Origin of the sequence: Nocardia sp. NPDC056100, from assembly GCF_042266325.1 — a bacterium.
In the GTDB taxonomy this organism is placed as follows: domain Bacteria; phylum Actinomycetota; class Actinomycetes; order Mycobacteriales; family Mycobacteriaceae; genus Nocardia.
The window spans coordinates 1608465-1666135 of the sequence record NZ_JBHJVY010000003.1; the positions used below are offsets into that span (position 1 = coordinate 1608465).

The following is a 57671-nucleotide window of genomic DNA, read 5'->3' on the forward strand; positions in this document are numbered from 1 at the left end:
ACCGGCTACCGGCCTGCGAGGTATGCCGCCGCACATCCGAATACCGCGCGATCGTCGGATCCAGCAGCAGATCCCGCACGGTCGAGCGCGTCTGCAACGGCACTCGCTGCGACAGCGTGCCGAAGTCCGGATTCGCGTCCACCGCGATAACCCGGTCCCCACGAATGGACGAGAAGATCGACCCCAACCCCATGGTCGTGGTCGTCTTACCCACGCCACCCTTCAAGGACAGCACGGCAATTCGGTAATCGCCGCGCACAGGCTGCCGAATCCGAGCCACCAACTCCTGCAGCCGCCGCTCCTCCGCGGACATCCCCGGATTGATGGCCCCACCGGTCGCATGGTGCACGGCCCGCCGCCACCCCGACCCGGCGGCCTTCTTCACCCGCCGCAACGGCACATCATCCAGCGAAGGCACCCCTTGCTGCCGCCCCACCCCGAACTGCAAAGGCGCAGCAGGCGGCACATACCCACCCGGCTGCTGCCCATACCCCGGCTGGCCATACCCCGCCGAGCCAGGCTGTTGTCCATACACCTCAGCCCCGGGCTGCTGTCCATACGCTTCAGTCCCGGGCTGCTGCCCATACGCCTCGGCTCCAGCCTGCTGCCCGTACGCTTGCGGCCCAGCCTGCTGCCCCGGCGTCACCGGACCCTGCTGGGCATACCCCGGCGCACCTGACTGTCCGCTACCTGCGCCATTGTCCGCGACTCCCGGCTGCGCAACTCCCCAGTTCGCCTGTCCGGCAGGCTCACCGGTGGCTTCCCGGCCGACTGCGCTCGACACGTCGGCTCCGGTCCGCTGTCCATTCGGAGTCGCCTGCCCCTGGGCCCCGGTTCGCGGTCCTCCACTGCGATCGGCTGACTCGCCCGGAACTGTGCCGGGCTGCTGAGGCGTACCCCAGTTCGGTGCGGCTGGGGTCGGCTGCGACTGTCCGCCGTTGCTCGCGGCGCCATGGGCGGGTCCCTGCGGTACACCCCAGCTCGCCTGCGCTGCGGCGGGATCGGAATGCTCCTGGCCCGTCTGGGGATTGACGCCCATCGGACCGTCCGGGCCCCAATAGGGTTGCGCCGGTGCTTGATTCGCCGGTTGGACGTGGTTGACGCCCGGAAGCTGGTTGGCGGGCGGGAACTGATGGGCGGGCGCGTTCGGCGCGGCCTGATCGGGCTGGGTCGCTCCATCCGGGCGAGCCGGAGTGGGAGTGCCAGCGGGTGATGTTGGGGCGGTCGGGGGGACCGTCGAAGGGCCGCCGTTCGCAGCGGATGCGCCGGAATTCGGTGCGGCGGGGTTGTTTTCGGCGAGGGCGGGGTTCTGTTGCCAGGTGTTCGGACCCGACAGCAAGGGGTTCGGAGCCCAGTTGGCCCCCGGTACCCGAGCCGAGCCGAGCGGTGAACGATCCGATGCCGCGGCAGGTGCGGTGGGCTGGTGCGTCGCGGGTCCCTGCGAACCGCTCTGCGCCGCCTGACCCGGCAGACTCTGTCCGACGGGCTGCGGGCGTTGACCCGGCAGACTCTGCCCGACAGGTTGCGGGGGTTGGCCTGGCAGACCCTGTTCGACGGGCTGCGGGAGTGGGCCCGGCAGACCTTGCCCGATGGGCTGCGGGGGTTGGTCCGGCAGGCCCTGTCCGACAGGTTGCGGGGCTTGGCCTGGCAGACCCTGTTCGGGGGCGTGCTGGGGTGTTTGACCCGACAGGTTCTGTTCGGGAGTGTGGTGGAGCGGGTTGTGCTGCGGCGCAACGTGGGTGCCCTGCTGCGGTGACTGGGGTCCGCGATGCCAGGCGGCCATTCCCGGTGCGTCCGGGGGTGTCAGGACCGGCAGGCCGCCGGTGTGTGCGCCCTGGTGGGCTGGGCCGTGCGGGCCCGGGCCGTGCGGGCCGGTCGCGGGGGCGTGCTGCGCAGCCGGGCCGTACTGCGGTGCAGGGGATCCGTGCGGGCCCGTCGTGGGTCCTGCCGGGGGCCACTGGCCTCCGGTTGCGGGTCCTCCGGGTGTTGTGGAGGGGCCCTGCGGCGGCGGTGTCTGATCAAGCCGCTCGGGTGCGTGTCCCTGCTGGACGTCGGGTTGGTGGGGTCCGTGTCCCGGGCGGGAGGGTTGCTGCGGTCCGGGAGTGGATCCGTGCTGCGGATCCGTTGCGGGAGCCTGTGGTCCGGGTGGGGGAGCGGTGGGGGGACGCCAGGGCGGTGTCGCCGACTGCGATGCGTGGTCCGGTGGGGTGACGGGGGCGGGGCCCGGGTGTCGGCTGGCTTGGGAATCGGCAGGTGAAGTCGGTTGTCCTGGAATGGATTCCGGGGTTCCCGGCAGTGCCGCGTCGATCGCTCGATGTCGGCCGGTGTTCGTATCCTCTTCGCTGTCTACGGGCAGGCCGGTACTGGGTTCTGCGGAAGTCGGTGCTGCGCCCTGCGGTGAAGTCGGCGCTGCGCTCTGGGGTGTGGCCGGGTTGGGCCGCGAGGTGGTTCCCGGGGCGAGCGGGGTGTCGTGCACGGACCCGAGGCTGGGATCGGGCAAGCCGTTCGGTGCGGCATTGTGCGCCGCCGGGTTTCGAGGAGTGCCGTGGTCCGGGCCGGTCGGACCCTGCGCCGTCCCGGGCGTGGATTCACGCGGGGCTTCCGGAGTGGCTTGGTCCGGGCGCGGCGATGCGGGTGAAACCGGTACTCGGACAGTCATATCCGACGCGAAGGCGGGCCGTGCCGGTCCTCCGCCTGAATTGCCTTGTTCAGTCGGCGGATTCGCGGGCGTGGTCGGCCGGGGCGGCGCGAGGATGTCGTCCAAGGGAGTGCCGGGGACCGGGAAAGCCAGCGGGCCGGTGACGGCCGGTCCCTGCGGGAGCGGGCTTCCGCCACCGTGCGGCGGCGGTGGCAGTAGCGGCGACTCGGCCGCCGGGGCCGAGGTGCGCGGCGGAGCGAGGATGTCGTCCACCGGTGTACCCGGGACCGGGAATGCCGGTGGCACAGCGGTATCCGAGGCCTGCCGATCGAGCGGTTCGCCGGGCGGATCGGATTGTTCGGCGTGCGTGGGTGACTCGGGCAGCGGCAGGCGTTGCCGGGTGTCCGGCGCGGGGGTGCGGGGATCGGGCTGCGCGCCGGGCCCCTCGAGCGGGGGCAGCCGCGGCGGGGCGACGGGGGCCGCTGCCTCCGGCTGATGCGGAGGGGGATCGGGAAGCGCCGGTCGCTGCCTGGCGATCTCGCTCGGGGAAGGCGGCAGCGGGGCGCGCGAGCTGGCCGCCGCGCTCGGCTCTTGCGGTGCGGGCGAATCGGACTGCTGCGTGGGTACCTGGGTGCCGGGCTGGGCGCTCTGCGGCGGCGAATCCGGGAGACCGGGCCGCGCCGGTACGGCGTTGGCGGCGGGTGAGGTCGGCTGCGCCGGGGCGGGCGAATGCTGGTGGGGCGCATCGGGGATGGGGGGTGCGCTGTGCGGGGGTGGGGGGAGCGGGGTCGACTGGCGGGGTCGTCCGAAAGACGGCTGGGGTGCGCCGCGATGGGAGTCGGGGGCGGGTGGGGCGGAGAAGCGTGCGCCCGGGGGCTGTTGATCCGGGGCCGCGCCGTTGTTCGGGCGGGCGGGCAGATCGGTGCCGGGGGTGGTGGGGTTCGACTCGCGCGCCGACTGGGGCGACGGTCCACGCTGTTCGGCGGGGGTGCGGTGCTGGGCGTCCGGGGCCGGGGAGTGGTTGTCGCGCTGAGGGTTCGGCGGGGTGGTGAAGCGGCCGTTGCCGTTGCCCGGGGAGTCGAGTTCGGGGGTGATGGGGGGTGCGGGGAGGTGCGGGTCGGAGGTGGACCAGGGCTGGCGGGTGGGAGCCGGGTCGGTTTCCGGGGTGCTGTCCTTGCGGGATTTGCGACGGCCGAAGAGGCGGCGGGGCGACTTCTCCTCGGGGATGAGGTCGTCGTGCGGGAGGTTCTCCACGGGGGCTTCGTAGCCGGATTGGGAGACATCGCTCTCGGACAGCCATGGCGGAAGCATGGGGAGCCCGTCGTTATTGCGGCTCACATCAACCCCCGTGTGTTGCGCGGTCTGGCAGGACAGGCCGTAGTTTAGCGATCTCTCGCCGTGCCGTGCTCGGGCCTGCGCGAGCTCGCACCCACCCAGCTTGGCGGTAACCGATACAGACTGCCCCGTCCTGTGCTTCCCAACCCTGGGCCGAGCGTGTTCCAGCCCACCCCGAGCAGGGCGTATTTGGCCGCATCTGACGCAGCGGGTAGCATTGGTCGGCGGTGCACCTACCTGCTGGTTGTGGCATGTCCACATTCCGTGCGGATGAGCGACGCTCAGCGAGTATCGCACCCGGTCGCATGTAGTGCACGACTAACTACAGAGGCTGAAAGACGTGATGAGTTGAACCAACCAGGTTCAGCCTGAAACGGGATCGCGGAGGATATGGCGAAGAAGGAAGGGGCCATCGAGGTCGAGGGCCGGGTTATCGAACCATTGCCCAACGCGATGTTCCGGATTGAGCTGGAGAACGGTCACAAGGTTCTCGCGCACATCAGCGGCAAGATGCGGCAGCACTACATCCGCATTCTGCCCGAGGATCGCGTCGTCGTGGAGCTGTCGCCCTACGACTTGACCCGCGGTCGGATCGTCTACCGCTACAAGTGATTTGCCCCTAACCGGGCATAAGAGGCTTCCGGAGCTTTTCCGCTCCGGGTCTTCCCCGGCCATTAGGCCGGGGAAAAACTGTGTTCACGGCCAGTGAGCACACGGAACCAGATTGGATCTGACGTGAAGGTCAACCCCAGCGTCAAGCCGATCTGCGAGAAGTGCAAGGTGATCCGCCGTCACGGTCGGGTCATGGTGATCTGCGAGAACCTGCGCCACAAGCAGCGTCAGGGCTGATCTCGCCGCTGATCGTCGTAAGACGCTCAGCGCCGTGATCGCCGGGGGCAACCCCGGTCGCTCACCAGCCAAGCACCGAACGCGATTCGGATTGGCAGCAACACAGAAGTAACTCCCAACGCCAGTCGCCGTTGTCGAGCCCTGTAGAGGGCGGATGGCGGCCTTCCCCCGGTACGGAGGCCGGGGCCCCATTACGAGGGGACGGCCAGGGAGCAGACCTCCGCAACCATTAAGGAAATGCCACATGGCACGTCTGATGGGCGTCGATCTTCCGCGCGAAAAGCGCATGGAGATCGCGCTGACTTACATCTTCGGCATTGGTCGCACCCGCGCCAAGGAGATCCTGGAAGCCACCGGTGTCTCCGGTGACATCCGTTCCAAGGACCTCACCGATGAGCAGGTCACGGTTCTGCGTGACTACATCGAAAGCTCCGCTCTGAAGGTGGAAGGCGACCTGCGCCGCGAGGTTCAGGCCGACATCCGTCGCAAGATCGAGATCGGCTGCTACCAGGGCCTGCGTCACCGTCGTGGCCTGCCTGTGCGCGGCCAGCGGACCAAGACCAATGCCCGCACGCGCAAGGGTCCGAAGAAGACCGTCGCCGGCAAGAAGAAGTAGGGATAGCGCATGCCTCCGAAGAGCAGGACCTCGGGTCCGAAGAAGACTCAGAAGTCGCGTCGCCGGGATAAGAAGAACGTCCCGCACGGCCACGCGCACATCAAGAGCACGTTCAACAACACCATCGTGTCGATCACCGACCCGTCCGGCAACGTCATCTCTTGGGCGTCCTCGGGCCACGTCGGCTTCAAGGGCTCGCGTAAGTCGACCCCGTTCGCCGCGCAGCTCGCCGCCGAGAACGCTGCCCGCAAGGCGCAGGAGCACGGCGTCAAGAAGGTCGACGTGTTCGTGAAGGGCCCGGGCTCGGGCCGCGAGACCGCGATCCGTTCCCTCCAGGCCGCCGGCCTCGAGGTCGGCACGATCTCCGATGTCACCCCGCAGCCGCACAACGGCTGCCGTCCGCCCAAGCGGCGTCGCGTCTAAGCGGGAAGGAAAAGGTAGAGAATCATGGCTCGTTATACAGGCCCCATCACCCGCAAGTCGCGTCGCCTTCGTGTTGACCTCGTTGGAGGCGACCAGGCGTTCGAGCGTCGTCCTTACCCGCCCGGCCAGCACGGCCGCGCGCGGATCAAGGAATCCGAGTACCTCATGCAGCTGCAGGAGAAGCAGAAGGCTCGCTTCTCGTACGGCGTCATGGAGAAGCAGTTCCGCCGCTACTACGAAGAGGCGAACCGCCAGAAGGGTAAGACCGGCGACAACCTGCTGCGTCTGCTCGAGACCCGTCTGGACAACGTCGTGTACCGCGCCGGTCTGGCCCGTACCCGTCGTCAGGCTCGTCAGCTCGTCAGCCACGGCCACCTCGTGGTCAACGGCGTGAAGGTCGACGTCCCCAGCTTCCAGGTTTCCCAGTACGACATCATCGATGTCAAGGAGAAGTCGCTGGGCACGCTGCCTTTCCAGGTTGCGCGCGAAACCGTTGGTGACCGCCCGGTTCCGGGTTGGCTCCAGGTCGTTCCCGGCCGTCTTCGCATTCTGGTGCACCAGCTCCCCGAGCGTGCGCAGATCGATGTTCCGCTGCAGGAACAGCTGATCGTCGAGTTCTACTCGAAGTAATGAGGTGCGCTCAGCGCATCGCTGGTTGGTGCCCTGAATTGTTCAGGGCAGCAACATTTTCCAGTCGTGAGCGTCAAATAGCGGACGCTCGAAGGAGGAGAAATCCATGCTGATTTCACAGCGACCGACACTGACCGAAGAGGTTGTGTCCGAGAACCGGTCGCGGTTCACCATCGAACCGCTGGAGCCGGGTTTCGGTTACACCCTCGGTAACTCGCTGCGCCGCACGCTGCTGTCCTCGATCCCGGGGGCTGCCGTTACGAGCATTCGTATCGACGGCGTGCTGCACGAGTTCACCACGGTTCCGGGCGTGAAGGAAGATGTCACCGACATCATCCTGAACCTCAAGGGCCTGGTTGTCTCGTCCGAAGAGGACGAGCCGGTCACCATGTACGTCCGCAAGCAGGGCCCGGGCTCGGTCACCGGTGGGGACATCGTTCCCCCGGCCGGCGTGACCGTGCACAACCCGGACATGCACATCGCGACCCTGAACGACAAGGGCAAGCTGGAGATCGAGCTCGTTGTCGAGCGCGGTCGCGGCTACGTTCCTGCCGTGCAGAACAAGGCGTCGGGTGCGGAAATCGGCCGGATTCCGGTGGATTCGATCTACTCGCCGGTTCTCAAGGTGACCTACAAGGTCGAGGCGACTCGTGTCGAGCAGCGCACCGACTTCGACCGGCTCATCCTGGATGTCGAGACCAAGAACTCGATTTCCGCTCGGGATGCGCTGGCGTCGGCGGGTAAGACTCTGGTCGAACTGTTCGGTCTCGCTCGCGAGCTGAACGTCGAGGCCGAGGGCATCGAGATCGGCCCGAGCCCGGCCGAAGCGGATCACATCGCTTCGTTCGGTCTGCCGATCGAGGACCTGGACCTGACCGTGCGGTCCTACAACTGCCTCAAGCGCGAGGGTGTGCACACCGTCGGCGAGCTGGTTGCCCGCACCGAGTCCGATCTGCTGGATATCCGCAACTTCGGCCAGAAGTCCATCGACGAGGTCAAGGTCAAGCTGCATTCGCTTGGTCTGTCCCTCAAGGACTCCCCGGCCTCCTTCGATCCGTCCTCCGTCGTCGGTTACGACGCGGCGAGCGGCACCTGGAGCGACAGCGGTTCGTTCAGCGACACCGACAGCGGCGAGCAGGACTACGCCGAGACCGAACAGCTTTAGGCCGTATGGGGCGGGCGCCCCGGCGGTCTTAGACACAGGAGATTCCAATGCCCAAGCCCAAGAAGGGTGCCCGCTTCGGCGGGTCGGCGTCGCACCAGAAGGCGATCTTCGCCAACCTGGCCACGGCGCTCTTCGAGCACGGTCGCATCAAGACCACCGAGTCCAAGGCCAAGGCGCTGCGCCCCTATGCCGAGAAGCTTGTCACCAAGGCGAAGGCCGGCTCCCTTGCCGACCGTCGCGAGGTGATGAAGGTGATCCGCAACAAGGACGTCGTGCACTCGCTGTTCGCGGACATCGGCCCGTCGTTCGAGGGTCGCGAGGGTGGCTACACCCGCATCATCAAGACCATCCCGCGCAAGGGTGACAACGCTCCGATGGCGATCATCGAGCTGGTTCGCGAGAAGACCGTGACCAACGAGGCCGATCGTGCCCGTCGCGTCGCGGCTTCGCAGCAGGCCGAGACCCCGGTCGCCGAGGCTCCGGCCGAGGAGACCGCCGCCGAGGTCGTCGCCGACGCTCCGGCCGAGGCCGCTGCCGAGGAGAAGAAGGAAGACTAGTCTTCCGTCTCATTCCATGAGGAAGCCCGCCGTCCCCTCCGGGTCGGCGGGCTTCCTTCATGTTAACCAGGAGATCGCTGTGACCGTGGAGGATCAGGCGCCGGAGCCGGTTTCGGTTCGGGTACGGCTCGACATCGGCTATGACGGCACCGACTTCACCGGCTGGGCCCGCCAGCCCGGTCTGCGCACCGTGCAGGGCACCCTGGAGGAGGCGCTGAGCAAGGTGCGGCGCGAGCCGATCCAGCTGACCGTGGCCGGACGCACCGACGCCGGTGTGCACGCCGAGGGGCAGGTCGCGCATTTCGATACGCACGGTGAGGTGGACGGTCCGCGGCTGGTGCACCGGCTGGCGCGATTCCTGCCGAAAGATGTGCGGGTCAAGGATGTTCGGCTGGTACCGCCGGAGTTCGACGCCCGGTTCTCCGCCATCCGGCGGCATTACGCGTATCGCCTCACCACCGCCCCGTACGGCGCGGATCCATTGCGGGCCAGGCATATCGTGCCGTGCCGCCCCGGCGTCGATCTGGAGGCCATGGCGGCCGCCTCGCGAAAGCTGCTGGGGCTGCACGATTTCGCGGCCTTCTGCAAGCGCCGGGAGGGCGCGACCACCATTCGGGAATTGCAGCGCTTCGACTGGGAGCGCGAGGGTGAATCGCTCACCGCGTATGTCTCCGCGGACGCCTTCTGCTGGTCCATGGTGCGCAGTCTGGTCGGTGCGGTGCTCGCGGTCGGCGAGGGCAGGCGCACCCCGGAATGGGTCGGCGGATTGCTGAACGAGCGCGAGCGCGCCAGTGCGGTCACCGTCGCGCCCGCGCACGGTTTGAGTCTCATCGCGGTGGATTATCCGGATGATTCGGACCTGGCCGCGCGCAATGCGGAGACCCGCGAAATGCGAACTGTGCCCGATTCTTCCGGATGCTGTGGTGATTGAGTCATACTGGACTCGAATTCGCCTATAGCGGAGCGGGATTCGTGATTTTCCCGGATTCGGAGGAAGATTGCGGGGCGTCGGCGTCGAAACCGGCGGTCGCCGCGAATCCTCAACTCCGCCGTGAGGATTCGTAGTGCAACTCGCAAAGCGCGGGGTTCTTCCACGCGCCATCCGACACTCGGCAGTCGGGACACACCGGTGAATTCGGGCACGTAGCCCGAAAGTTGGAAGTTATGAAGGGATTTCGACTTTCCGCCCGCCCAATGGTGCGACAATCGGCCAATGAGCGGCCCGGAGCCCGCAGTGGTGGAGGTGCGGTCCATGCCGGAGGTTTCCGAACAGGAGACCTTCGAGCAGTGGGAGGCAGCGGTGGCACAGGCGTACGTGCCCCTGGTGGTGACGCCGGTGCGATCCGGCGACTTCCGGGCCCGAATAGTGCAGTCCCGGTTCGATGATCTGGATGTCTCGACGGTCGATGCGAGCGGTCAGCACATCACCCGCATTCCGCGGCTGATCCACGAACCGGACGAACCCATCCTGTTCGCCAGCGTGACCACGCACGGTCGCGGCTGGCTGGAACAGGACGGCCGGGTCGGCGAAATGGCCGACGGCGGACTGCTGCTATACGTCAGCTCGCGCCCGTTCACCGCGCATTTCGAGCAGAGCTGGGGTGTGGTGGCGGTGCAGGTGCCGCTATCGCAGGTGGTGAGCGCGTCCGGCGTCGCCTCGGACCGATTGCCGACGGCGGTGCGCTTTCCGCCGGAGGGTGCGGCGGGCATCGTCGGCCGATTCTTCTGCGGCCTCGCGCAATTGCAGCACACCGCGCCCGAACAGGCCTCGGTGCTGGCGCGGCACGGTACGGGTTTGCTGGCCTCGGTGGTGCAGTTGGCGGCCGGTGCCGCACCGCATGACGAGCCGATGCAGGCGCTCACCAAACAGCAGGCGATGGCGTATATCCAGCAACACTATGCCGATCCGGGGCTCACGGTGGACCGGGTGGCGGCGGCCTGTTCGGTATCGCGGCGCACGCTGTATCGGCTGTTCGAGAATGGTGAGGACGGGCTGGCGGCGATGTTGCGCCGCATGCGAATCGAGCGCGCGCTGGCATTGATCCGGACCGATCCGACCCGGCCGTTGCTCTCCATCGCGCGGGCCGCCGGATTCGTCTCCGAGCGGCAGTTCTATCGCGCCTTCAAACGCGAAATCGGAATGACGCCGGGCGAATTCCGCACCGTGCACGCGTGATTCGCGGGCGCGCAGCCCGATGCCGTTCCGGCGCGATGCATTGTGCGCGATGTGTGCCGAACGGGACTGACGTCAATGGTCAGTGACTTGGCACCGATGGGCAGTCACAGTGTGGCTACCGGTGTGAATACTTGTGGGGCACCCGGTTCGCGCCGGGGGTAGCCCTGTAGCCAAATCGCTGACCCCGTGCACCGGCGGTCTCCTCGTCACGATTGTGCCCCGAGGCGATGCGTTGCCTGCACGTAGCGCTCGACCTCTTTGCGCTGGCAGTCGCCGATGATGCCGACGGGTCGGGTCATGCGATGCGGAGACGCCGTCCGGTCGTTGTCGAGCCGCCGACGACCGGGCGGCGTACTGCCCGGAATTCTCTGGTAACTGCCTGGAATTCTCCGGTAACTGGTCCGTTTCGCCGGGTTCGAACAGGTTCAATACATGTTTGCTGGTGCCCGGGGGATGGGATGATGCTGGGGTGGGAAACGCGGCAACCGCCAGCGCCGAGGTCTGCTCCGGTACGGAAACCTCGGCTCGCCAGGCATTCGAGCAGTGGGAGGCACTCGTCTCCGATGCTGTGCTGCCCTCCACGATCGAGCCGCTGGCCACCGGACATTGGCACGGCAGGGTCAGTACGACCCAGTTCGATCGCTCCAGTTTCACCCTCATGTCCGCCAGCGCGCAGCGGGTTATGCGCACCCGTCGTCAGGTCGAACAGGCCACCGCGGAGTTCCTGCTGGTGAATATCGTTGTGGAAGGCTCGAACTGGACCGAGCAGAACGGCCGGGTGGCCGATACGCCCGCCGGGTCCATCGTCTTCTTCGACAGCGCCCGCCCGATCGAGAGTCGCACCACCGAGAATTCGGTATCGGCGATCGTGCGCGCCCCCATGCATCTGGTGCTCGAGCACGCCGGGCTGGTGCGTGACGAACTGCCGATCGCCACGCCATTGCCGACCACCGGTGCGCTCGGCGTGGTGGCCGGGTTCTTCCGCGGGCTGGCCGAACTCGCGCCCGATGAGACCTCCAGGGCCGCAACGGTGCTGGATTCGGAGATCGCCGGCATGCTGTCCTCCGCGGTGCTGCTGGCCACCGGGCGCAATTCGCCCGCCCCCTCGGATTCGCTGTACACGCGCCAGCAGGTGCTGGCCTACCTCCGCAAGCGCTATACCGATCCCGAGCTCACCGTGGACGAGGTGGCGCACGCCTGCCTGGTGTCGCGGCGCACGCTGTATCGGCTGTGCGAGGGGTTCGGCGGTCCGGCGGCGCTGGTGCGGCGCATGCGGGTCGAACATGCCCGCCGTCTGCTGCGCGCCGATCCGAATCGGCCGCTGGCCGCGATCGCGGCGGCGTCCGGTTTCGCCACCGATCGGCATTTCTATCGCGCGTTCCGCGATGAGACCGGGCAGACGCCCGGGCAATTCCGCGCCCAATTGGACCCAGGCACACCACGTCGGTAGCTCGGCACGGGATGTCGCTGTACCGGGCAGCCGTTCGGCGAAGGGTGATGGCACAGATCATCCCCATCGTGTCGAAGGGAGCCGAGGTGCCGACGAAGGTGCGTGTTGCAGCCGTCCAAGCCGAACCGCGGTGGCTGGACCTGCGGGCGGGCGTCCAGCAGGCCATCGAACTCATCGAGGCGGCGGCGGCCGGCGGTGCACGGCTGGTCGCTTTCCCGGAGACCTTCCTGCCCGGTTATCCGTGGTGGCTGTGGCTCGATTCGGTGAGTTGGGGGCAGGGTTTCTTCGCGCGCTATCGGACCAATTCGCTGACCGTGGGCCGCACCGAGTTCCGCCGCATCGCCGATGCCGCGCGCCGGCATCGCATCCACGTGCTGCTCGGGTTCAGTGAACGCTGCGGAAGCTCGCTGTACATGTCGCAGTGCCTGATCGATGATCGGGGCGTGCTGGCCGGGGTGCGGCGCAAGCCGGAGCTGACGCCGCTGGAGCATCGGATCTTCCGCTGCGGCGAGATCACCGACCCGTATGTGTTCCGCACCGATATCGGGCGGATCGGCGTGCAGGGCGGGTCCGAGCAGTTGCATCTGCCCGCGCGCCGCGAGCTGGAACGCACCGGCGCGCAGCTGCATATCGTGTCCTGGCCCGGTTTCATCATCGCGCGGGATGTGGACTGGGGTGTGCGGGTGAACAATGCCGCCACGCTCTGGTACGCGGTGGTCGGCAATCTGAATGTGATCGCGGCCTGTTCGGTGATGGATGTGGCGGGCAGCGAAAGTCGGCGCGGCGGAACGGAACCCGCGAAACAGCTGGTGCGGGGGCCGGGCGGGCATTCGCGAATTTACGCGCCGGGGGGCACCGAGTTGGCGGCTCCGCTCAGTGGACATGAACAGGGAATCCTGTACGCGGACCTGGAGTTGGATCTGAGTTGCGAGTCCGCGGCCTAGCATTCGCTCCGAGTGGGCGTCGGCGTTTTCCCCGAGTGCCGTGGGAAATCGGCTGATCAACGGCCGCAGTGATTTTCGGTTGTTGGCCGTGTATTGGTGGATCTGGGACACTGCCCGGTATTCGGCCGGACAGCGGCCGTCGAATGTGTCGAGGGATGGGGAGTGGAGCGGTCTGAGCAAGTCAATCGGGTCGAGGTGCGGTCCGGATCGGATGCGTCGACGGTGGAGGCGTTCGAGCGCTGGGAAGCGCATGTGAGTGCGGCCTATGTGCCACTTGCGGTTTCGCCCATGCCCACCGGCCTGTTTCGCGGGCATATCGAGCACGCCCGATATGGCGATATGGAGCTGACCGTGGTCGGGTCGACGCCGCAGTTGATCCACCGCACCGGTTCGCTGATCGCTCGCACCGAGGACGAGTTCTTGCTGGCGAGCATTCCGCTTTCCGGTAGTGCGCGGTTACGTCAGGACGATCGAGTCGCGGAAGTCGGGCCCGGGGGCATCGTGTTCTACAACACCTCGCGGCCCTATGACTGGGAATTCGATCAGGAGTGGGAACAGGTCGTACTACAGGTGCCGATGAGCAAGCTGCGCGAGCGTTACGGTGTGATGGGCGCGGAAGTGCCTACCGCGAAGCACTTTTCGAGGGAAAGCGCGCCGGGCGTGGTCGCGCAATTCTTCCGGAGTGTGGCCCGATTGCGGCGCGATGATCCGGGTGGTGCGGCGCTGCTGGCCGAGCCCGGAATGGATCTGCTGGCCGCGGCGGTGGTGGCGGCCTCGGGCGGTGCGCCGCGGGATCAGTCCGCCGATGCGCTGAATCGGCAGCGGGTGTTGAGTTTCATGCGCGAGAACTGCGCGGATCCGGATCTCGGAGTCGATCGAATCGCGGAAGGTTGCCGAATGTCGCGGCGTACTCTGTATCGCGTGTTCGGTGAGTTCGAGGGCGGTCCGGGGGCGGTGTTGCGGCGTATGCGCATCGAGCGTTCCTGTGAGTTGTTGCGCACCGCACCGCAGTTGCCGCTGTCCGCGGTGGCGAAGGCTTCGGGTTTCCTGACCGAGCGCAGCTTCTATCGTTCGTTCCGCACCGAAATGGGTACTACCCCCGGAGCATTCCGTACATTGCCTTGAACTGTTTATTGCTATAAACACCGCAGTGGCATGAACAGTCGGTAAAGCGGCACACTCGGCCATGGCGTGCTGTGTCGCCATTCCGCAAGCATCCATTCCATGAGGGAAATGGGATGAGAAAGACTGTGCGAGTGGCGGCGATCCAGGCCGAGCCGAAATGGCTGCGGTTATCGGAGGGAGTGGAGCAGGTTGTCGAACTGATCGGCGCCGCTGCCGCGTCGGGCGCTCGCCTGGTCGCATTCCCGGAGACCTTCCTACCCGGTTATCCATGGTGGCGCTGGGTGGATTCCAATCAGTGGAACGTCGAATATTCGACCCGCTGCCGCGAGAATTCGATGACTCGTGACGGCGCGGAAATGCGTCGAATCACCGGCGCGGCAAGGGATCACGGCATACACGTGGTACTCGGATTCGGGGAACGACAGGATCGTCGAATCTATATGGCACAGGCTGTTATCGACGAGAACGGCGAGATCGTTTCGGTGCGGCGAAAAGCCGGGCTCAATCCGATTGAACGCAAGGTATTCGCTTCCGGCACACCGAATCTCCCGGCGGTGCGGCACGGTGTGATCGGGAAGGTGGGCGCGCTCTCCGGACAGGAGAATCAGCGGCCGCTGCTGACCCGGGCGCTGCGCGCCGATGAGGAGCAGATTCATATCGCGGCCTGGCCGGGAAATCCGGAAGGTGAGGCGCCCGGCCCGGATTCGCCCGCGACCGTGAGCCGCATGTACGCGCTGGAGGCGAACGCCTACGTGGTGGCGCCGTGCGCGGTGGTCGGCGCGGCGGCCTGGGATCGTCGAGGGCCGCAGGGCGTCCGGAGCAGCGGGCAGGCGCGGATCTACGCCGCGGGTGGGGCCGAGGTGGTTCCGCCGCTCGCCGTGGGCGCGGAGGGGATCCTGTACGCGGATCTGGAGATCGGTTCGGCCGCACCGGATCGGCGCGAGGTGGATCTGGCGGCGCGGCCGCGCATGCGGCGGGGGCAGCAGGCCGCGCGCACGGCGACGCCGCGTCGGCTGGGTGCGGATCGCTGGGCGGTACCGCTCATGCTCGGTTCGGGGCCGGGCGGTTTGGCCGCCTGCTGACGGGCAATCTGCGAACCGAATGGTCTGTCTAGTCATTCGATGCGAAGATCGGAAAGGTGAGTCACTCGGTATCGGCCATCGTGCGCTCGGGTACAGACACCTCACCGCAACTGGCCTTCGAAAAATGGGAAGCACTGGTCACCGCCGCGTTCGTACCACTCTCGGTGACACCGGCCGACGGTGGGGCAAACGGGCTGCCGCCCGGGCAGTTTCGCGCCCATATCGCCGACACCCAGTTCGAACAGTTCGGCGCCGCCGTCATCGGCGCGACTACGCAGCGCATCGCGCGAACGCGCCGGCACATCGCCCGCTCCGATCAGGACTACCTGCTGGTCAGCATTCAGCGGACCGGTCGAGCGCGGATGGAACAGGGTGGCCGCCGGGCCGACTGGGGGCCGGGCTCGCTGGTGCTGATCGACACCAGCCGCCCCTTCGCCGGTGCGCACGCGGCGGAGGCCGAATCGGTCATGCTGCGCATCCCGCTGGATCGGTTGCTGGCGAGCACCGGCCTGGCGCCCGCCGACCTGCCGATGGCCACGCCCATAGCGGTGCGCGGCACCCTCGCGGTGGTGGCCGAATTCCTGTGCGGTCTCGCCGAATTGGGCGCCGAGGCCGACCCCGCCGCGGAATTGCTGGCCGGGCACGGCTTCGAACTACTCGCCGGGGCGCTCTCGCTCATCGCCGGTGACGCCGGATACGCGCGGAACAGTCCGGCGCTGATACACGAGGTGATCGCGGCATACGTCCGGGATCATCACGCCGATCCGGCCATGACGGTCGAGGAGGTGGCGCACGCCTGCGGTCTGTCCCGGCGATCGCTCTATCGCGCCTGTGAGCAATTCGGCGGCTTCGGCGCGCTGGTGCGCCGCACCCGGCTCGAGCACGCGCGGAACCTGCTCCGCGAGCCGGGCTCCCGCTCGCTGGCCACGATCGCCGGTGCGGCCGGATTCGCCGACGAACGCAACTTCTATCGCGTCTTCCGTCAGGAAATGGGGATGACCCCGAGCGAATTCCGGGCGCAATCGGCGTAGCTCAGGAGCGCACCAGGCGGGCGATGGCGTCGGTGGCTTCCTTGATCTTGGCCTCGGCTTCCGGGCCGCCCGCGACGGCGGCGTCCACCACGCAGTGGCTGATGTGATCCTCGAGCAGGCCCATGGCCACCGCCTGCAGCGCCTTGGTCATGGCCGACACCTGGGTGAGGATGTCGATGCAGTACTTTTCCTCTTCCACCATGCGCTGCAGGCCGCGGGCCTGGCCCTCGATGCGGCGCAGGCGCTTGAGGTAGTCGTCCTTGGCGGTGATGTAGCCGTGCGAGCCGTGGTCGTGGTGGGATGCGTCGGCTGCGGGTGCGTCGACGGATTCGGTTGTGGCGGTCTGTTCGCTGGTCACCGACGATTTCCTCACTCCCGGCATCAATACCCCCCTAGGGTACATGCTCCGATCCGGTAGCACCACTCATGCGCGCATGCGCGAGAATTGCCCGCATGAGTTCGGATCCTCGGGCCACGCTGGCCATTATCGGCGGCAGCGGGTTCTACGACTTCTTCGGCGACGATGCGACCACGGTGGAGCTCGAGACGCCCTACGGCGCACCCAGTGCGCCCATCACCATCGGACAGGTGGAAGGGCGTTCGGTCGCCTTCCTGCCGCGACACGGGCGCAAGCACGAGTACTCGCCGCACACCGTGCCCTACCGCGCCAATATGTGGGCGCTGCGCACCCTCGGCGTGCGCCGGATCTTCGGGCCCTGTGCGGTGGGCAGCCTGCGCGCCGATTGGGGGCCGGGCACCGTGGCGGTGCCGGATCAGCTGGTCGATCGCACCTCCGGGCGCGATCAGACCTTCTACGACGCGGGCGGCGTGCACGTGTCCTTCGCCGACCCGTACTGCGGTGAGCTGCGCACCGCCGCCATCTCGGCGGCCGGGACCGAGTTGCCGCTGAAGGATCACGGCACCATGGTCGTGGTGCAGGGGCCGCGCTTCTCCACGCGCGCGGAGAGCCAGTGGTTCGCCGGGCTGGGCTGGGAGCTGGTCAATATGACCGGGCATCCGGAGGCCGTACTCGCCCGGGAACTCGAAATGTGCTACTCCGCAATCGCTCTCGTGACCGATCTGGACGCGGGCGTGGAATCCGGGCACGGCGTCAGCGCGGTCGACGTGTTCGCCGAGTTCGAGCGCAATCTGGTGCCGTTCAAGGCACTGGTGGCGCGGGCCATCGCCGCCGTCGAGGGCGATGACACCTGCGCTGCGTGCCGCGTGCTCACTGGCACGGGCGTGCAGCTCCCGTTCGAGTTGCCGTAGGCAGAACCCCAGCTCATCGGCCCGGTTCGCAGTGTCGGACCGGGCCTTGGCTTTTCCGCCCCTCACCCCCGCGCCGCGGTCGCCTAGGCTGGGGCCATGAGCGAAGGCGGACCCCAGGCCGACCGGACGCGAGTACTGCTGACCGGCGCGGCCGGCTATATCGGCTCCCATGTGCGGCGCGCCCTCACCGCAGCCGGGCACGAGGTGATCGCCATCGACACCCTGCTCGACTCCGTCCACGGTTTCGATCCCACTGTCCCCGAAGGCGTTTCGCGCGTCGATATTCGCAATCCGGATGCGCTCGAACCGCTGTTGCGCGGTGTCGACGTGGTGTGCCATCTGGCCGCCGCGGTGCCGATTCCGGATCTGCCCGGTCCGGGCCCGGGGCGCTGGGTGCCGCCGCATACGGCGGCCGAGCGCGCCGATGTGCCCGAGGACGGGCGCAAGCTGATCCGGCCGCTTGACGGCCGCGACGGCGGCGCGCTGCGGGCCGCCGCGGGGATGGAATCCGGTGGGCGCGTGCAGACTTCGGCGGGACGCCGGGAGGATGCCGGGCACGGGGCCGGACCCTGTGTGCGCGGGCCGGTGGAGCCCGCGCGTGAGCCCGCGCGCGGGCCGATGGAGATGCAGCGGGCCGCCATCTACGCCACCCACAATGACGCCGGGACGGCGGTGCTGCTCGCGGCGATGGAGCGGGCCGGGGTGCGGCGGCTGGTGCTGGGATCATCGGTCGCGGTCTACGGCGAGGGGCGGTATCGGGCCGGGCGGCAGGGGCCGTTCTTCCCGGGACTGCGGCGGCGGGCGGATCTCGATCGCGGCCTGTTCGACCACCGCGCACCGCGCACCGGGGATCTGCTGACCTGGGAGTCGCTGGGCGAGGACGCGCCGCTGCGGCCCCGGAGCGCTTACGCCGCAAGCAAAGTCGCGCAGGAGCATTACGCGCTGGCCTGGGTCGCCAGCACCGGTTCGGCGGCCACCGTACTGCGCTATCACCACGTGTACGGGGAACCGGCCGATACCGCGCGGACGCTGCGCTCGGCGGAAACCGGTGTGGTGGCGCGCTTCCGGGCCGAACTGCTGGCGGGGCGGTCGCCCAAGGTGTTCGAGGACGGCGGGCAGGTAAGGGATTTCGTGCACGTCCGCGATGTCGCCGCCGCCACGGTGGCGGCGGTGCAACGGCGGCTGGCCGGATTCGTGCCGTTGAATATCGCCTCGGGACAACCGCTCACGCTGTGGGAGGTGGCGTCCACCATGGCCAAGGCCCTCGACGGTCCGTCCCCGGTGGTGTCCGGACAGTATCGGATCACCGATATCCGGCATCTGGTCGCGAATCCCGAACGGGCCCGGCACGCCTTGGAATTCAGCGCCCGCACCGGTCCCGGGGTCGGGCTGGCCGGATATGCCACGGCGGCGGCCGAGCGCTAGCGCGGTTCCCGATGGCCGGGGCTTAGGCTCGGCGGGTGAGCACTCCACTGCGGCTTGAGGTAATCGTGGCCAGTGTGCGACCGCAGCGGTTCGCACCCGTGGTCGCGGACTGGTTCCTGCGCGCGGCGCGGGCGGACGGGCAGTTCGAGGTGGGCGTGCTCGATCTGCTCGATACGCCGCTGCCGCTGGATTTGAGCGAGACCGGCGAATCCCGGGAGTACTGCGAAAGGATCGCCGCCGCAGACGCTTTCGCGGTGGTCACCTCGGAGTACAACCACGGGTATCCGGCCTCGCTGAAGACCGCGCTCGATACCGCCAAGCGGGAATGGCGGGCCAAGCCGATCGGATTCGTCAGCTACGGCGGGCTTTCCGGCGGATTGCGCGCGGTCGAGCAACTGCGGCAGGTGGTTGCCGAGATCCATATGGTCTCCATTCGCGAGACGGTGAGCTTCCACGAAGCCAAGCGGAAATTCGATGCGGCGGGGGAGACGCGGGACGGTGCCGCCATCGACGCGGCTGCCCGTATGCTGCGCCAACTCGGCTGGTGGGGCCGGACTTTGCGCGACGCCCGCGCCACCGACCCGTACCCGGGCTGATCGGCTCGGCTGATTGCGTCGCCGACAGCGTCCCGGCTGTCCCGTGTGCGATCAGCCGGACAGCGCCGCCGCGCGGGGCTGTCCTATGTAGGTGGATTCGCGGGGGATGGAGACCAGGGTCAGTTCCACGCGGGTGGCTCCGGTGCGCAGCGTGATGCGGTTGCCGCCCGCACCGGGTTGGGTGATGGACAGGTCGGGGCGGGCGCCCGGCCAGCCCAGCGGATCTCCGGCCAGGTAGATGGTGGTGATCCCGGCGTGCGGGGCGGGGGCGAGGACGCCGTCGACCAGCACGGCGGTGAATCCGGCGTCGGATTCGTGGGTGTCGGCGGCCAGGGTGAGTCGTTCCGGATTGCCGATGGTGGTGATCAGCTGTTCCCAGACGTGCGGGCGTTCGGTGCGCAGCAGCACGCTCTCGCCGATGGCCAGGGCGCGGAATACCAGCTGTTGCGCCAGATACAGTTCGCCCGCCAGGTAGACGCTCGAAATGCCCTGTCCGACAAGGCGGACGGCGACGCCATTGCCGTCATCGTCGGAGCCGAGCAGCTGTCCGCAGCCCGCCGAGGGCAGTTCGACGGCCCCGATATCGGCGATCTCGCGTTCCCGGGTGGGCACGGTGTCGTCCATTCCCGGTGCGGCGAGCGGAAGTTGACCGAGCAGGGCTTCGCGATGCCTGCCGTTCATGGAGATCATGTGCGGTTGCAGTTGCTCCTGCGGCAGTTCGCGTGCGGTGAGCCGCCAGGCCGCGCCGATGCGCACCGTCTCCGCCGAACTGCCGGGGCGCAGCCGGACCGCGACGGTGGTGCCGCGCGAGGGTGGAATCCACAGGCGCGCAAGCTGTTCGGAATCCAGCCGGGCCGGGGCGACCGCCGCGCCGATGTTCACGCTGTTGCCGAGCTCGGCGTAGCGCCAGTGCTGGGTGAGTTCGCGCGGATCGTTGCCGCCGGTGATCTGCAGTGTGGCCCTGGTGATTTCGGGCGCGGTGAGAATGCGCGCGGGGCAGTCGGCGTCCTCGAGCGTGCGCAGGATGCGCCGGGTGGCGATGGTGACCGCGCGGCAGGCGCCGTCCAGTCCGCCGCCGCGCCGGGCGGCGGCGTCCGGGCAGTTCAGGGGATCGAAGGCGATGGCCAGCCAGACCGTGCGGTGCGCGGTGGCGGGCAGCGGGCCGATCAGTGATTCGTAGATGGCCCCTGCGGGTGTGCCGGAGCGGCTGCGGTGACCGTGCGAGACGATATCGATGCCCGCCAGCTGAATATCGTGCTGGGTAAGGCTTTTCGCGAGTTCGGGTAGCGGCAGCAGGTGTGCGGCGCGGACCGTGCCGCGATCGAGCCGGGTCAATCCGCCCCGGGGCGGGAGTATCTCGACCACGGCCACCACGCGGCTGCCGTCCCGGAAGATTCCGAGGGAGCGGCCGTCGGCGGCGCGGTGGTCGATGAGGTCGGCGACGGGGCGCGGGCGGCGGGCGCGAAAGCGCAGGCGGGTGCCGATCCATTCGGAAACTGGTCGTTTGCCAAGTGGTAAAAACAAAACCAGTCCGAATGCTATGGCGACCCCGAACGCGATCCAGAACGGTGTTCCGCACAGCACCGCGACGCACAGCACGGCCACCGCGGTCACCTCCGCGACCAGCAGGTTCACCATGCCCGTCCGAGCCATAGTCGTCCCCCAACTGCCGGGCCCGGACGCGCCGATCCGAGTCCTGCGCGTGGCCGAGTGCGAATGCGGATTCCCGGGAACTGTACTGTGTGCGGCGAACGCATTCACTGGTCGGGGGAGTTTTATGCCTTCAAAACCGACGACGCGATGGCAGGTCAGCGGCTATCGCTTTCTGGTTCGCCGCATGGAACACGCCCTGGTGCGCAGGGACGTGCGGATGCTGCACGACCCGATGCGCTCGCAGAGCCGGGCATTCAGCGTCGGGCTCATCCTGGCGTGCGTCGCGCTCGCGGGTTGCGGAGTGCTTGCTCTGCTGCGGCCGCAGGACAAGATCGGGTCGAACAAGATCCTCATCGGCAAGGACACCGGCGCGGTCTACGTGGTCATCGACAATGTGGTGCATCCGGCGCTGAACCTCGCCTCGGCGCGGCTGGCGGCGGGGGAGGCCGCCAAACCGGCGACGGTGCGGGAATCGGAGCTGAGCAAGAAGCCGCGCGGGCAGCTCATCGGTATTCCGGGCGCGCCCGCGACGCTGAATTTCGAGGCCAAGAGCAATGGCCGGGGCTGGACCGTGTGCGATGTGCTCGCCAATGACGGCAGCCGGACCCTCACCACCTCGGTGCTCGCCGGTGATCCGGTGCTCGGTGAGAAGGCATCCGCGCTGGAGTCGGGGAAGGCGCTGCTGGTGCAGGGGCGCGATCACACCTATCTGATCTACGACAATCATCGCGCCCAGTTGGATATGAATGATCGCGCGGTGGTGGACGCCCTCGATATTCGCGGGCACACCCCGCGCCCGATCAGCGAGGGTCTGCTCAACGCGATTCCCGAGGTGCTGCCCATCGTGCCGCCGCAGATCGCGAATGCCGGTGCCGCGCCGAACTATTCGATCGGCGACCATCGCATCGGCGATGTGGTGCGGGTGCGCACGGACAGCCGGAACTACGTGGTGCTCGCCGATGGTCTGCAACCGGTGTCGCCGCTGACCGCCGATATCGTGCGCAATGCCTACCGGTCCACGGCCGATGATGATCACATCGCGCAGGCCGATCGCACGGGAGCTCCGGTGTCCTCGGCGCTGCCGGTCGCCGACTATCCGGACCAAGCTCCCGGAATCGTCGACGGCAAGGATCAGCCGGTGGATTGTCTTGCCTGGCAACCGGTTCGGGCCGCCGACAAGTCCGATGGCAGCAAGCATGCCGATCTGACCGTGCTCACCGGCCATGCCGTGCCGATTCCCGATCGCGCCCGGCCGGTGCCGCTCGCACAGGCCGATGGCAATGGGCCGGAAGTGGATTCGTTCTATCTGAAGCCCGGTGCCGGGGCCTATGTGCAGACCACCGGGCTGGAACCGGACAGTCAGCGGCGGGACAGCCTGTTCTTCGTCTCCGATTACGGTGTGCGCTACGGCATCCGGAACCTCGACGCCGCGAAAGCCCTCGGCATGGACCCGGAATCGGTGCGGCCGGAACCCGCGCCGTGGCCGATCGTCGGACTGCTCGCGTCGGGGCCGACCTTGAGTCGCGAGGCCGCGATGGTCGCGCACGATGGGGTCGCACCGGATCCGAATCCCGCCGGGGAACCGGTCAAGACGCAGAACTGAAGGGGCTCAGGCGTCGTCGGAGTGCACGCCGAAACGGCGGCGCAGCGGGAATGAGGCCAGGAAGCCGAGAATGCCCAGCAGGCAGACGATTCCGGTGCCGATGAGCGCCACATCGCGGGCGGTGTTATCCGGCTTCGGCGCGGCGGCGGGAATGGTCAGCTGCCGGTCCTTGGCGGCGCTGGGCTGTTTCGGCGGGAGGTCTTTCGGCGTTTCCGCGGTGAGCGCGGCGATGGGGTCGATCGCGCCGTAGCCGACATATGGATTCCAGCCCTCGCCCGGTGCGTGTGCGGTGGCTTCGATGCGCCTGATGATCTCGCGCGCGGGCATATCGGGGAACCGGGAACGCAGCAGCGCCGCGACGCCGGAGACATAGGGTGCGGCGAAACTCGTTCCGCTGTAACGGTTCACCTGACCCTGATTGGTGAACTTGGCGGTGGTGAGGCCCGGACCGCGCGGGTCGAGGGAAATGACGTCCTCGCCCGGCGCTGCCACCCCGACCCAGGGGCCGGGCACGGTGAATTTCGACGGCTGGCCGAACGCGTCGATGGAGCCCACCGACAGCACGTACTCGTCCCACCAGGCCGGGGTCACGTACGAGGTGATGTGATTCCAGAGATCCTCGTTCGGATGCAGCGGATCGAAGCCCGGATTACTGGCCTTGCAGGTGTCGGTGTTGCCCGCCGACGTCACGATGACGACATCCTTGTCGACCGCCGCGTACTGTACGGCCGCGCCGAGCATGCCCATCTCGGTGCTCTCGGGTTCCGTTGTGGGACAGGCGACCAGGGAGATATTGACGACGCGGGCCCCGGCGTCGGCGGCGCGGCGAATGGCCGAGGCCAGGGCGGAGATCTTGCCGTAGCCGTCCGGCATATCGTCGGGGCCTTTGTCCCGGCCCGCGCCCTCGGCCTGGTACATGGCGCTGGTCTGCCGGATGGTCATGATCCGGGCCTCCGGGGCGACGCCCGCGAAGCCCTCTCCCGCAAGCTGATTCGCGGCGATGAGACCGGCGACGATGGTGCCGTGCGCATCGCAGTCCTCGGTGCCGTCACCGGCATTGGCGACATAGTCACCGCCGGGGATGAGACCGGGCAGGCGCGGGTGCGGGGCGACGCCGGTATCGATGACCGCGACCAATTGTCCGGCGCCACGCGAGAATTGCCATGCGTGGTCGAGGTCCAAGGCGCGCTGCGTCGGTGGAATCGTGGGGCCGTCACCACCCGCCTGGGTGCTGATGCAGGGCGAATTCGCGGGATGCTCGGTCTTGCCCGGTGGTGCGGCCGGACCACCCGGTGGCAGCAGGCCGGGATTGATGGCCGGGGGCCGATCCGCCTGTGCGGCAACGGGATCCACCACCGGGCCCGCCGCGATCGCCAGCACCGACGCAGCGGTGACCACGCGTATCGCGCGCGCCCGGAAGACCCTGACGTTCACGTGCTTGCTGCCCGCGACTTGTAGCCGCTATGCGCGCGAGGGCGATTCGATCCGCTCACAGCCCGCGCACCAGGGAGTAGAGACCGGTCACCCAGAAGACCAGGGGGACGACGGCGGCGACGAAGGCGTATTCGAGGAGTTCCACCACGCGGCGCATGGGCGGGGTGGCCTGCCGGCGCGGGACGATGATGCCGAGCACCAGGGCGGCCACCAGGATCAGCAGTGCCAGGCCGAAGACGGTGAGCGGCTGGCGGATCAGGAAGGCCGCGCCGCCCAGCAGGATCAGCAGGATCGCCGTACCGCCCGCTATGAGGATCACCGCCTGTTCCGCGCCCGCGTAGGTGCGGCTGCGGAACATGAGGACGGCCGCGCACACCAGCGCGAGTGCCAGACCCGGCCAGTAGCGGTTGTCCGCGTCGGGATCGGTCGCGGCGAGCGCCCCCGCCGCGGTCACCAGCGTGGTGGCGGTGACCAATCCGGCCAGATATTCGCGTGCGCGCTGGGATTTGGCGCGCAGGGCGGCCATGGTCGGCAGGGCGCGGTGATCGTCCGGATCGTCCTCGGTGGGGTCGATCGGGGTGCCGGGGGCGGGCACCGGCGGCAGCGGCAGTTTGGCCAGCAGCATGGAAAGCCTTGGGGCCAGGGACAATCCGGCCAGGCCGAGGGCGGCCGCACCCGCGCCGATGGCCTTGGTGGGCACATGGCCGAGCAGCCCGACCAGGCTCGCCGGGATGAGGTAGACCGCGAGGGTGGTCGCGCCGATGAACACCCCGAGGCCGACGCCGCTCACCCGCCACGCGAGAATCGCTGTGGCAGCGGTCAATACGGCTCCGAGCAGCAGATTGGCCCAGCCGTAATGATCGGGGACGAACAGCATGCCCGCGCTGAACGCGGCGGGTAGGGCGCAGCCGCCCAGCACCAGTGCGCTCGCGGTGTCGGAGTACATGCGGCTCAGCACCATGCCGGAGATGACCAGCAGGACCGCGATGAACAGCGCGACCGTGCCGCTCACCCAGCCGGGGATGGCATCGGGTGCGGCGAGCAGGCCGAGGCAGCCGGTCAGCATGGTCAGCACGGCCAGGATCGAACCGGTCAGCCGGGCCGTGCGCGGTGTCCAGCCGCGGAAATGATCGGCGTCCGCGATGGCGACGTTGTACATGATGTCGTCGAACAGCGGGGTGGGCGCGGTGTGCTCGGCGCTCTCCAGCATGAGCAGTTCACCGTCGTGCACGCCCTGTTCGGCCAGGCTGAGCGAATTGGAGAGCGGCGGGCGGCCGATGCGGGCCAGCACCCATTCGTGCGGTTCGAACTGTTCGCCGTCGTTGTCGAAGTCATTGGCGAGGCTGTGCTGGGCGACCATATCGACCACGCTGGGAATGACCAGTGCCACCGGCACATCCACCGGGATGGCCATATCAACCTGGGTGTGCTTGGCGAGCAGTGTGACCCGGGCCAGATCGGGCGCACGAACCAGACCGCGCGCGTCATCGATATGGTCCATGCGCTGCTGGGTCACCGGGCCTCGACTCGCGGCTGGGTCCGATGGCCACTACGCGGCTGGGTCCGATGGCCACTACGCGGCTGGGTCCGATGGCCACTACGCGGCTGTGTCACGCTGCTGCCCCCAAACGTCGGTGCGCTCTGTGAGTCCTCATCGGCGCGCGGGAACACGTGCTGCGCCGGACGGTATTTCTCGACTGAGATGCGTAAATGCTGCCCAGACTGTACGGCATCGAGGTCGCCGGTCGTACACTGAGCCCGCAATTCCAGACACGGGATGGGGGATTCCGCACGCGATGAGCACCGTCCGTTTCCAGCGCCGTCCACGCCGGGAGATTCCGCGCTCACCGGGCGGTGAGGTGACGCTACAGCCGCCGCCGGAGATTCCTCGCAACATTCCGGCGAACCTGTTCGGCAAGCTCATGCCGGTGGTCATGGGCGTCGGCATGCTGGGCATGGTCGTGCTCATGTTCACCTCGGGCAGCGGTCTCGCGAGCAATCCCATGAGCCTGATGTTCCCGATGATGATGGTCTTCTCCATGGTCGGCATGTATGCCGGTCAGGGCGGTAAAGGGCAGAAGGCCGCGGAGGCGAACGAGGACCGCAAGGACTATCTGCGCTATCTGGATCAGGTGCGCCGCGATGTCGAGGAGACCGCCGCGCAGCAGCGCGCCGCGGTCGAGTGGAGTCATCCCGAACCCGGGCTCATCTGGATGCTCGCGGGGACCACGCGCATGTGGGAGCGACGTCCCGGCGACAAGGATTTCTGCCATGCCCGCATCGGTCTCGGCGGCCAGCGTCTTGCCACCCGGCTGGTGGCGCCGGAGACCGGTCCGGTGGAGGAGCTGGAGCCGATAGCTGCGGTGTCGCTGAGGCGCTTCGTCCGAACCCATTCGACGGTTCCGGATCTGCCAACCGCGCTCGCGGTGAAGGGCTTCGCGAGCGTGCAGCTCACCGGAGACCGGGCACAGGCCCGCGAGATGACGCGGGCAATGCTAGTACAGCTGGCCATGTTCCAGGGGCCGGATCAGGTACTCATCGCCGTCGTCTGCGGACCCGACACCGCCCGCGAATGGGAATGGGCGAAATGGCTGCCGCACAGCCAGCATCCGGACGCGCAGGACGGTGTGGGCAGCGAGCGCATGGTGTTCGGGTCCATTCGCGAGGCGCACGCGAGTCTCGCGCCGCTGCTGTACAACCGGGTGCGGTATTCGCGCAATCAGCCGCCCAATCCGAATCTGGTGCAGATCGTGCTGGTGGTGGACGGCGGACTGCTGGAGGCCGAGGAAGATCCGTTGCGGGAGAACGGATTCGAAGGCGTTACCATCGTCGACCTGTGCGGGTACGCGCCTCGACTGGCCGCCTCGCGCGGTATTCAGATGCTGGTGGAGAACGGGGAATGCGCCGGGCGCGGACCGTCCGGGGCCATGGAGCGGTTCGCCGTCATCGATCGCATCGGTGCGCGCGAGGCCGAACAGGCGGCGCGTCGGCTCGCGCCGTACCGGGCGGCCGTACAGCGCACCGGGGACTCCGGTGGTGAAGAGGGCGAGGTCATTTCGAGCTGGGCGCAGCTGCTCGGACTCGGCGATATCGGCACCTTCAATCCCGAGAGCGCCTGGCAGCCGCGCTACGGTCGCGAGCGGCTGCGGGTGCCGTTCGGCGTCGGCGCGGACGGGCTGCCGGTGGTGCTGGATATCAAGGAGGCCGCCGAGGGCGGTATGGGACCGCACGGGTTGTGCATCGGCGCGACCGGTTCCGGCAAATCGGAATTCCTTCGCACACTGGTGCTTTCGCTCATCGCCACGCATTCACCCGATCAGCTCAATTTCGTACTGGTGGACTTCAAGGGCGGTGCGACCTTCCTCGGATTGGAGGGCGTAGCGCACGTCGCGGCCATCATCACCAATCTCGAGGAAGAGGCCGATCTCGTCGAGCGCATGCGGGACGCGCTCGCCGGAGAGATGAACCGCAGGCAGGAAGTACTGCGCGCGGCGGGCAATTTCGCCAATGTCTCCGAATACGAGAAGGCGCGGGCCGCCGGGGCGGATCTCGATCCCATGCCCGCGCTGTTCGTGGTGCTGGACGAATTCTCCGAATTGCTCTCGCAGCACCCGGATTTCGCGGAACTGTTCACCATGATCGGACGGCTGGGGCGGTCGCTGCATGTGCACCTGCTGCTCGCCTCGCAGCGGCTGGAGGAAGGGCGGCTCAAGGGACTGGAGAGTCACCTGTCCTATCGCATCGGATTGAAGACGTTCTCCGCCAATGAATCCCGGCAGGTGCTGGGTGTTCCGGACGCCTACAATCTGCCGGGCAATCCCGGCGGCGGTTATCTGAAATCCGATTCCGGGGAGATCGTGCGGTTCCAATCCGCCTATGTTTCCGGGCCTTATGAGGGTGTCGGCGCGCAACGCGAACTCGCGGCGGACGCCTTCGACGGCGATATCGACATCACCGCACGGCCGTTCACGGCCACCCATGTGGATTTCCGTGCGGAGGACCATATTCCGCTGCCGGTGCGGGCCGCCGAGTTGGAGCTGCCGTCGGAGGCCGAACAGGTCTCCAACCTGCAAATGCTGGTATCGCGGGTACGTGAGCACGGGCGGCCCGCGCACGAGATCTGGCTGCCGCCACTGGATGCCGCGCCCACGCTGGATCAACTGGTGCCGCGCTCGGTGCTCACCGGGGACTGGAATCCGATCGCGCTGCTGCGCGCGCCCATCGGCATCGTGGACCGGCCGTACGATCAGCGTCGCGATCCCATGGTGGTGGACCTGTCCGGATCACGCGGCAATGTGGCGGTGGTGGGCGGGCCGCAGTCCGGTAAGTCGACGGCCTTGCGCTCGCTGGTCATGGGAATGTCGTTGACGCACACCGCGGAACAGGCGCAGTTCTATCTGCTGGACTTCGGCGGCGGCACCCTGGTCGGGCTGGAGGGGCTGCCGCACGTCGGCACCGTCGCCAGCCGGATGGAGGGGGATAAGGTGCGTCGCACCGTCGCCGAGATGGTGACGATCGTGCGGCAGCGCGAGGCCCGATTCCGGCAGCTCGGCATCGAATCCATGGCGGAATTCCGGCGATTGCGGTCCGTGGCGGCGGCCACCGGCGCCGCGGCGGCCGGGGCGCACGAGGACCCATTCGGGGACGCCTTCCTCGTGATCGACGGGTACGGCACCTTCCGGCAGGAATTCGAGGCGCTGGAACAGACCGTCATGAACCTTGCGGTGCAGGGACTTTCGTACGGCGTGCACGTGGTGATCTCGCTCGCGCGCTGGCCGGAGGCGCGACCGGCGCTCAAGGATCAGATCGGCACCCGCATTGAACTGCGGCTCGGCGATCCGATGGATTCGGACCTCGGGCGCAAATTCGCGGCGCTGGTACCGCAGGGGCGGCCCGGTCGCGGTATGACCGCGGATCTGCTGCATATGCTCACCGCGCTCCCGCGCGTGGACGGCGACCCGAATCCGGCGACATTGGGAATTGGTGTGGCGCAGGCGGTTTCGGCCATCGCCGAACGTACCCCCGGCCGCCCCGCCCCGCGCGTTCGCATGCTGCCGGAGCGTCTGCCTCGCGAGGAACTGCTGGCGCTGGCACCCGCTGCTGTAAATGACACCGATCAGCCGACGCTGCGCTTCCCGATCGGCATCAACGAATCAGAGCTCGCCCCGGTGTATCTGGACTTCGCGACGAGTCCGCACTTCGTGATCATCGGCGACTCGGAGAGCGGTAAGACAACGCTGTTGCGCTCGATCGTTCAATCCATCTGCGCGAGCAATACTCCCGACCAGGCCCGCGTCATCATGGGTGACTACCGCCGCACCATGCTGGGCACCGTACCGCAGGGCTATCTCGCCGGATACGGTTCCACCGCACCGCAATTCACCAGGCAGATGGCCGATCTCGCGGCGTATGTCACCCAGCGCATGCCCGGCCCGGACGTCACCCCGCAGCAGTTGAAGGACCGCTCCTGGTGGAAGGGCCCGGAGCTGTACGTGATCGTCGACGATTACGACCTGGTCGCCACCGCCACCGGCAACCCCCTGCACGCCCTCGTCGATCACCTCGCACACGCCCGCGATCTCGGCTTCCACCTGATCATCGCGCGCCGCTCCGGCGGTGCGGGCCGCGCCCTCTACGAGGCGACGCTCAACCGCATGAAGGAACTCAACTCCGCGGCCCTGATCATGAGCACCAGCCGCGAGGAAGGCATCCTCTTCGGCAATACTCGGCCGTCCTTGATGCCCCCGGGCCGTGGCACCTACGTCACCCGCTCCGGCGAGGACCTCATCCAACTCGGCTGGCTGCCACCCGCCTGAGGTCGCCCCGGCTTCCTCCCGCGACGACAGCGCGCCCCGACTTCTGCCGGGGCGCGCTTGTTGTTCTGCGGTGGAGCGGGATTCAGAACAGGCCCGCGAGGGCGATGTCCTTGGCCTGGAGTTCGGCATTGCCGGTGCGGACCAGGGTGCCGGCGCCGCTGAGGGTGGCGTTGAGCTGGGCGACGTGGGTGTTCCACATGCGCTGCATATCGGCGAAGGCCTCGTTGGTCGAGCCCTTCCAATTGTTGGTGACGAATTCCTCCACGCTGCGGTGGAAGGCTTCGAGCTGGTCGCGAATGTGCTCGGCACGGCGGATGACCGAGTTGGCGCCGTCGGCGACGCCTTCGAAGTGGGCGGAGATGACCTGGCCGTTGGCTGCTGCCATGGTGGTGTCCTTTTCGGAAGGAGAGGAAAGAAGTGGGGGAGCGATCTAGACCGGGGGCAGGTCGAGGCTGGAGACCTGCGCGTTGATCTGGGACTTGTAGTCCTGGTCGTGCTCTTCGTAATTGGAGCCGACGCGGATCAGGTTCTCGGCGGTCTGCGCCAGCTTGTCGTTGAGCTTGTCGGCCTGGAAGTAGTACCGCTCCATGAAGGCGTTGAAGGCGTCCCGTGCCCCACCCTGCCAATTCGAGCCGACCGTCATGGCGTCCTCATCGCGCTTGAGATCCGCGATGGCGTGCATGAGCATGTCGTGGGTCTTCTTGAACTCCTGGGCCTTGGCCTGGATGAGCTCATTACTGGCTTCGAATGCACCGGCCACCGGTGCCTCCTTTCGATTGTGTACCGCACACTGCGCGAGCGGGAGACCTCGTACAACCTGATTAGACGGAAGTCACGGCCCGGCGGTTCCACCCCTGTTACAGCAATTCGCCAGCACACTACCCAAGGACCGGTCCCTGTGACCAGTGCGTACGTCACAAAGGGGTTACCACGTGCTATTGGCCAGCAATGCGTACTGGGCGTTCGCTCGCTGATGCACATCGGCGAGTTGGTCGCCTTCGACCGTCGCTACGTAGCGACGATATGTCACCGCGCACCGGTAACGCTTGGTGTAGAAATTGTCCTTTTTCGTGCGTTCGCCACATATCGCATTCGGCAGCGCCGACGGTGCGCCGGTCGCCCCGGGATATGCCTTGGTCAGAATCAATCCGGTGAGTGCGCGAGCCTGTGCGGTATCGCGCGCTCGATACAGCAGCGTGGTATTGGACATCTCCGTGCTGTTGGCCACGCGATCCACCCCGTTCTCGTCGAATACGTGCCGCCAATAGGCTTGATCCGTCAGCTGATTCAGGAATCCATGCGTTTCGGAGACGTACTGACTCGTGGTGTCGGGATTGCCCAGGCCACTGGGATTCAGGGTGCGCCGCAACATGTCGTCGGGGTCGTACGGCAGCCGCAGCGCGTCCTCCTTGCTCAGCGCCGCCAGCCCGTCCAGCAGTCCCAGCTGCACGTCGTACGCCCGTTCGGTGAGGGCGGTGAGCTGCGCCAGATCCGGTGCGGGCAGGCCGACCACCAGATCGACGACGTATTTCCCGCGGGCGAGCCGGGATCCGAGCGACGGTTGATCCGGTCGCCAATGTGCGTGCGCCGCCGGATATTTCGACAGTGTGACCGGCTGATTGGCCGCGGCGGCGACCCCGAAATCCGCCGCCTCCATTTCCCGCGCGGCCTTGTCCGCCGCGGCCTCGGTGGCGAATTGCACGACGGTGAGTGCCGCGAAAGTGATGTTATCGGGCAGCTTTCCGTCACTGTCGACCGATTTCTCGGCGGTGCTCGCGGCCGCCCCGAACAGCATGCCATTATCGGCCAGCACCGCTCGCGAGGATTTCGCGAGCAGATTGCCTTTGTCCGGATCGGTGAACGCCCGCATTCCCGTGCCGTAGGTCAACCGCGGATCGATATCCGAGCCATTCGCCAGCTTATCGGCCAGCCGCATGGCCGCCAGATTGAAGCCCTTCCCCAGATCGGGGTAGTAGATGAACCGCTCTTCCAGTGGACCGGTGGCGTATTTGCCGACATCCAGTGTCCGCACATCGATTTCGCTCGGCTGCGCGGAACCGCCGACATTCGATCCGCAACCGGCGGTCAGGAGCGCGGCCATCAGCACTATCGCGCCGCGAATTCGACTGGTGCGCATAACAGTTACCCCCATATCAGTGCGCATTGACCAGTAGCGCGTATTGCGCGGCGATGCGCTGCTGTGCGTCCAGCAATTGATTGGCCGACACTTCCGCGGCATAGCGGCCGTAGGAGACGAAGCAGTAGTGCGCGATTATTCCCACACCCGGCCCGATATATTTGCGGCACTTGGCATTCGGCAGGTTCTTCGGGGATTCCACCGGCCGGAATCGGCGCGAGGTCGCGCTGTGCACGTCGACGATCCGTGCCGCACCCGCCGCATCTCGCGCCCGGAAGAGGTAGTTGCCCCGCCATGCGACGCGGTCCACCCCGGCCTCGTCGAAGAGTTTCTCCTCATCCGCGCCCTGTACCAATTGGAGTCCGCCGTGCCGGTCGTAGATGCCGGGGATGCCCGCCTGCGAGGGATCGGCGAGCACCGTCGGCAGCGAGCGGGCCAGCACCCCGTCCGGATCCACCGGGATACCCAGCAATGCGTCCAGCGGGGTGACCGGGAATTTCGCGAGGGCGGGCGGGATCACATCCAGGCTGCGCCGCACGCGCGCCGCCATTTTCGTGAGATCGCGTTCATGGATTTCCGCCATCACGCTGTCGAAGATATTGGTGAGAATGACGAATCTGCCGGTGGCGTACCAGGATCGGAACGGGCCGCCATTGCCCTTCTCGGCCAGTGCGTACGCCGCCGGATACCCGTCGATCGGCACCCGCTCCGCGCCCGGTGTGCTGTCGAAGTCCGCCTGCCCGAGCACCGGCGCGGCGGCGCTCGCGGACTGCTCGTCGGTGAAGAGCAGCACGATATTCTCCAGCTCGTAGGAGAGCGAGATCTTCTCGTCGGATTTGCCGCTGGTCACGAATCCGCTCATGAATCCCGATGCGGCGGAATTCAATACGGCCGCATCGGCGTGCACCCGGTTGTGGATCGCGGCGGAGCTGAGATCGACGAAACTGCGCACCACCACGCTCATGGCCTGCGCGGGGTACTTCACCTCGGGATCGACCTCGGACGGCAGCGGGATATAGCTCGCCAGCCGCAGCGCCTCCATCAATTTGGCGTGATCCGTGGACACCGGTTTGTCGTAGAACTTCGGTGCGGTGGTGTTGTTACCCACATCGAGGGTGCTCAGATCCACCACCGGCTCCGCCGGTGCGGCCGTATCCGATCCGCAGGCGGCGGTCCCCGCCACCACCATCGCGATTCCGGCGGCCGATAGCGCGCGACCGAACCTTCCCATGGTTCCCCTCCCCGGCCCGCTATGCGGGCGCTCCCTATTTGATCTGGTTGTGCAGCACCGGGACCAGCTTGTTCAGCAGCATCTGCTCCGATTCCGGGGTCCAATTGCGCATGGCCGCGACGGCGGCCGCGTCGTCCAGCGTCACCACGACGGCGTGCGAACCGGTGATCTCACTGGGCAGCCCGAGCTGTCCACCGCCACCGGCCTTGTCATCGCTGCGGACGGCGACGATATAGGAATCGTCTTTCACCTTCAGCGAGCCGTAGCCGGCGGCGGGACGCGGTGAGGTCTCATCGCCTACGGGCTCGTATTCGGAGTTGTAGACGAAGCCCAGGCGCCCCATGAACTTCGCCTGTTCGGTCCCGGTCAGGTAGATGGCGTATTTGGCGGACAGCGTCCCCTGCGTGACGTCGACCAGGGTGATGGATTTGCCCGCGAACGCGGGATTATCGCTGCGCGCCTTGTCCATCGACATGGGCGCGGCGGTGGTGGTGACAACGGCGGCGGGTGTCGACGCGGGTTCGTCGCTATTGCCACGCAAGACGACCGCGCTGATTCCGACGGCCAGCGCCACCACGACCACCGCGGCCGCCGAACCTATATAGAGGGTCCTGCGCCCCGCGCGATCGGCCGAACCGGGTTCGGAAGGTGCTGTGCGGCTTGTCGTTTCATCACTGCGCCCGAACAGCCCGGATATGGCGACCTGAATCGGATGGGTCGGCGAGGTGTTCGTCGACACCGGATTGTGCCCGGGGGTCAGCGCATTCGCGGCCGCCTCGGTGAATTCCCTGGAGCTGTTGAAACGTTCGGCCGGATTCTTGGCCAGGGCGCGCTCGAGTACCTGGTCCAGGGCCGCGGGCAGCTGCGGGTTCACCGTCGTCACGCGGGGCGGCGGTTCGTGCAGATGTCCCATCATCACCAGCGCGGGCTGGGTTGCCGGATAGGGGTTCTGGCCGGTGATCAGCTTGTAGAACGAACAGGCCAGGCTGTACAGATCGGAGCGATGATCGAGCGGCTCCCCGGAGAGCTGCTCCGGCGACGCGTAGGCGATGGTGGCGACGAAACTGCCGGTCTGGGTGAGCTCGACCGTGTCATCGGTGGATTTGGCGACCCCGAAATCGGCGAGCAGCGCGCGCTCGTCCTCCCCGTCGACATGCGACAGCAGGAAGTTGGCGGGCTTGATATCGCGGTGCAGCAGGCCCTTTCGATGCGCGTAGTCCAGTCCGCTGCCGACCTGGCCGATAATGCTCAGTGCGCGAAGCGGATTCATGGCGGCCGGATCGCGTTTGAGTTCCGCGGCGGCATCGGTGCCCTCCACGTACTGCATGGCGATCCAGAGCTGACCGTTCTCCTCGCCGCGATTGTGCACCGCGACGATGTTCGGATGATCCAGTCCGGCAACGAGATTGGCTTCGCGTTCGAAGCGGCGGTGGAACTCCCCGTCGCGGGACAGATCCGCCGAGAGCACCTTGAGCGCGTCCATGCGCGGCAGGCTCGGATGTTTGGCGAGATAGACGGTACCCATCCCGCCGGAGCCGAGTACGCGCTCGATCCGGTAACCGCCGACGATGACGCCCGGACTCATCGCCATGGCTGGAACCCCCCGATCTGACTGCGGCTACTGCACGCCGGAGCTTACTTGCGGGAGGCGCGCCGGGTCACAGACTGTTGGCCAGCAATGCGTACTGCGCGGCGATCTTCTGCCGCACATCGGGTTCGTCATCGCTGCTCACGACGCCGATATAGCGTTTGTAGACGACATAGCAGCGGTTCTTGAACTCGGAATCGGTGTCGCCCTTACTGTTCAATTGCACGCATTTGGCGCCGGGCACGTCATTGGGGGCGGCGACGCTGTCGTAATGGTCGGTCTCATCGGCGAGCAGGGCGGGCATGAGCGCCTGCGCGCCCGCGTCGTCCCGGGCGCGGATCAGCCACGCCTCGCCGACCGTGGCGAGCGCGTCCGCGCCGCTGTCGGTCACGGCCTGCTGGATCTTGGTCTCGTTATTGGCGTTGTGCACGATCTTGGTGCCGCCGTAGACGGCGAACTGCTTGGGATCGGGGACGTGCCCGTTGCGATCCTTGATCACCGCGCGCGCCAGCAGATCGTTCGGATCCACCTTCAGCGAAGTCAGATTGGCCTCGGGGGTGGGGGTGTAGTGGTCCAGCACCGGGACCTGCGCGTCGAAGGTCTTGCGCACCCAGGACAGCAGATCCTGCTGATCGGCGGTCGGGCGCTCGATGAACAGCGAGACGACGTACTGCTTATAGGGCAGGAACGCGCCGATGGTCGCGATGCCCGGCCGCCAGTGGATGAACGCGTCCGGGTACTGGCTGAGCGCGAGCTTCTTGTTCAGATCCGGGGCCACGCCGAAATCGGCGTCCTCCAGTTCGCGCGCCGCGGTTTTGGCGGTCTTGTCGTCCGAGAAGCGCATCACCATATTGGTGACCGAGGTGCCGCCCTTCTGGGTGGGCCCGCCGGGCTGATCCGCGCCGCTGGCGGCGAAGGCGGTGATCAGGTGATTGCGGTCCAGCACCGGCTGGGAGGTCGCGGCCAGCCCGACCTTGGTGGCGTCGGCGGTATCGGTGGTGGCGCGCCCGCCGCCGCCGTACACCAGCGACGGGTCGATCTTGACGGTGGGCACCACGGCTTCGGACATCCGGAAGCCTTCCAGCAGTGGGCCGTTGGAGCCCGCGTCCTGCGCATAGGTGTGCCGGTCGACCGGATAACCGCCCACCTCGAGCTTGCGGACATCGATCTCGCCGGGGGTCGCGGTACCGCTGACGCTGCACGCGGTCAGCGATAGGGCGGTGAGTGAAACGCATGCGGCGAAGAGTGCTCTGCGTGAATTCCGAACCATGAGGGTCCTCGTTCCTCCCGTACGGTGCATTCAAAATAACGGACCGCGCCCGCCGCCGGGCGCGGTCGAAGATCACCGGACCCGGCGCGATGCCGTCCTACCCTCATCGCGCGACGGTGGCTCGGACGCAACGCGGAGCGGCAACGTAACCTGGTCGGTGTGCTGAACATCCCGCGCCGCGCGAACACCGGGGGCCGGTTCCATTGATGGATCGGCAGGTCGAGGTTGTCGCGGGCGCGCATATGGTGCTGCGGGCGGCGGGGGCGGTAATCCTGGTCGCGCACCGGGAACGGGGAGCACTCACGGCGGATTCACGCGCCGCCATCGCCGGACGGGCACTGGCCGACCTGGTCCTCGAAGCCACCGAACAGGCCCCCGACGGACCGGGCCGCCTGATCGCGCGGCAGGCCACGCGCTGGCTCATGAAGGAAGCCGAGCGCATCTCACCCGGGGTTCCCGTGGAATTCGGCATCCTCTCGGCCGCCGAAACCGGCGGGGTCGCGCTCTTCCTGCACGGTTCGGTGACCGCGGTGCTGGCCGGACCGGCCGTCGAGTACTACCGCGGCAGTGATGCCGCGTTCACCGTGGATCGGGTCGCCGCGCATCCGGCCCGCGCGGCCGCGCTCTTCGCCGAGGACGCCACGCGACAGGTGCCCGAACTGCCCGAGCGCGGAATAGGTTCCCTGGTAACGGGAATCGCGCAGGCCGCGGGCGCGATCGTCTGGTTCGAGGGCGAGCCCGCGCGGACCTGGCAGCCCCGCGTCCACATGGAGTTCGACACCCGAGCCGAGCCGATCCCGGTCGAGTTGGAGTCGACGCAGGTCGATCTGCCCGCGCCGACCGCGGCCTTCGATCCGGAGCCGGATCGGATTCCGCTGGACCCCAACCTGACTCCGACCCGCACCTCCAACCGGATTCCGGTCGATCTGGATCGGGACTTCGAATCATCTTCCGGTACCGCCGGTTACGACGACACCGATGAATCCGAGGCCGCCACGGCCGGTTACGACCCGCATCGCGCGCCGACCGAGATGGGCGGCACCAATCCCGCGCCCAAACCCGATCCGGGATTGCAGCGGCGGCTGGAGGCGACCGCCAAGGCGACCACGCTCACCGTCAAGGTGCTCGGATTCAAATGCGCGCGTGCGCATCCCAGCGATCCGCGCTCGGCGTTCTGTTCGGTGTGCGGGATGCCGGTGGATCAGACGCAGCCGGTGGCCGAGGTGATCCGGCCGCCGCTGGGGATGCTGGTGCTCGATGACGGCATGACATACATGCTGGCCACCGACGCGGTCGCCGGGCGTGATCCGGAGCAGTCCGAGGCGGCGCGAGCCGGATTGGCGCCCTTGAAGATCGACGATTCCTCCGGCGGCATGTCCCGCGCGCACGCCGAGATCCGGCTGGTGAACTGGGATGTCACCGTGGTGGATCGGGGTTCCACCAACGGCACCCGGGTGCGGCCGCCCGGCTATCGGGATTGGATTCGGCTGCAACCGAATCAGCCGATGCTGCTGCTGCCGGGCGCGGAGGTCATGCTCGGCAATCGGGTGCTGCGCCTGGAGCCGATCGCCCCGCCGCCCTTCGGCTGAACGGTCTAGGAATACCTGGACGTGCAGGTGTTCTGGTTGCCGAGCACGCCCGCGCGGAAGGCGTCCACGCGGGAGAATCCGCTCGGCACCGTGCGGCCGTCGGTATCGCTGGCCGCGAGGCCGTCGGTGAGCAGGCCCGAGACCGCCTCGTCCAGATCACCGGGGGAGAGGCTGATATTGCCGTTGGCCTTGGATCTGTTGGGGTCCGCCAGTTTTCCGGTGATCACACCCGACAGGCAGGCCGCCCGCAATCCGGTTTTCGCGCCCTTGAGCGCCTGTCCGGCGCTCTGCTGCACGGCCAGCGCGTATCGCGAGATGTACACCACGTAGGCGGTGAAATCGCCGGTCACCTTGACCGGCAACGCATCCTGTCCGTCATCGTCGGCGACGCCGCGATCGTGCAGTGCGGGCAGATCGGTGCCGATGGTGTTGCTGGAGGGGCAGTAGGTGACCGGTTCGGTGTCCTTACCGTTGCTGCAGTTCAGTTTCGCGCCGTCGAAGGTGTATTTGGGTTCCTTCTTGATCGGCATGATGTCGGCCATGGCCTTGGACAGTTCATCGAGATTGGTTCTGTCCACATCGGATTGGCCATTGGTGGTGTCATTGCCGAAGGACTGCGGCAGATTGCCGCGCCGCCGGTCGATCTCCTTGGTGTCGATGCCCTTGCAGCCCTTGCCGCCGTCGGTGAAACCGATCTGCACCGCGGTGACACGTTCGAACGCCGATCCGTGCACGCTGCCCGGATCGCTGGGATTGTCATCGCGAATGGCTACGGTGGCGGCCAGCACGGCGTTCAAACCGTCGGAGGTGTTGATGGTGAAATGCTTCGACTTGCCTTCGGCCACATTGCGAATGAACGCGCCAGCGAAGCAGTCCGCCTGCTGTTCCTTGACCAGGGTCGCGGTCTTGCGGCTGACGATATTGGCCATGGTCTGAATGGCGTGCCCGTACTCGTGGGCCAGCACCATCACCACGGCCATCTTGCCGAAGGTCTCCTGCACGGTGGGCAGCAGCACGCTGCGATCCCAGCCGATGGAGCCGTCCAGGCTGCAGAAGGCGGCATTGACCAGTCGGTAGGTGGATTCCTCGCAGAACTGCATGGCCTGCGCGCGTGGGGCTTTGGCGCTCCAGGACAGGAATTTGTCGACGGGTTTGAAGGCGCCGTCGAAATCGCGCGGATACTCGGCCTGCCAATAGGTCTGGATATCCTCGAGGGCATTGAGCACGAGTTTGTCGATGGGTCCGCCATCGGAGTTCGCGGCGGTGAGCGTGCTGTCCGCAACTCCCGCGCGCGGGCCGTTGGGGCCGCTGGTGGTGGGTAGTCCGGCGACCTTGAAGGGATCGTCGTAGATCGATACCGCGCGCCCGCGCACATCCCGGGTACAGCCGCTGAGCAGTATCGCGATCAGGGTGAGAACGGTGCAGGCCACCGTCAGCCGGCGTGCGCGTATCCCCACGTCTTCTCCCTCACCCGCCGACATTCCACCTCGGGACCGGGTGTGCCGACGTCGTTCCCGGTCCGAGCCCACGCATATTATCCGCCGAATCCGCTGTTCGTTGTCCGGGTTGGCTGCGGCTGGGAAGGGTTGCAACGGGGCTGTAATGCCGGATTCGCGGTGTCTGCCGGAACCTTTACAGACCGATCGGTATCCGTCTGCTTACTCCTGCGGCTCTGAGCGGGGCAGACGGTAGTATCCGGGCCATGTCTTCACCGGGGGCGCAGCAGATCACCGTGCGTCATGAAGGAACCGATCGGGTTTTCGACGCGAGCCAGCAGATCACCATGGGGCGGGCGCCGGAGGTCACGCTGTTCGTGGACAGCCCACTGGTCTCCCGGGTGCACGCCACTCTGGCCTGGCGCGGCAACGGGTGGGTGCTGGCCGACAATGGCAGCACCAATGGGGTTTTCGTCGATGCGCGGCGGATCGGCCAGCCGATTCCGATCGACCGGCCCATGCAGGTCCGGCTCGGCGACGCCATCACCGGGCCACTGCTGCATCTGATCCCACGGGTGGGAATGCAGCAGCCGCCGTCCGGCCAGCAACCCCAGCAGCAACCGCCCTCGGGACAGCAGCCGCAGCAGCGCTGGACGCCGCCGCAGAATTATGCTCCGCCGCAGCAGAATCGGCCGCCGACACCGGCGCAGCAGCAGCCGCAGCAGCGGCCGCCCGCACAGGGGCAGCAGCCGATCAACTATGTGCGGCCGCCGCGTTCGGGTCAGGCCGCGCACGGCCACGCGCAGCCCGCCCACGGTCAGCCGCCGAAGTCCGGACAGCCGCCGCGTTCATCGCAGCCGCCGTCGCAGGGGATGCCGTCGCAGGGCTTGCCATCGCAGGGAATACCCGCGCACGCGCCGCAGTCCGCCGCACAACCGTCGCTGCCGATGCATCCGGACGCACCGGACAACATCAATATGACCGCCAAGGCCAGCGTCGCCGCCGCCCCGCCGGTGCGCGCCCGCGCCTCCACCGGTCCCGCCGCGCGCGCGGACCGAATCCCGCAGGGCGGCTTGCACATCGGCCGCACCAGCGATAACCAGATCGTCGTCAACGATCCGCTGGCCTCGCGCCGGCATGCCCGCCTGCTGTCCGATCGCGGCAATCTCGCCATCGAGGATCTGGGCTCGGCCAACGGCACCTTCGTCAACGGCCGCCGCGAACAGCGCGCGGTACTGCGCGATCGCGACATCATCACCATCGGCAATGTCGACTTCGAGGTGCAGCAGGGCACGCTGGTGCGCCGCGAGCGCCCGGCCGCCGAACAGGGTCTGCACGTGCACGGCGTCGGCTTCACCGTCGAGGGCAATAAGCAGCTGCTCGTCGATGTGAACATGGCCGCCGGGCGCGGCACTCTCACCGCGCTCATCGGCCCGTCCGGCGCGGGCAAGTCCACGCTGTCCAAACTCATCGCGGGAACGACCCAGCCGTCCGCGGGCGTGGTCACCTTCGAAGGGCGCGGGCTGCACGCGGAGTACGAAGCGCTGCGCTCCCGCATCGGTATGGTGCCGCAGGACGATGTGCTGCACCGGCAGCTCACCGTCAAGCAGGCGCTGAGCTTCGCCGCGCAATTGCGCCTGCCACCCGATACCAGCAAGGCCGACCGCAAACGCGTCATCGACGGTGTGCTGGCCGAACTCTCGCTCACCCAGCACGCCGACACCCGCGTGGACCGGCTCTCGGGCGGTCAGCGCAAGCGCGCCTCGGTGGCCATGGAACTGCTCACCGGTCCCTCGCTGCTGATTCTGGACGAGCCCACCTCGGGCCTGGATCCGGCGCTGGACCGGCAGGTCATGACCATGCTGCGCGAGCTCGCCGACGCCGGGCGCACCGTCATCGTGGTCACGCATTCGGTTGCCTGCCTTGACATGTGCGATCAGGTGCTGTTGCTCGCACCGGGCGGTAAGACCGCCTTCGCCGGACATCCCGGCAGCGTGCGCGACTTCCTGGGCACCAGCGACTGGGCGGAGATCTTCACCCGCGTCGCCGCCGATCCGGACCGCGCCTTCGCGAATTTCCGCTCCCGCCAGGCGTTTGCGCCACCGCCACCGGCGGTGCAATCGGTCGAGAAGGCCAAGCCGCCGAAATCCAGTGCGTTCAAACAGTTCTCGACACTGTCCCGCAGACAGTTGCGATTGATCTTCGCCGATCGCGGATATCTGGCCTTCCTGCTGATACTCCCGTTCGTGCTGGGCGGACTGTCACTGGTGGTGCCGGGTAAGAACGGTTTCCAAAAGGGCGGCTTCACCCAGATGCCGGACGGGTCATACGTCATGACCGGCGGCAGTGAGGCACAGCAGTTGCTGGTGGTGCTGATTCTGGGCGCCTGCTTCATGGGCTCCACGCTCACCGTGCGTGATCTGGTGGGTGAACGCGCCATCTATCACCGTGAGCGCGCCGTCGGATTGCGTTCCGGCGCATACCTGATGTCGAAGGTCGTGGTGTTCAGCCTGGCCGCGCTGTTGCAGGCGGGCGTCATGATGGGCATCGTGCTGGCGGGCAAGAAACGGCCCGGACCGGGCGCGGTGCTGTCCGCGGGCAGTGCCGAGCTGTACATCGACATCGCCTTGACCGCCGTCACCTGCGTGGTGGTCGGACTGCTGCTGTCCACGCTGGCCAAATCCAATGAGCAGGTGATGCCGCTGCTCGTGGTGATCATCATGTGCCAGCTGGTGATGGCGGGCGGCATGATCCCGGTCACCGGCCGCGTTGTGCTGGAACAGGTTTCGTGGCTGTTCCCGGCCCGCTGGGGTTACGCCTCCGGCGCGTCGACGGTGAACATCCGGGAATTGTTCCCCAGCGCGCAGGCCGATGCGCTGTGGAAGCACGAGGCGGGCATCTGGTTCCTCGACAACGCGATGCTGCTGGTCCTGACCGTGGTGCTGTCGCTGCTCACCTGGTCGCGGCTGCGGCTGAAGAAGTCCGCCTCATGAGCATGGCCTTCGTGACCGGCCGAAAGGGCATCCAGTGAGTAGGGAGTCGCGCGCTTCCTCCGGCGAGCAGGCACACTGATGGCTGTGACAGCTCGAGTTGGGGCAGTACATCTCGGCTGGGACGTGGTGTCGGTGGCCGCCGGTGGCGGTGGCGCGCCGATCCGTCCCGTCCAGGTCGAAGGAACCTATACGCCGCCCGCGTACCTGCTGGCGGACGCGTCCGGCCGGTTGCACACCGCGGGTGTGGACCGGCGGCCGGACGTCGGCATCGCCATCAGCGATGTGCGCGACATCCTCGGCCATCCGCAGATCGTGGTGGCGGGCGCGACCTGGCCCGCCGATCTGGTCTTCCGGGCGCGCATGCACAATCCGCTGGCCTCGGTGACCGAACATCTGGGCGGACCGCCCGATGTGCTGGCCGTGCCGTTCCCGGACGAATGGCCCGACCCCAAGGTGGACGAGTTCATCCGGCTGGTCGAACAGCTCGGCGTGGTCGCCGAGGCGCTGCCCGAATCGGTGGCGATGTCCGGCTATATCCGGGCGCTCGGACTGGTGCGCCCGCCCGGTCGCGGGGCCGCGGTCGGGGCGACCGGGGTGTACTCGGACGGGCGCGACTGCCTGGTGGTCGCCGTACACGGTGATGATGAGGAGCCCACCGAATCGGTGAGCGTGCCCATCACCGCCGACGCGCTGCACTCCGCGCGCGCCGCCGACAATGTGGTGATCGAGGTGATGGCCGCCGCACGCGGTATCAACGCCGACACCTCCACCGTGCTGCTCGCCGGGAACGTGTGCTTCAACGACGCCCTGCGACTGGCCTTCCAGAACCATCTCGGGCACCGCTTCCAGGTCGCCGAACATCCGATGCACGCGCTCGTGCTCGGGGCGACGCATCTGCTCGTCAACGACAGCGAGCTGAGCGCCGAGGCGATGGCCGCGCGGCCGGAAACCCAGGTGCCACAGCCGGGTCCGGCTCCCGTGACACCCCGGCCCGCCGCCCCGGCCGATACCGCCTCCGGCGCGGGTGAGGTCAGGCCGGTCGAACAGGGACCGCGAAATATCCCGCAGCCCGCCGATTCCGGTGCGCCGCGCGCCGAATCCCAGCGGCCCGCAGCACCTTCCACCGGTCCGCAGCCGCAATCGGTTGCGCCGCCGCAGGGCCCGCCGCCGAGCGGGCAGCAGCCCGGACCGGCCCAGCAGCCGGGACAGGCCCCGCAGCAGTCCGGACCGGCTCCGCAGCCTGCCGCCGCGCAGGCCGGTGGCGACGCGGCCGCGATGGGTGAAACCCGCCGCATCACAGCGGAAGACGTGGCGCAGATTCCGACCGCCTCGCGCGGCGGACTGCCGCCCGGACTGGCCGGGGTGGGTGGCCGATTCACCCGGCCGCCGGGGACTCCGGCCGATGATCAGATGACCGCCATCGTGGGCCGCACGCCGCCGCCCGGTCAGGAGCAGTGGCCTCCCGCTTCCGGTGGACAGTCGAATCCCGCTGCGGGACAACCGCATCCCGGTGCGCAGCAACAGCCTCCGGCGGGTGGGCAGCAGTCCCCGCCCGGTGGACAGCCGAATACCGGTGCGGGACAGTCGAATGCGCCCGTGGTGCAGTACGGCCCCGGCTACGGTCCGCAGGGCGGACAGCAGGGGCAGCCGGGCTACGGCCAGCAGGCCCCGCCGCAGCAGGGACAGGGTGCGCCGCAGCAGGGTTACGGCCAGCCCGGACAGGGCGGATACGGCCAGCAGGGCGGCGGTTACGGGCAGGGCGGTTACGGCGGCCCGGGTGCGAACTTCGCTGGTCCTTCCGGAAACGCTCCTGGTCAGGCCGGTGCGATGTACGGTGGGTCGATGCCGCAGAGTGGGTCGCGTCAGTCGAATCCGCAGATGTCGGAAGGCAGTGCCGGTCAGTCTGATTCGGGCTCCGGTGGCGAGGGGGAAGGCAAGCGCAAGAACAAGCTGTGGAACAAGATGAAGGGCAAACGCTTCGGTGCGCCCATCATCATCGGGGTGGCCGCGCTCAGCGCCATGGGCGTGCACTCCGACAGTGAACCCGTGGACCTGGCCGCGCTGGCGGGCGATTTCACGGCCGTGCACAGCATCCGCGACGTGCTCGACACCCATCTCATCGATGAGCTGTGCGCGATCACGCCCTCCGTCTCCACGGTGCCGCACTCGGGCATCTCCAGAATCGACGAGCCGCAGCACCTGAACTGCCAGACCCTGGGGATAGACACCCTGCGCTACACCATCCCCGGCCCGGTCCGCGGCGTCGACCCGGGCCCGCCGGTCCAGATCTGAGCCCCGCCGGTCCAGATCTGAGCATCGGCCGCCGCGATGTGCGCTCGATCGCACATCGCCCGGTTTCAGGTCGGCGGTAGCGCACTGGTATCGTTCTCCGTTGGCGTTCGGTACAGCCCGGGTTCTCCCTGGCCGTCCCACGAGTCCCGGGTCTCCACCAGCCGCCGGGGTCGCTCGACCGCATGCCTGGCTGGCACCACATACGACAGACAGGGAACGACTGTGCCTACGTACAGCCCGAAGGCGGGTGACGTGACCCGCAAGTGGTACGTCATCGACGCCACTGACGTAGTGCTCGGCCGTCTCTCCGTCGCAGCGGCCAACCTGCTGCGCGGTAAGACCAAGCCGACCTACGCGCCGAACGTCGATGGTGGCGACTTCGTCATCATCATCAACGCTGACAAGGTTGCCATCTCCGGCAACAAGCGTGAGAACAAGTTCATCCACACCCACTCCGGGCACCCGGGCGGTCTCAAGTCCCGCTCCGTCGGCCAGATCCTGGACACCCGCCCCGACCGTCTGGTCGAGCGCGCCGTCAAGGGCATGATCCCGAAGAACAAGCTGGGTAACAGCATCGGCGGCAAGCTGAAGGTCTACGCAGGCCCGAACCACCCGCATGCCGCTCAGCAGCCCATCCCCTTCGAGATCAAGCAGGTTGCCCAGTGACCGCTCCTGAGGAATTCAACGACGACTACGTCGTCGAGGACACCACCGTCGAGGTCGTCGAGGAGGGTGACGGCTACGAGGCCGAGTACACCGCCGAGGAGACCTTCGCGCCGGTTCTCATCGATCGCCCGATCCAGACCGTCGGCCGTCGTAAGGAAGCCGTCGTTCGCGTGCGCATGGTGCCGGGTACCGGCAACTTCGTGCTGAACGGCCGCACCATCGAGAACTACTTCCCGAACAAGGTGCACCAGCAGCTGGTCAAGTCGCCGCTGGTGACCGTCGAGCGCGTCGAGTCCTTCGACATCTTCGCTCGCCTGGTCGGTGGCGGTCCCTCGGGTCAGGCCGGCGCGCTGCGCCTGGCCATCGCCCGTGCGCTGATCGAGGTCACCCCGGACGACCGTCCCGCCCTCAAGCGTGCCGGCTTCCTGACTCGTGACCCGCGTGCCACCGAGCGTAAGAAGTACGGCCTCAAGAAGGCCCGTAAGGCGCCTCAGTACTCGAAGCGCTGATTTTTCGTCGCACGGCTCTACCGTGCCCGCCCCTTTTCGTGGACGGGCACGGTACGGTCTACGCGGCAACCTGTACGAGAGCAGGCTCCCCGCAACGGTTTTCGACCGTCGCACCGGGCGCCTGCTCTCGTGCTGTATCGACCTATCAGGGGTGAGGTTATGGGACGTTTGTTCGGCACCGACGGAGTCCGCGGGCTCGCCAACGACTCGTTGAGTCCCGAGTTGGCGCTTGCCGTGTCGAGTGCGGCCGCGCAGGTGCTCAGCCGGGGCAAGAAGCGTGCGCTGGCGGTCGTCGGCCGTGATCCGCGCGCCAGCGGCGAAATGCTGGAAGCCGCCGTCACCGCCGGCCTGACTTCCGCGGGCGTGGACGTGCTCTCGGTCGGCGTGCTGCCGACGCCCGCCGTCGCCTACCTGACCGGCGTCTTCGACGCCTGCCTGGGCGTGATGATCTCCGCCTCGCACAACCCCATGCCGGATAACGGCATCAAGATCTTCGCGGCGGGCGGGCACAAGCTCGACGACGCCATCGAGGACCGCATCGAAGCCCTCATCGCCGAAGGCGGCTTCCACCGCCCGACCGGCGGGGCCATCGGGCGCGTGCTCGGCAAGCCCGGACAGCTGTTCGGCGCGCACGATCAGTACAGCCTCGAAGGCACCCACGAACGCTATGTGGAACACCTGGTGGAAGCCACCGGGCGCGACCTGAGCGGACTCACCGTGGTGGTCGACTGCGCGCACGGCGCGGCCTCTGAGGTCGGCCCTGCGGCGCTGCGCGAGGCGGGTGCGACGGTTATCGCCATCAACGCCGATCCCGATGGCTTGAATATCAATGACGGTTGCGGCTCAACGCATCTGGAGCAGATTCAGCGCGCGGTGCGCGAGCACGGCGGCGATCTGGGACTGGCGCTGGACGGCGACGCCGATCGCTGCCTCGCGGTGGACGCACAGGGCAATGTGGTCGACGGCGATGCCATCATGGCCATTATCGCGCTGGCCATGCGGGACTCCGGTGAGCTGGCCGAGAACACGCTCGTCGCGACCGTCATGAGCAATCTCGGGCTGCATATCGCCATGCGCGATGCGGGAATCGCCATGCGCACCACCGCCGTCGGCGACCGCTACGTGCTGGAGGAGTTGCGCCGCAGCGGGCTCAATCTCGGCGGCGAGCAGTCCGGGCACGTGGTGCTGCCGCAGTTCGGCACCACCGGCGACGGTGTGCTCACGGGTCTCAAGCTCATGGCGCGGATGGCCGAAACCGGCCGCACCCTGGCCGATCTCGCGTCCATCGTGCGGACGGTGCCGCAGGTGCTGGTGAACGTGCACGTCTCGGACAAGGCCGCCGTCGCCTCCGCCCCGGAGGTGCTGGAGGCGGTCGCCGAGGGGGAGCGGCTGCTGGGTGACACCGGGCGAATCCTGTTGCGCCCCAGCGGTACCGAACAGCTGGTGCGGGTCATGGTGGAGGCCACCGATCCGACCCAGGCGCAGCGGCTCGCGGACGATCTCGCCAAGCTCGTCGCGGCTGTCTGAACGCCGACCCGATCGAATACGTAAGCGCCCCTCGATCATTCGATCGAGGGGCGCTGTGCTGTCGCTATTCGGCCGCGCCGTCGCTATTCCTCGGTGAGCTTGCCCGCGTCGAGGTGCCAGCGGCGGGTGGCTCGGACATTGTCGAGCATGCGGCGGTCGTGGGTCACCAGTAGCACTGTGCCGGTGAAGGATTCGACGGCCTGCTCGAGCTGCTCGATGGCGGGCAGGTCCAGGTGGTTGGTGGGCTCGTCCAGGACCAGGAGGTTGACGCCCCGGGCCTGCAACAGCGCCAGCGCGGCGCGGGTGCGCTCGCCGGGGGAGAGGGTGTCGTTGGGGCGCAGCACATGTGGACCGCGCAGGCCGAATTTGGCCAGCAGGGTGCGGACTTCGGCTTCGGGCCAGTCCGGGATCTCGGCGCTGAAGGTGTCCGCGAGGGTGTCGGTGCCGCGGAACAGGCCGCGGGCCTGATCCACCTCGCCGATGGCGACGCCGGAGCCCAGGTGCGCGGATCCGGTGTCCGGCTTGGTCTTTCCGAGCAGCAGGGACAGCAGGGTGGACTTGCCCGCGCCATTGGCTCCGGTGAGGACGATGCGGTCGCCGTAGTCGACCTGGAGGGTGATCGGGCCGAGGGTGAAATCGCCGCGGGTGACGGTGGCGTGCGACAGCGTGGCCACCACCGTGCCGCTGCGCGGGGCGGCGGCGATGATCATGCGCAGTTCCCATTCCTTGCGCGGCTCCTCCACCGCGTCCAGGCGTTCGATGCGCTTGATCGTCTGCTTGACCTTCGACGCCTGCTTCTCGGTCGATTCGGCGCGGGTTTTGCGGCCCATCTTGTCGGAGTCGTTCTTGCCCTTGCGGCGGGCGTTGCGGACGCCGTGTTCCATCCAATTGCGTTGCATGACAGCGCGTGCCTCGAGTCCGGCCTTGGTATCGGCGAACTCGTCGTACGCCTCGCGGGCGTGCCTGCGGGCGATATCGCGTTCCTCCAGATAGGACTCGTAGCCGCCGTCGTAGACGCCAACCTGCTGCTGCGCCAGATCCAGTTCCACGATGCGATTCACGGTGCGGGCCAAGAACTCTCGGTCGTGGCTGATCACCATGAGCGGCTCGCGGACGCCGGTGACGAACTGCTCCAGGCGGTCCAGGCCGCTCAGATCGAGATCGTTGGTCGGCTCGTCGAGCAGCAGAATGTCGAAGCGGGACAACAGGACCGAGGCCAGACCGGCGCGGGCGGCCTGACCGCCGGACAGCACCGTCATGGGGGTGTCCAGGCCGTGCGGGAGGCTCTCGCTCAGGCCGAGATCGGCGGCGATCTCATCGGCGCGCTGTTCCAGATCCGCGCCGCCCAGGGCCAGCCAGCGCTCCAGCGCGGGGGAGAACTCGTCCTCACCGCCGTCGGCCAGGCGTTCGGCGGCCTCGTCCATGGTGCGCTGGGCTTCGCCGACGCCGGTGCGGCGGCGCAGGAATTCCAGCACCGTCTCACCTTCGACGCGTTCGGGTTCCTGAGCCAGATAGCCGACGGTGGCGTCGGGCGGGCTGAGGGTGATCTCGCCCTCGGGGGCGCGCCCGTCGGCGAGCATGCGCAGCAGGGTGGACTTTCCGGCGCCGTTCACCCCGACCAGGCCGATCACATCGCCGGGGGCCAGCACGAGATCGAGGTCTTCGAAGAGGGTGCGTTCGCCGTGTCCGGCAGCGAGTCCGCGCGCATGCAGAGTGGTGCTCACCTGCGCAATTGTGCCCTGTTCGGGGTTGCACCCTGACTCCGGGCCTACTGAAGTTCAGGGTCGGAATGGGTCATGGGACCGATGCCGGGCCGGGTCGCGACAAGGAAAGTGGAGGTATGACTACTCAGACCACCAAGCGTCTTACCCGTTCCAGCCAGGACAAGTGGATTGCCGGAGTCTGCGGCGGGCTCGCCGAATACTTCGGTATCAGCGCCGGACTCGTTCGGTTCCTGTTCGTACTGTCCTGCCTGCTGCCCGGACCGCAGTTCGTGCTGTACCTGATTCTGTGGGTGGTGATTCCGAAGCGCTGACGCGTGTTTCGCGCGTGGGCGAGTTGTGCACAGCTGAGAGTTATCCACAATCGGTATGAAGCTGCTGCGTGGGTGTTGCGCGGATGACAGGATGGTAACCACGTCATCGCGGAGGAGCGCATATGGTCACATCGGGTGATCTGCCGGGGCTTGACCTGCCGAATTTCGACTCGCACACCGAACTCGGTGCGCTCGGCGCCGTCGAACTACAACATCCCACGCAGGATATCGACGGCGACGGCCTACTCGACACCGTGACCACCACCAGCGATCACGCCATGCATGTGTGGACTGATCTGGATCACGACGGTTACGCCGACCATGTCACCGTCGTGGACAGCGGGGGTGACTACTCCGCCTGGGAGTTCCACCACCACCCGGACGGCAGTAGCGAGTGGGTCCGCACAGACGAAGGCCGCCTGGGCAAATAACCGAACCGGGGGGTTCGACGAGGGGGGATCGATGCCTGGATTCAACGCGCTCGGAGTAGATCTCGACGCCCTGCGCACCACCGTCACCGCATTGCGCGGCAGCGCCGAAACGCTGGGGCGGCAATCCCGGCGCATTACCGAACACCCCCTCGGCCCCGACCACGCGGGCCGCGACTACGCGGCGCAGGGCGCGGCCATCCACGCGGGTCTCGAGCGCATTGCGGCCTGCCTGGCGCACTGGAGCACCGCCACGGGCGCCATCGCCGATGTATTCGACCATGCCGCAACCGAATACGACCGCATGGATCGCGAGCGCGCCGCCCAACTCACGGCGGTGCACCCGTGAGCTTCGACGCCACCGGCAAATCGGCAGACCAAATCCTCGACTACGGCGCGCCGGGCCTGGAGTACTGGGAACAATTCCTGCCCAGATACGCCAAAGCCTTCGATGCCCACCGCGACGCCTCGCTCCCGGCCCTGCAAGCCGCCTACGACGAACAGCGCGGCGCGAACCTGCCCCAATTCGACACCGCCGCCACCGAATTGGCGAAGGCGCTGGCCGAGGCCGAATCCCAATGGTCGGCGCAATGGACAGCCGCCCAATCGCTCCCCACCCTGTGGACCGGCCCCGCCGGCGCCGAGGCGCAAACCACCCTCATCGCCCACTTGCGCCGAGCCAGAACAGATCTCGACGCCGCAAATACGGCCGCCGCCGCTCTCGCCGACCTCATCGAGCCCCTTCGTCAAGCGGTCCTCACCAAGGCCGAGTCCACCCTCGCCCTCCTCGATCACTCACCGAGTGGCACAGGGAAACTCGCGATAGACGGCAAATCCCCCGAAGACGTCGACACCCTGATAGCCGATAACGCCACCTACTGGCTCACCACCACCTTCAAACCCGATATCGAGCACAAACTCGACACCTTCACCGCCGCATGCCAATCCACCGCCGCCACCTTCGAATCCCACTACGCCACCGCCATAAGCGCCCTCACCCAAGTCCTCGACCTCCCCTACCCACATCCCGCCGCCCTCACCCCGCCCACCCCGTCTCCGGAACCCGTTCCCTCCCAACCACATCACTCGGTCCCGCCTCCCGCCGCAGCAGGCTCCGTACCTCCTGCGATGGTGGGCACCGCCCCCACCGCCACCGCAGGGATGGCACCCGAGACAGTGGGCACCTCACCTTCCGCGACGGTGGGCACCGAGCCTTCCCCCACCGCCGCTCAGCCGATCCCAGCCCAATTGCAGTCACCACTTCACCCGGAGACGTCGCAGAACGCGAGCCCGCAGCAGCCCCCGGACGGTGCGACCCGGCCCCAATCAGCTCCTATCCCCGAAGGTGCGGCGCAGCCCCAACCGATCCCCAATAACGCTGCACCCGAAAGCATCCCGCCCGCCCAGTCGGTCCCCACCTCGCCGGGTACCGCGGCCCCCACCCGCTCCAATCCCGCCACCGCGAGCGAACCCACCGCGTCTCCCGACCGCACCGGCCAAGGCAACCACCCGGATCCATCAGCCAGCCCCCTCACGGCCCTGACCGACCTCATCAAATCCCTGATCTCCGGCCTGGACCTCAGCACCCTGACCGATCTCCTCCACCCCTCGACCACCCCCGGTGACCCGTCCACCCCGGACCCGAACAATCCGGACCCGAACGGTCAGGACAATTCAACAGGTGGTCAGCCAAACCACCCGGCTGCCGATCCAGCCGCCCCGCCGAAACACGCAACACCCCAACCCGATACGAACCCGGACTGCGGAACGGCCGAAAACGCCGCTCCGCCGGACAAAACACACCCCGCCCCGAACAATCCGGCACCCGCCCCGAACCCCGAGGGCCAATGCCCTCCCCAGATCCAGGTCTGCCCGACCGCACCGGACACCAAAACCCAAGCACCGCACGAAGGATGTCAGCCACCTCATCCGGAGTGCCTCGACCAGCCGAACCTCAATGGCGCAGACTCGCGGCCCGGATGCCCGCCCCGTAGCGATGACACGACTTCGCCACAGCCCCCGCCGGACTGCGATGACTCACTCCCGCAGCGCGAGTGCAAGCCACTCAACGGCGACTCGCCGGAAATAGGCAAGATCCCGCCCGAAACCGCCGACGCGGCCTCACCTCCACCGGACGGAGTCGCCACACCGCCGATCGATCCCCAGGCTCCCGGCAACAGCTCGCCCGCCCCGACTCCGGAAAACCCTGCGCCGGACAGCAACCCACCCCTCGACGACCACGGCGACACCGCCGTCGAAATCCCCGACTCCGGCCTGGAGATCCCGGAGATTCCCCCAGACGTAGCCGACTAGTGCCGCGCCCAGAAGGTTCATACGCCAACCGGGATGACGAAGAGGGTTCCCGCACAGCAGTTTCGGACGTGCCATGCATGCCACTACTCAGCCGGGGCCGCCGCGCTTGCGCCCGCCTGTGCGTCCGCCGGGTGGGCCCTCCGAAGCTACTTGCGCAGGGCCTGGACCAGTTGGAGGATGGGGAGTTTTTGTGGCTCGGCGGGTTCTTCCTCGACGGCTTCGGGGTCGACGATCTGGGTGTGGGGGATGACGGCTTCGGGGTCGGCGAAGGGTTTGTATTTCTTGTCGCCGAGGAGGGTGTAGTTGAGGAAGCCGACCAGGAGGGCTCGGGTGAGGCGTTCGGTTTTGGGTTCGTGCTTGCCCGCGCCGAGGGCGGCGAGGGCGCGGCGGCCCTCGACCATGCCGTTGTGGGTGGCGCGGTCCAGGGAGCGCAGGGTGGCGGGGCCGCCCCAGGCCAGGCCGAGGGGGATGGCGTTGGAGCTGACCGCGTCGATGTCCTCGGCGCCCGCCAGGATCAGTGCGGGAGCATCGATTCCGGGGGCGAGGGACTCGCCGGAGGGGGCGGTGGGGGAGGGATAGAGGGCCGCCACCGCGGACACCTCGCGCTGCGAGGCCGCGATGATGGCCGCGCCCGCGCCCATACCGTGCCCGGCGAGGGCGAGCTTGTCCGGATGCACGCTGATATCGCCCGAACCCAGCCGCACACCCGTGCAGATGTCCAGGGTGGTTACCAGATCCGTCGCCAGGTTCAGATGCGAGGGAATCGGGCCGCGCTCGGTATCCGGGGCGGCCGCGACGTAACCCCACGACGCCAGATGTTCCAGCAGTCGCCGATAGTTCGCCGCCCCGGCCAGCCAGCCGTGCCCGAATGCCACCGCGGGTAGGTTGAGCCCCTTCTCGGGCGTGTAGACCACGCCCGGTTGCCCGGCTATGCCGAGGTTGCCGCGCAGCACCGCATGCGGGCCGCGGGCGGTCAAGGTGCTCAGAAGCGATTTCACAGACGCCGACACGAGAGTGAACTTATCCGATCGTCGCGTGCTTGGGGCGTTTCGCCCGGTCCCGCGCGCATCCGGATTCGCACACCGCCCCGGCCTCGGTAGGCTGAGCCCCCATGTGCGGAATCGTGGGGTACGTCGGGTACAGGGATGCCCTCGGCGTGGTGGTTGACGCGTTGCGCCGCATGGAATATCGCGGCTACGACTCCGCCGGAGTCGCCATTCTCGACGGCCTGGGCGGGCTCGCCGTCGAACGTAAGGCCGGTCGCCTGGCCAATCTCGAGGCGGAACTCGCCGAAACCGGAATCGACGGATTCGTCGGCACCACCGGTATGGGCCACACCCGCTGGGCCACACACGGCGCGCCGACCGATCGCAACGCGCACCCGCATCGGGATGCGACCGCGCGGGTCGCGGTGGTGCACAACGGCATCATCGAGAACTTCGCGCCACTGCGCCGCGAACTCGAGGACGCCGGAATCGAACTCGGCAGCGATACCGATACCGAGGTCGCCGTGCACCTGGTGGCGCGCGCGTACGCCGCGGGCGATACCGCCGGGGATTTCGTCGGCTCCGCGCTCGCGGTGGTGCGCCGCCTCGAAGGCGCGTTCACGCTGCTCTTCACACACGCCGACCATCCCGGCACGATCGTGGCAGCTCGCCGCTCCACCCCGCTGGTGGTCGGGGTCGGTCAGGGCGAGATGTTCCTGGCCTCGGATGTGACCGCGTTCATCGAACACACCCGGGAAGCCGTTGAGCTCGGCCAGGATCAGGCCGTCGTCATCACCGCCGACTCGTACACCGTCACCGATTTCAACGGCTCGACCGAAGGCGTGCGCACCCGCCCCTTCACCATCGACTGGGATCTGGCCGCCGCCGAGAAAGGCGGCCACGACTACTTCATGCTCAAGGAAATCGAGGAACAGCCCGCGGGTGTCGCCGACACGCTCATCGGGCATTTCCTCGACGGCCGCATCGTGCTCGACGAACAGCGCCTCGCCGATCAGGAACTGCGCGAATTCGACAAGGTGTTCGTAGTCGCCTGCGGCAGTTCGTATCACGCGGGCCTGCTCGCCAAATACGCCATCGAACACTGGACCCGGCTGCCCGTCGAGGTCGAGCTGGCCAGCGAATTCCGCTACCGCGACCCGGTGCTGGACCGCTCCACCCTGGTGGTCGCCATCTCCCAATCCGGGGAGACCGCCGACACGCTCGAAGCGGTCCGGCACGCCAAGGATCAGAAGGCGCGAGTCCTGGCCATCTGCAACACCAATGGCGCGCAGATCCCCCGCGAATCCGACGCCGTGCTCTACACCCGCACCGGACCGGAGATCGGCGTCGCCTCCACCAAGGCGTTCCTGGCGCAGATCACCGCCAACTACCTGGTCGGCCTGGCGCTGGCGCAGGCTCGCGGCACCAAGTACCCGGATGAGGTGGCGCGCGAATTCGCCGAACTCGAAGCCATGCCGAAACTCGTGGCGCGCGTACTGGAATCGGGTGATCAGATCCGTGCCCTGGCCCGTGAACTCGCGCATGTGGAAACCGTGCTGTTCCTGGGCCGCCACGTCGGCTACCCGGTCGCCCTGGAGGGCGCGCTGAAGCTCAAGGAACTGGCGTACATCCACGCCGAGGGCTTCGCGGCGGGCGAACTCAAGCACGGGCCCATCGCGCTGATCGAAGAGGGTCTGCCCGTCTTCGTGGTCATGCCGTCCCCGAAGAGTCGTGCGGTGCTGCACTCCAAGCTGTTGAGCAATATCCGCGAGATCCAGGCCCGCGGCGCGCGCACCATCGTGATCGCCGAGGAGGGTGACGACACCGTGCGTCCCTTCGCCGACCATCTCATCGAAATCCCGGCGGCCCCAACCCTTTTCCAGCCTCTGCTGGCGACGGTGCCGCTTCAGATCTTCGCCGCCGAGGTGGCGCAGGCGCGTGGCTACGACGTGGACAAGCCCCGCAATCTCGCCAAGTCCGTCACCGTCGAATAGCTCGAGTCCAGGGGTTTCAGGGGCGTAAGCCCCTGAAAGCCAGGAGGGTTCGTCTTCTATTCGACGGTGACCGTGCCCTTCATATCCGGATGCAGCGGGCACAGGTAGCGGTAGGTGCCGGGCGTGGTGAAGGTGAAGCTCCACTCGCCCTTGCGAATGATCGGGCTGTTGATGCCGAGCGCGATATCGCCGATGCCCTGCACCGCGTGCGGGGCCTTGTCATCGAACTTCCAGGTGACCTTGTCGCCCGCTTTGACGGTGAGGGCGGCGGGGGAGAACTTCATATCCGCGACATTCACCGTCACATCGGCGGGCTGACGCGGACCGGACGGTGCGGCGGCGGAACTGGTGGCCACCGTCGTCGTGGCCGTCGCCGACTTCGGGGAATCCGAACCGCAGCCGCTCGCGATCAGCGCCCCCGCGACGACGGTCACGAGCAGCAGCACACGGGCGGGCGAGGGGCGGCGGATAGGCATGCCAGCCAGCGTAACCGCCACGATTTGCGGGCAATTCGCAGGTGGTCGCCCGCCCGGAAATGACCGAACCGCCCGGCGGGTCGTGCTGTCGTTCTCCGGTCCGGCGTAGTCTGCGTACGTCGTAGGCAGGCGGGGCTAGCCCGCGAATCTCGGCTGCGGGAGGCGAACGATGACCGGTCCGGCACTGCGCGGGTACTACACGGCCGATGAGGTGCGAGCCGCGGAAGCGGAGCTGTTCACTCGCGTGCCGGAGGGAATGCCCATGCGCCGCGCGGCTTTCGGGCTCGCCGAGGTGGTGGTGCGGGAATTGCGCGAACGGACCGGGGGAGTGGCCGGACGGACGGTGACGCTGCTCGTCGGATCCGGTGACAATGGCGGGGATGCGCTGTGGGCCGGGTCATTCCTGCGGCGGCGAGGCGTCGCGGTGGACGCGGTACTGCTCTCGCCGGAACGGGCGCACGCGGCGGGGCTCGCCGCGCTGCGGAAGGCGGGCGGGCGGATTCGCTCCGATATCGGAACGCCCGCTCTTGTCATCGACGGAATCGTCGGTATCTCCGGGCGCGGTCCGCTCCGGCCGGAAGCCGCGAAACTTGTTTCGGGAGTCGATGTTCCGATCATCGCGGCGGATCTTCCCAGTGGCGTGGATGCCGATACCGGCGTCGTCGCGGGTCCTGCCGTCCGAGCCGCCGTCACGGTGGCTTTCGGGGCGTACAAGCCAGTACACGCGCTCGCGGCTCCCTACTGCGGTCGAATCGAACTGGTGCCCATCGGGTTACGACTCCCCGATCCGAATCTCGCAGCGCTGGAACCGGAGTCGATCGGAACGTCCTGGCCGGTCCCGCACGCCACCGATGACAAATACACCCAGGGCGTCACGGGCGTCTGCGCGGGCAGCGCCAAATACCCGGGAGCTGCAATCCTGTGCACCGGCGGCGCGGTGGCCGCCACCTCCGGCATGGTCCGCTACGCCGGAACCGGCTCGCCGCAGGTGCTCGAACACTTCCCGGAAGTCGTTGCCGCGCCTTCTATTTCGGAAACCGGCCGAGTCCAGTCCTGGGTCTTCGGCCCCGGCGCGGGCACCGATTCCGATGCCCGCGACCGCTTAGCCGAAATCCTCGCCACCGATCTGCCCGTCGTGGTGGACGCCGACGGGCTCACCCTGCTCGCCGCCGATCCCGGCCTGCTGAGCGCACGCCGCGCACCCACCGTCCTCACCCCGCACGCGGGTGAATTCGCCCGCCTCACCGGCTCCGACCCCGCCCCCGACCGAGTAGCCGCGGTTCGCAAACTCTCCGACTCATGGCAGGTGACGGTCCTGCTCAAGGGTCGAGCCACCCTGATCGCCACCCCCGGCCATCCCGTGCTGGTCAATGAGGCGGGCGGTTCCTGGGCAGCCACCGCTGGTGCGGGCGATATCCTCTCCGGCGTCATCGCCGCCCTGCTGGCCTCGGGCCACGACCCCACCTGGTCCGCCGCCGCGGCTGCGCGAGTCCACGCTCTCGCCGCTAATCTCGCCGCACACGCGAACACCGTTGCGGGCGCTCCAATCTCGGCATCCCCGCTGCTGCACCACATCCGCGCGGCCATCGGCACCCTGCGCGAGCTGTCCGGCCGCTGATCTTCTGATTGCCCATTGCTGAAACGCGTTCTAGGTTTGGCGCATGGGAGGGAATGTGAATCACAGGATCGCGCTGCGTAATGTCCGGGTTTTCGATGGTACGAAGGTCGGGGCACCAGCCACGGTGGTGATCGACGGCTCGGTAATCGGCGTTGATGCCACGGGGGCGGAGGTAGTCGATGCCGACGGCGCTGTGCTCGTGCCCGGATTCATCGACGCGCATGTGCACCTGGACGAACTGAATGTGCTCAATCAGCTGGCAGCGCACGGTGTTACGACCGGACTCGAAATGGGCTCGCTCCAGTCCGAGCTGATTGCCGCACTGCGCGCACAGACCGGTGCGGCGACGTTGCGCAGCGCGGGTGTGCCGATCATCGGATCCGCCGGTGTGCACGCGCAGGTGCCCGGTGTTGCCGACCTCGCGGTTATTCGCAGTCCGGAGGATGCAGAGGCGATGGTGGCGCAGCGCGTTGCCGAGGGCTCGGACTACATCAAGCTGATTCTGGAGGCCCCGGGTGAGGGCGGGCCGGACGCTCAAAGCACGAAAGCCGTTGTGGCCGAAGCGCATGCGCGGAACCTGCTGGTGATCGCGCACACCTCGACTCCCGGCGCATACACGCTGGCGGTGGACTGCGGGGTCGATATCCTCACCCACATCCCGATGGGCGCGGTGCTGTCCGACGGTGAGATCGAGCGGATGGCGGCAGGAGGGCACATCGTGGTCCCGACCCTGACCATGATGGAGGGCTGTGCCGAATTGTTCGGC

The 57671-nt window shown here is 67.6% G+C and carries 47 protein-coding genes (2 of these 47 cut by a window edge); 32 read left to right on the top strand and 15 right to left on the bottom strand.

Annotated elements, in window-relative coordinates; all coding sequences use genetic code 11:
* A protein-coding gene (locus ACFC0O_RS29135; RefSeq protein WP_375963924.1) for an AAA family ATPase crosses the window boundary here: on the bottom strand, nucleotides 1–1039 show its 5' portion. The gene continues 509 nt to the left of window position 1, outside the view; only the first 1039 of its 1548 coding nucleotides appear in the window; it begins with the start codon at nucleotides 1037–1039; its stop codon lies beyond the left edge, outside the window.
* Nucleotides 1040–4363: 3324 nt separating this feature from the next.
* Between ACFC0O_RS29135 and infA the strand changes: the two genes are divergently transcribed.
* The 14 genes from infA to ACFC0O_RS29205 all read left to right on the top strand — a co-directional run bounded on the left by infA (nucleotide 4364) and on the right by ACFC0O_RS29205 (nucleotide 16021).
* A complete protein-coding gene (gene infA / locus ACFC0O_RS29140) occupies nucleotides 4364–4585 on the top strand; it encodes a translation initiation factor IF-1 (RefSeq protein WP_040804562.1) in 222 nt (73 codons plus the stop codon).
* A 123-nt stretch (nucleotides 4586–4708) separates the two neighbouring features.
* Entirely contained in the window at nucleotides 4709–4822 is a 114-nt protein-coding gene (gene rpmJ, locus ACFC0O_RS29145) for a 50S ribosomal protein L36 (protein WP_067561702.1), read from the top strand.
* Between the two features lie 244 nt (nucleotides 4823–5066).
* Nucleotides 5067–5438, top strand: a complete 372-nt coding sequence (gene rpsM / locus ACFC0O_RS29150) for a 30S ribosomal protein S13 (RefSeq protein ID WP_067561705.1) — start codon at nucleotides 5067–5069, stop codon at nucleotides 5436–5438.
* Between the two features lie 9 nt (nucleotides 5439–5447).
* Nucleotides 5448–5861 (top strand): 30S ribosomal protein S11, encoded by a 414-nt coding sequence (rpsK, locus tag ACFC0O_RS29155; RefSeq protein WP_364640780.1) that lies wholly within the window; start codon nucleotides 5448–5450, stop codon nucleotides 5859–5861.
* A gap of 24 nt (nucleotides 5862–5885) precedes the next feature.
* A complete protein-coding gene (rpsD, locus tag ACFC0O_RS29160; RefSeq protein ID WP_375963197.1) occupies nucleotides 5886–6491 on the top strand; it encodes a 30S ribosomal protein S4 in 606 nt (201 codons plus the stop codon).
* A 106-nt stretch (nucleotides 6492–6597) separates the two neighbouring features.
* Nucleotides 6598–7656, top strand: a complete 1059-nt coding sequence (locus tag ACFC0O_RS29165; protein WP_364640777.1) for a DNA-directed RNA polymerase subunit alpha — start codon at nucleotides 6598–6600, stop codon at nucleotides 7654–7656.
* Nucleotides 7657–7703: 47 nt separating this feature from the next.
* Nucleotides 7704–8213, top strand: coding sequence for a 50S ribosomal protein L17 (rplQ, locus tag ACFC0O_RS29170; protein ID WP_364640775.1), 510 nt, complete (start codon nucleotides 7704–7706; stop codon nucleotides 8211–8213).
* Between the two features lie 79 nt (nucleotides 8214–8292).
* Nucleotides 8293–9144, top strand: coding sequence for a tRNA pseudouridine(38-40) synthase TruA (gene truA, locus ACFC0O_RS29175; protein ID WP_375963201.1), 852 nt, complete (start codon nucleotides 8293–8295; stop codon nucleotides 9142–9144).
* A gap of 282 nt (nucleotides 9145–9426) precedes the next feature.
* Nucleotides 9427–10389, top strand: a complete 963-nt coding sequence (locus tag ACFC0O_RS29180; RefSeq protein ID WP_375963203.1) for a helix-turn-helix domain-containing protein — start codon at nucleotides 9427–9429, stop codon at nucleotides 10387–10389.
* Between the two features lie 469 nt (nucleotides 10390–10858).
* A complete protein-coding gene (locus tag ACFC0O_RS29185) occupies nucleotides 10859–11839 on the top strand; it encodes an AraC family transcriptional regulator (protein WP_364640766.1) in 981 nt (326 codons plus the stop codon).
* Nucleotides 11840–11907: 68 nt separating this feature from the next.
* Entirely contained in the window at nucleotides 11908–12783 is an 876-nt protein-coding gene (locus tag ACFC0O_RS29190) for a nitrilase-related carbon-nitrogen hydrolase (RefSeq protein ID WP_364640763.1), read from the top strand.
* 162 nt (nucleotides 12784–12945) lie between these two features.
* On the top strand, nucleotides 12946–13908 hold the full coding sequence (locus ACFC0O_RS29195; RefSeq protein WP_375963206.1) for a helix-turn-helix domain-containing protein: 963 nt from the start codon (nucleotides 12946–12948) through the stop codon (nucleotides 13906–13908).
* A 113-nt stretch (nucleotides 13909–14021) separates the two neighbouring features.
* Nucleotides 14022–14990 (top strand): nitrilase-related carbon-nitrogen hydrolase, encoded by a 969-nt coding sequence (locus ACFC0O_RS29200; protein WP_375963208.1) that lies wholly within the window; start codon nucleotides 14022–14024, stop codon nucleotides 14988–14990.
* Between the two features lie 56 nt (nucleotides 14991–15046).
* Complete coding sequence (locus ACFC0O_RS29205) at nucleotides 15047–16021, top strand: AraC family transcriptional regulator (RefSeq protein ID WP_375963211.1); 975 nt, start codon at nucleotides 15047–15049, stop codon at nucleotides 16019–16021.
* A 1-nt stretch (nucleotide 16022) separates the two neighbouring features.
* Here the strand turns inward: ACFC0O_RS29205 and ACFC0O_RS29210 are convergent, their stop codons facing one another.
* Nucleotides 16023–16292, bottom strand: coding sequence for a metal-sensitive transcriptional regulator (locus tag ACFC0O_RS29210; RefSeq protein ID WP_051028944.1), 270 nt, complete (start codon nucleotides 16290–16292; stop codon nucleotides 16023–16025).
* Between the two features lie 182 nt (nucleotides 16293–16474).
* Between ACFC0O_RS29210 and ACFC0O_RS29215 the strand changes: the two genes are divergently transcribed.
* The 3 genes from ACFC0O_RS29215 to ACFC0O_RS29225 all read left to right on the top strand — a co-directional run bounded on the left by ACFC0O_RS29215 (nucleotide 16475) and on the right by ACFC0O_RS29225 (nucleotide 19311).
* Nucleotides 16475–17290: an S-methyl-5'-thioadenosine phosphorylase gene (locus ACFC0O_RS29215; RefSeq protein WP_375963214.1), complete on the top strand. Its 816-nt coding sequence runs from the start codon at nucleotides 16475–16477 to the stop codon at nucleotides 17288–17290.
* Between the two features lie 96 nt (nucleotides 17291–17386).
* Entirely contained in the window at nucleotides 17387–18715 is a 1329-nt protein-coding gene (locus ACFC0O_RS29220; RefSeq protein WP_375963217.1) for an NAD-dependent epimerase/dehydratase family protein, read from the top strand.
* Nucleotides 18716–18750: 35 nt separating this feature from the next.
* Entirely contained in the window at nucleotides 18751–19311 is a 561-nt protein-coding gene (locus ACFC0O_RS29225; RefSeq protein ID WP_375963219.1) for an NADPH-dependent FMN reductase, read from the top strand.
* Between the two features lie 51 nt (nucleotides 19312–19362).
* Here ACFC0O_RS29225 and eccE read toward each other — a convergent pair whose 3' ends face one another.
* The gene (eccE, locus tag ACFC0O_RS29230; RefSeq protein WP_375963222.1) at nucleotides 19363–20964 is read right to left on the bottom strand and encodes a type VII secretion protein EccE; all 1602 of its coding nucleotides are present in this window, start codon (nucleotides 20962–20964) and stop codon (nucleotides 19363–19365) included.
* 124 nt (nucleotides 20965–21088) lie between these two features.
* Between eccE and eccB the strand changes: the two genes are divergently transcribed.
* Entirely contained in the window at nucleotides 21089–22567 is a 1479-nt protein-coding gene (eccB, locus tag ACFC0O_RS29235; RefSeq protein WP_375963224.1) for a type VII secretion protein EccB, read from the top strand.
* Between the two features lie 6 nt (nucleotides 22568–22573).
* Here the strand turns inward: eccB and mycP are convergent, their stop codons facing one another.
* Entirely contained in the window at nucleotides 22574–24001 is a 1428-nt protein-coding gene (gene mycP / locus ACFC0O_RS29240; protein WP_375963227.1) for a type VII secretion-associated serine protease mycosin, read from the bottom strand.
* Nucleotides 24002–24056: 55 nt separating this feature from the next.
* The gene (eccD, locus tag ACFC0O_RS29245; RefSeq protein ID WP_375963230.1) at nucleotides 24057–25517 is read right to left on the bottom strand and encodes a type VII secretion integral membrane protein EccD; all 1461 of its coding nucleotides are present in this window, start codon (nucleotides 25515–25517) and stop codon (nucleotides 24057–24059) included.
* A gap of 280 nt (nucleotides 25518–25797) precedes the next feature.
* Between eccD and eccCa the strand changes: the two genes are divergently transcribed.
* Nucleotides 25798–29817 (top strand): type VII secretion protein EccCa, encoded by a 4020-nt coding sequence (gene eccCa, locus ACFC0O_RS29250; protein WP_375963232.1) that lies wholly within the window; start codon nucleotides 25798–25800, stop codon nucleotides 29815–29817.
* 82 nt (nucleotides 29818–29899) lie between these two features.
* On the opposite strand, the gene ACFC0O_RS29255 is transcribed toward eccCa, so the two are convergent.
* The 6 genes from ACFC0O_RS29255 to ACFC0O_RS29280 all read right to left on the bottom strand — a co-directional run bounded on the left by ACFC0O_RS29255 (nucleotide 29900) and on the right by ACFC0O_RS29280 (nucleotide 36043).
* Nucleotides 29900–30202 carry a WXG100 family type VII secretion target gene (locus tag ACFC0O_RS29255; protein WP_067561747.1) on the bottom strand — a complete coding sequence of 101 codons (303 nt, stop codon included), beginning with the start codon at nucleotides 30200–30202 and terminating at the stop codon, nucleotides 29900–29902.
* A gap of 45 nt (nucleotides 30203–30247) precedes the next feature.
* Nucleotides 30248–30577, bottom strand: coding sequence for a WXG100 family type VII secretion target (locus ACFC0O_RS29260; RefSeq protein ID WP_364640723.1), 330 nt, complete (start codon nucleotides 30575–30577; stop codon nucleotides 30248–30250).
* A 165-nt stretch (nucleotides 30578–30742) separates the two neighbouring features.
* Entirely contained in the window at nucleotides 30743–31954 is a 1212-nt protein-coding gene (locus tag ACFC0O_RS29265; protein WP_375963236.1) for a hypothetical protein, read from the bottom strand.
* 16 nt (nucleotides 31955–31970) lie between these two features.
* Complete coding sequence (locus tag ACFC0O_RS29270; protein WP_375963239.1) at nucleotides 31971–33185, bottom strand: hypothetical protein; 1215 nt, start codon at nucleotides 33183–33185, stop codon at nucleotides 31971–31973.
* 34 nt (nucleotides 33186–33219) lie between these two features.
* The gene (locus tag ACFC0O_RS29275; protein WP_375963241.1) at nucleotides 33220–34776 is read right to left on the bottom strand and encodes a serine/threonine-protein kinase; all 1557 of its coding nucleotides are present in this window, start codon (nucleotides 34774–34776) and stop codon (nucleotides 33220–33222) included.
* Between the two features lie 67 nt (nucleotides 34777–34843).
* On the bottom strand, nucleotides 34844–36043 hold the full coding sequence (locus ACFC0O_RS29280) for a hypothetical protein (RefSeq protein WP_375963243.1): 1200 nt from the start codon (nucleotides 36041–36043) through the stop codon (nucleotides 34844–34846).
* Between the two features lie 206 nt (nucleotides 36044–36249).
* Here ACFC0O_RS29280 and ACFC0O_RS29285 point away from each other — a divergent pair, with 206 nt between their 5' ends.
* Nucleotides 36250–37632, top strand: a complete 1383-nt coding sequence (locus ACFC0O_RS29285; RefSeq protein WP_375963245.1) for an FHA domain-containing protein — start codon at nucleotides 36250–36252, stop codon at nucleotides 37630–37632.
* A gap of 5 nt (nucleotides 37633–37637) precedes the next feature.
* Here the strand turns inward: ACFC0O_RS29285 and ACFC0O_RS29290 are convergent, their stop codons facing one another.
* Complete coding sequence (locus ACFC0O_RS29290) at nucleotides 37638–39083, bottom strand: metallopeptidase (RefSeq protein ID WP_375963927.1); 1446 nt, start codon at nucleotides 39081–39083, stop codon at nucleotides 37638–37640.
* A 251-nt stretch (nucleotides 39084–39334) separates the two neighbouring features.
* Between ACFC0O_RS29290 and ACFC0O_RS29295 the strand changes: the two genes are divergently transcribed.
* From ACFC0O_RS29295 to glmM, 5 genes are all read left to right on the top strand, one after another.
* Nucleotides 39335–42061, top strand: coding sequence for an FHA domain-containing protein (locus ACFC0O_RS29295; RefSeq protein ID WP_375963247.1), 2727 nt, complete (start codon nucleotides 39335–39337; stop codon nucleotides 42059–42061).
* Between the two features lie 84 nt (nucleotides 42062–42145).
* Nucleotides 42146–44353 (top strand): hypothetical protein, encoded by a 2208-nt coding sequence (locus ACFC0O_RS29300; protein WP_375963249.1) that lies wholly within the window; start codon nucleotides 42146–42148, stop codon nucleotides 44351–44353.
* A gap of 222 nt (nucleotides 44354–44575) precedes the next feature.
* Complete coding sequence (gene rplM, locus ACFC0O_RS29305) at nucleotides 44576–45019, top strand: 50S ribosomal protein L13 (RefSeq protein ID WP_364640699.1); 444 nt, start codon at nucleotides 44576–44578, stop codon at nucleotides 45017–45019.
* A complete protein-coding gene (rpsI, locus tag ACFC0O_RS29310) occupies nucleotides 45016–45528 on the top strand; it encodes a 30S ribosomal protein S9 (RefSeq protein ID WP_364640696.1) in 513 nt (170 codons plus the stop codon). The genes rplM and rpsI overlap by 4 nt, the downstream gene beginning before the upstream one ends.
* A 159-nt stretch (nucleotides 45529–45687) precedes the next feature.
* A complete protein-coding gene (gene glmM / locus ACFC0O_RS29315) occupies nucleotides 45688–47055 on the top strand; it encodes a phosphoglucosamine mutase (RefSeq protein WP_375963252.1) in 1368 nt (455 codons plus the stop codon).
* Nucleotides 47056–47138: 83 nt separating this feature from the next.
* Here glmM and ACFC0O_RS29320 read toward each other — a convergent pair whose 3' ends face one another.
* The gene (locus ACFC0O_RS29320; RefSeq protein WP_375963255.1) at nucleotides 47139–48779 is read right to left on the bottom strand and encodes an ABC-F family ATP-binding cassette domain-containing protein; all 1641 of its coding nucleotides are present in this window, start codon (nucleotides 48777–48779) and stop codon (nucleotides 47139–47141) included.
* A 116-nt stretch (nucleotides 48780–48895) separates the two neighbouring features.
* Here ACFC0O_RS29320 and ACFC0O_RS29325 point away from each other — a divergent pair, with 116 nt between their 5' ends.
* From ACFC0O_RS29325 to ACFC0O_RS29340, 4 genes are all read left to right on the top strand, one after another.
* A complete protein-coding gene (locus ACFC0O_RS29325) occupies nucleotides 48896–49090 on the top strand; it encodes a PspC domain-containing protein (protein WP_364640687.1) in 195 nt (64 codons plus the stop codon).
* 122 nt (nucleotides 49091–49212) lie between these two features.
* Nucleotides 49213–49521 carry a DUF6802 family protein gene (locus ACFC0O_RS29330; RefSeq protein WP_364640684.1) on the top strand — a complete coding sequence of 103 codons (309 nt, stop codon included), beginning with the start codon at nucleotides 49213–49215 and terminating at the stop codon, nucleotides 49519–49521.
* 31 nt (nucleotides 49522–49552) lie between these two features.
* Entirely contained in the window at nucleotides 49553–49867 is a 315-nt protein-coding gene (locus ACFC0O_RS29335; protein ID WP_375963259.1) for a hypothetical protein, read from the top strand.
* Nucleotides 49864–51831 carry a hypothetical protein gene (locus ACFC0O_RS29340; protein WP_375963262.1) on the top strand — a complete coding sequence of 656 codons (1968 nt, stop codon included), beginning with the start codon at nucleotides 49864–49866 and terminating at the stop codon, nucleotides 51829–51831. Before ACFC0O_RS29335 ends, ACFC0O_RS29340 begins: the two co-directional genes overlap by 4 nt.
* Nucleotides 51832–51977: 146 nt before the next feature.
* Here the strand turns inward: ACFC0O_RS29340 and ACFC0O_RS29345 are convergent, their stop codons facing one another.
* The gene (locus ACFC0O_RS29345; RefSeq protein WP_375963265.1) at nucleotides 51978–52841 is read right to left on the bottom strand and encodes a dienelactone hydrolase family protein; all 864 of its coding nucleotides are present in this window, start codon (nucleotides 52839–52841) and stop codon (nucleotides 51978–51980) included.
* Between the two features lie 101 nt (nucleotides 52842–52942).
* Here ACFC0O_RS29345 and glmS point away from each other — a divergent pair, with 101 nt between their 5' ends.
* Complete coding sequence (gene glmS, locus ACFC0O_RS29350; RefSeq protein WP_375963267.1) at nucleotides 52943–54811, top strand: glutamine--fructose-6-phosphate transaminase (isomerizing); 1869 nt, start codon at nucleotides 52943–52945, stop codon at nucleotides 54809–54811.
* A gap of 56 nt (nucleotides 54812–54867) precedes the next feature.
* Here the strand turns inward: glmS and ACFC0O_RS29355 are convergent, their stop codons facing one another.
* Nucleotides 54868–55287 carry a cupredoxin family copper-binding protein gene (locus ACFC0O_RS29355; RefSeq protein ID WP_375963269.1) on the bottom strand — a complete coding sequence of 140 codons (420 nt, stop codon included), beginning with the start codon at nucleotides 55285–55287 and terminating at the stop codon, nucleotides 54868–54870.
* A gap of 184 nt (nucleotides 55288–55471) precedes the next feature.
* On the opposite strand from ACFC0O_RS29355, the gene ACFC0O_RS29360 reads away from it, so the two are divergent.
* Together ACFC0O_RS29360 and ACFC0O_RS29365 are read left to right on the top strand one after the other, a co-directional pair.
* The gene (locus ACFC0O_RS29360; RefSeq protein ID WP_375963929.1) at nucleotides 55472–56905 is read left to right on the top strand and encodes an NAD(P)H-hydrate dehydratase; all 1434 of its coding nucleotides are present in this window, start codon (nucleotides 55472–55474) and stop codon (nucleotides 56903–56905) included.
* A 55-nt stretch (nucleotides 56906–56960) separates the two neighbouring features.
* Nucleotides 56961–57671: the 5' portion of an amidohydrolase family protein gene (locus ACFC0O_RS29365; RefSeq protein WP_375963272.1), read on the top strand. It continues 369 nt past the right edge of the window; 711 of the gene's 1080 nt are visible here — the first part of the coding sequence; it begins with the start codon at nucleotides 56961–56963; its stop codon lies beyond the right edge, outside the window.

Bases quoted from the DNA above. Each gene is read 5' to 3' on its own strand.
- infA (WP_040804562.1), top strand. From the start codon at position 4,364: ATGGCGAAGAAGGAAGGGGCCATCGAGGTCGAGGGCCGGGTTATCGAA.
- rpsM (WP_067561705.1), top strand. From the start codon at position 5,067: ATGGCACGTCTGATGGGCGTCGATCTTCCGCGCGAAAAGCGCATGGAG.
- rpsK (WP_364640780.1), top strand. From the start codon at position 5,448: ATGCCTCCGAAGAGCAGGACCTCGGGTCCGAAGAAGACTCAGAAGTCG.
- rpsD (WP_375963197.1), top strand. From the start codon at position 5,886: ATGGCTCGTTATACAGGCCCCATCACCCGCAAGTCGCGTCGCCTTCGT.
- ACFC0O_RS29165 (WP_364640777.1), top strand. From the start codon at position 6,598: ATGCTGATTTCACAGCGACCGACACTGACCGAAGAGGTTGTGTCCGAG.
- rplQ (WP_364640775.1), top strand. From the start codon at position 7,704: ATGCCCAAGCCCAAGAAGGGTGCCCGCTTCGGCGGGTCGGCGTCGCAC.
- ACFC0O_RS29180 (WP_375963203.1), top strand. From the start codon at position 9,427: ATGAGCGGCCCGGAGCCCGCAGTGGTGGAGGTGCGGTCCATGCCGGAG.
- ACFC0O_RS29200 (WP_375963208.1), top strand. From the start codon at position 14,022: ATGAGAAAGACTGTGCGAGTGGCGGCGATCCAGGCCGAGCCGAAATGG.
- ACFC0O_RS29215 (WP_375963214.1), top strand. From the start codon at position 16,475: ATGAGTTCGGATCCTCGGGCCACGCTGGCCATTATCGGCGGCAGCGGG.
- ACFC0O_RS29220 (WP_375963217.1), top strand. From the start codon at position 17,387: ATGAGCGAAGGCGGACCCCAGGCCGACCGGACGCGAGTACTGCTGACC.
- eccE (WP_375963222.1), bottom strand. From the start codon at position 20,964: ATGGCTCGGACGGGCATGGTGAACCTGCTGGTCGCGGAGGTGACCGCG.
- eccB (WP_375963224.1), top strand. From the start codon at position 21,089: ATGCCTTCAAAACCGACGACGCGATGGCAGGTCAGCGGCTATCGCTTT.
- eccCa (WP_375963232.1), top strand. From the start codon at position 25,798: ATGAGCACCGTCCGTTTCCAGCGCCGTCCACGCCGGGAGATTCCGCGC.
- ACFC0O_RS29255 (WP_067561747.1), bottom strand. From the start codon at position 30,202: ATGGCAGCAGCCAACGGCCAGGTCATCTCCGCCCACTTCGAAGGCGTC.
- ACFC0O_RS29265 (WP_375963236.1), bottom strand. From the start codon at position 31,954: ATGCGCACCAGTCGAATTCGCGGCGCGATAGTGCTGATGGCCGCGCTC.
- ACFC0O_RS29270 (WP_375963239.1), bottom strand. From the start codon at position 33,185: ATGGGAAGGTTCGGTCGCGCGCTATCGGCCGCCGGAATCGCGATGGTG.
- ACFC0O_RS29275 (WP_375963241.1), bottom strand. From the start codon at position 34,776: ATGGCGATGAGTCCGGGCGTCATCGTCGGCGGTTACCGGATCGAGCGC.
- ACFC0O_RS29280 (WP_375963243.1), bottom strand. From the start codon at position 36,043: ATGGTTCGGAATTCACGCAGAGCACTCTTCGCCGCATGCGTTTCACTC.
- ACFC0O_RS29285 (WP_375963245.1), top strand. From the start codon at position 36,250: ATGGATCGGCAGGTCGAGGTTGTCGCGGGCGCGCATATGGTGCTGCGG.
- ACFC0O_RS29295 (WP_375963247.1), top strand. From the start codon at position 39,335: ATGTCTTCACCGGGGGCGCAGCAGATCACCGTGCGTCATGAAGGAACC.
- glmM (WP_375963252.1), top strand. From the start codon at position 45,688: ATGGGACGTTTGTTCGGCACCGACGGAGTCCGCGGGCTCGCCAACGAC.
- ACFC0O_RS29325 (WP_364640687.1), top strand. From the start codon at position 48,896: ATGACTACTCAGACCACCAAGCGTCTTACCCGTTCCAGCCAGGACAAG.
- ACFC0O_RS29330 (WP_364640684.1), top strand. From the start codon at position 49,213: ATGGTCACATCGGGTGATCTGCCGGGGCTTGACCTGCCGAATTTCGAC.
- ACFC0O_RS29335 (WP_375963259.1), top strand. From the start codon at position 49,553: ATGCCTGGATTCAACGCGCTCGGAGTAGATCTCGACGCCCTGCGCACC.
- glmS (WP_375963267.1), top strand. From the start codon at position 52,943: ATGTGCGGAATCGTGGGGTACGTCGGGTACAGGGATGCCCTCGGCGTG.
- ACFC0O_RS29355 (WP_375963269.1), bottom strand. From the start codon at position 55,287: ATGCCTATCCGCCGCCCCTCGCCCGCCCGTGTGCTGCTGCTCGTGACC.